Raw genomic sequence first — 57671 nt, 5'->3', positions numbered from 1 at the left:
AGATTTGTCAACCACTTCCTCTATAAAATCACCAACGCTATTTTACGAATGGCAAAATTATCGCTGTGCTTACGATGTTTATCACCCAAATACTGCGACCGAAAATAGCATTCCTTTGTTATTGATTCATCCCATAGGAGTTGGATTGTCAAGAGTATTTTGGCAGAGATTTTGCGAAGATTGGTACAAATCGGGCAACACAAATCCGATTTACAATCCCGACCTTTTGGGCTGCGGCGATTGCGAAATGCCTGCTGTGGCTTGCTATCCTGACGATTGGGCGGCACAGTTGCAATTTTTCTTGGAGACTGTAGTAAAAAAACCTGCGATCGTACTCGTGCAAGGTGCTTTACTGTGTGTAGCCTTGGAATTAGCTAAAATCCAGCAGGAAAGCGGCTCAAATTTAATTCGCGGGTTAGTGCTCGCCGGGCCTCCAGCTTGGGCGGTGATGAACAAACATTCGACAGAAAGACAGCAAAGAATCGTCTGGAATTTGTTAGATTCTCCCTTGGGAAACACTTTTTATCGCTACGCCAGACGCGCTGAATTTTTGCGATCTTTTTCTGCAAAACAACTGTTTGGCGATGCGGCAAAAGTTGACAGCGAATGGTTGGAGGCTTTGCGGGCTGGGGCGGCAAATCCTGACAGCCGCCACGCAGTTTTCTCGTTTTTGGCGGGGTTTTGGCGGCAGGATTACAGCAGTACGATTCAAAAGTGCGATCGCCCCGTACTCGTTGTCATGGGAGAAAAAGCCTCAAGCATCAGTCAATCGGGTAAAGAAGAAAAACCAGAGGAAAGACTAGCGCAATATTTGGCTAACTTTCCCAACGCAGAGGGTTTATTAATGCCGGGGCGCAACGTTTTACCCTACGAATCCACCCCAGAATTTGTGGCGGCTGTCGCTGAGTTTGTGAATGGGAGTTTGCAACCGCAGATATCAGCAGATGAACACAGATAAACGCGGATGGAATTTCATCTGCGTTCATCTGCGTTAATCTGCGGTTAAAAAACTCTAAATTTCAACTCCGGTGCCAGATTGTTGTACCATCCTTTTGGTCAATCAAAGTAATCCCATTATCCTTAAGTTCATTGCGAAGGCGATCGCCCTCAGCAAAATCCCTAGCTATTCGCGCATCTTTCCGCCGCTGAATCATCACCTCAATCTCCCCATCACTCAAACCGCCAACCGCATCAACGCTGTCAGCTTCCGGCTGAACTTCCAACCCCAAAACCCCCGCCAAACTCACTAAAGTCAGCCAATGAAGCTGCAACAATTCCGGCGAAGTTTCAGTTTTGCCTTGATGCACCAAAATATTGCTTTCCTTACCCAATTCCTTAGCTAATTCAAACAAAACAGCCAAAGCAGCCGGAGTATTGAAATCATTGTCCATCGCGGCTTGAAACTGCTGCACAGCATCGGTATCTTGTCCGGTTTTCTCAACATCCCAACTCAGTTTATCGGCATATCGGAGCCCAAAAAGCAAGCCTTCGGCGATCGTATTCCAGCCATTTCTAGCGCTGGCGATCGCCTCTTCAGTAAAATCAATTTGACTGCGGTAGTGCGCCATAAACACAAACAGCCTCACCGCCATCGGTTCCACCGCTTTTGACTTCTCGCTTCCTTCCTTCTTACTCCCCCCCTTACCAAGGGAGTCTTCATTCTTACTCCCCCCCTTACCAAGGGAGTCTTCATTCTGACTCCCCCCCTTACCAAGGGGGGGCTGGGGGGGGTCAGATTCCAAATCGCCCGACCAATTCCCCTCCAACAAATCGCGAATTGTAATAAAATTGTGCAAAGATTTCGACATCTTTTTGCCGTTGACAGTCACAAAAGCATTGTGCATCCAATAATTAGCCAGAGACTTGCCAGTCGCGGCTTCAGATTGAGCAATTTCGTTTTCGTGGTGCGGAAAAATCAAATCGGAACCGCCGCAGTGAATATCAATAGTTTCACCAAAACAATCGCGCACCATCGCCGAACATTCAATGTGCCATCCGGGGCGACCTTTTCCCCAAGATGAATCCCAAAAAGGTTCGCCTGGTTTAGCGCTTTTCCACAGGGCAAAATCTGATGAATCTTGCTTTTTTTGACCTTCTATTTCTGCGGTTTCCAATCTACCGCTAGCCCCGGCTTCCATTTCTTCCAACTTGCGACCGGAAAGCTTTCCGTAATCGGAAAACTTTTTAACGCTGTAGTAAACGTCGCCGCTGGAAGCATAGGCAAAGCCTTTGTTTTCTAACTCGTGAATCAGCCGTTTTATGCCGTCCATTGAGTGTGTGGCGCGGGGATATTCATCAGCCCTGAGAATATTTAGTTTGTCCGTATCGGCAAAATATTCGTCGATGAAGCGTTCGGCTACGGCTTCCATTGTGGAATTTGTTTCTCGCGCGCGGTTGAGAATTTTGTCGTCAATATCTGTAAAATTCTGCACGTAGCGCACCGAGTATCCCCGCCACATCAGATAACGCCGCACCATATCCCAAACAATGTAAGCGCGGGCGTGGCCGACGTGGCAGTAATCGTACACCGTAACGCCGCAGCAGTACATCCGCACCTTTCCTGGTTCGAGGGGTTCAAAAGGTGATTCGCGACGGGTCAAGCTGTTGTAAAGCGTTAGGGGCATGGGATTTGAGATTAATGTACTGCTCTAATTTATTATATTGCTGTTGGTGAATCTTTCGGTGTCATTACCAAACATCTGTTAAGTCTAAAACAAATCCCGGCAATACTTCTTCCCCGGATAAAGTGCTGGGATTATCTAATATTTCCACATCCTGATTTTGTCTGTATATCTCGACTTTCTGGTTTTTGCGATCGGTTAACCATCCCAAAATGGCTTTATTTACCATGTATTCGCGCATTTTTTCTCGCAATGGTTCCATGTTATCGGACTTAGAGCGCAATTCTACTACAAAGTCTGGACAAAGGGGAGCGAAGCCTTCTTGTTGTTTGGGTGTGAGAGTTTGCCACTTTTCTAATTTAACCCAGGAAGCATCTGGGGAGCGATCGGCACCATTGGGCAGTTTAAAACCGCTGGAAGAGTCAAATACTACTCCCAGCTTGGTTTGGCGGTTCCACAGCCAGAGTTGTCCTGACATATCTTGGTTTCGTTTGCCTGTGTCGCTTCCTGTCGGGGGCATAACAATTAATTCTCCTGTAGCAGTTCTCTCTAGCCTTAAGTCACGGTTGACGGCAGCAATTTCCTGGAACTGTTCGTGAGTTACTTTGAAGGTTTGGGGAATGGTAATGGTGGTTTTGAGCATACTGTGCGTTCTCGCGATCGGCTATTACCTATTCTATTGTGTCACAAAAGCTTGCAAGTTTATATCGGCTTTTTTAAGCAACCTTGTACTAATTATACAAAGCTTTGCTATTTCTTCGCTATCAAATAGCGTTGCCTGAAGTCCAGCGACATATCTATTTTCAGAACTTACCCACTCCGCTCGAAGAAACCAGGTTTTTATGAATTTCTGCGTATTTTTACAAAGTTTTCTACGGAAAAACCCAGTTGCTGACTACCCGTGCGTAAATCCCAAGCGAGCGATAATTTTTCAATCTAGCGGTTACGCTGGAACGATCGCCTTTTGAAGATTGATAATATTTCCCTCGGAATTTAATATATAAAACCATGTAATAAGGCTTTGCGATTGCTTCGTTTCAGCAATCACACAATTATGTTGTTTGTGCATCCAGGACTGTTCCTAAACATATAGATATTGCATATCTACAATACGACGATCGCACCCACCGATCGCCCCCATCCACCCACCCTCCAAACCCATCAAAAGCCCCCGATCGCAAATTGTCATCAAATCCTGACATTCGCGCCAACACCGAGCCCCCAAATCTCCCATATGTCAAAATTTCCTGACATATTGATCCCCAAAATCACGAAAATGCGTATAAGTACCCACAATTGAGGGAAAAGACCCCTTGACCCGATCGCGAATTGTCTGCAACATTGAGTCATGACAAAGCGATCCCAAAGAAATGCTTCAATTAAGCAGCTATGGGAGTCAAATAGCGCGTGTGCTGGCAGCACAGCGTTGCTAGCAGCACCGATCGTACTCGCAAAATCGATCTTGTCAATCAAGAATCGACAGATAAAGCTTTATTGAGACCGGACGGTGCGCGCGGAAGCCAAAAAGTCACAAATCCCGATCGCAATTTGGGACAAGACAAGCTAAACACAAGCAAGGCTTCAAAGGTTGGAGAGATTAGGAAGCTCGATAAAATTTGTACTTATAAAGAGTTTCTAACTCAAAAAATCAACACATTATTCAAGTGTTGAAACAAAAAATCTAACCCGCAATCGCAAATTAGAGGAGAACAAACTCATGGCAAAAGAACGCCCACCATTAGAAGAGATGACTTTGCGACAACTCCGCAGAGTCGCTAGCGAATGTGGAGTGTCTCGCTACAGCCGGATGCGGAAATCGCAACTCCTGGCATCAATTCAAGAAATTCAGCGCAACAAATTTTCATACAGTCCATCTCGCAAACTAGAGGCACAAGAAGCAGTGGAAGCAGCAAAGTTTGAACTCGGTCAAGAAGATAGAACAGGCGGTTCCTTGTCGTCTGTCGATGAAGGTTTAGCAGATTTGCCCAACGGCTACGGCGAAAGTCGGGTGGTTTTGATGCCGCGCGATCCAGAATGGGCTTACACCTACTGGGATATCTCCAACGATCGCAAACAAGAATTGCGCCGCCAAGGCGGACAGCAACTCGCCCTGCGGATCTACGACGTGACAGATGTTAACCTCGAAATCCAAAGCCCGCACAGCATTCAAGAATATCCCTGCGACGAACTGGCGCGGGAATGGTACGTACCGATCCCCGTTAGCGATCGCGATTATGCGATCGACATCGGCTACCGCTGTGCAGACGGTCGTTGGTTGATCTTAGCGCGATCGGCCCAAGTCCGCGTTCCCCCAATCTATCCCAGCGACTGGATAGAAGACCAATTCATCACCCTCGACTGGGAAGAAGACTTGTCCGGTAAAACCTTCGCCGAACTGGTTCCGCCTGCCAAAAAAATCGCACAAGCAAGCAACGGTAACAGTTTCAACAACACCCGTAACGGCATCTACCAAGAAATCTTCGGCATGGCAGAATCGGCAGAATCGATGCGCGTAGCTGGTTCCATGTTCGGTTCCATGCCGCACGTCGCCGGTTCGGTTCAGCAAGTAGGCATCCACGAACAAGCTTTGAGTTCCTACGTGTTCCCCTCCGGTGTCGGAATGTGGGCAGCCCCCGTCATGTCCGGGCTCACCATGTCCGGTGCGGGTATGTCCGGTGCAGGTATGTCCGGGCTCACCATGTCCGGTGCGGGTATGTCCGGTGTCGGTATGTCGGGACGCACCATGTCCGGTGTCGGTATGTCCGGTGTCGGTATGTCCGGTGTCGGTATGTCCGGGCTCACCATGTCCGGTATGGGTATGTCCGGTGTCGGTATGTCGGGAGTTGGCTTCGCCGCCCCGATGCGCCCCCGCCAGTTCTGGTTAGTTGCTGACGCAGAACTGATCGTCTACGGTGCCACCGAACCCGACGCTACAGTTTACGTAGGCGGACAGCCGATCAAACTCAATGCTGACGGCACTTTCCGCTTCCAGATGTCTTTCCAAGACGGCTTAATCGACTATCCGATTTTTGCAGTAGCAGCAGACGGCGAGCAAAACCGCGCCATCCACATGAAATTCAACCGCGAAACCCCAGAACGGCACACCAATACCAAGCAAGATGCTGTTGTGGAATGGTTGGGCTAACACTAAAGGTCGATCGCGACGCGGACAGGCGCGCAGGTTTGTGCCAATTTTTTAACCATCACAAGGCCTCGCCGCAGCCGATCGCGATTTGTTAGGGTTAATCCCAGACAACAACCCATAACACCCCCTATGCACCGTTCTCCTGTTTTGAGGAGCGGTGTTTTTTGTTATTAGTTATCGGTTATTGGTTATTGGTTATTGGTTATTGGTTATTGGTTATTGGTTATTGGTTATTGGTTATTGGTTATTAGTCATCAGGAAGAAGTCCGAGGGAAGAAGAATTATTTATTTTTAGGGTGCGTGAGGGCAAAAAATTTTTAAATCCAGACTCCCAGATTATTACTCACGCACCGGCCAAACGATTCAATCAAGTCAATGCCAAATGCCAGCGGAAACGATATTTGACAATACTCTCAATATCTGCCTGTAGATAGATGCTTACTTAACTCGCGATCGCACTCGTCCAATCAAAATTAGCACTCTTCACTCGACTATTATTAAGTAAGCTAAAGTTTACTTAAATTTTTATTACACAAACTCGCTAAATCCCGTGAAACATCAGAAAGCGGGTTAAGAGAGAAATAAGGCGATCGCACAGGAACTTCTGACAAGCAAATGCAAAAAATAAATTTTACACCCCAGCGAAGGCAGAAGCATCCCCGTCTTTTCGCCTTAAGCGCCGTCACATTAGCCGCCATCTTGCTGTTATTTATTCTGCCCGCACTGAGTAAGCAGCCAGTAACCCTCACCATGTTAATGCAAGGCCAAGACATTGCTAACTGGAAACCCTTTGTCAAAGAATTTGAACAGAAAAACCCCGATATTCGCATCAACCTCATAGAAGGGCCATTTGACACAAACCTCGTAGAAAATCTTTACACATCTGCCTTTTTGTTAGGCGACTCGCCCTACGATATCATCAACATGGATATTGTCTGGGTTCCCAAATTTGCCGCCGCAGGTTGGGTGATGGATTTGACAGACAGAATTCCCCCCAAACAACTATCAAAATTCATTCAAGGTAACGTCGAAGGCGGCCGATATCGAGGCAGACTTTACCGAATTCCCCACGCTTCCGATGCCGGAATGCTTTATTACCGCAAAGACATTTTAGAACAAGCGGGAATTCCAGCGCCGAAAACCTTTGAAGAGATGGCAAAAATCTCTCAAAACTTGCAAAAACAGGGAAAAGTAACTTGGGGTTATTTGTGGCAAGGTAAACAATACGAAGGAGTATCTGCGATGTTTGTCGAAGTGCTCTCCGGTTTCGGCGGCTTCTGGGCTAACCCTCAAACATTTGAAGTTGGGTTAGATAAACCGGAGGCAATTCAAGCAGTAGAATTTCTCAAAAATACGATCGCCTCTGGTATTTCTCCACCCGGTGTTACTACCTACGGCGAAGAAGAAACCCGGCTGTTGTTTCAAAACGGCAAAGCCCTGTTTTTGCGAAATTGGCCCTATGTTTGGAAGCTAGCAAATGCCGAGGGATCGAAGGTGAGAGGCAAAATTGCGATCGAGCCAATGCTCAGCAGTACGGGTAAAACAGGCGGTTCCTGCTTGGGCGGCTGGGGCTGGGGAATTGCCAAAACCTCAAAACATCCAGAACAAGCGTGGAAAGCAATTAAATACCTTACAAGCGAAGCAACCCAGCGCAAATTTATTTTAGAAACGGGTTTAATTCCTAGCTACAAATCCCTATTTACCAACAAAGAAATAGTCGCCAAATATCCCCACTACCCGCAACTGCTCAAAGTAGTGGAACAGCCAGTTTTACGCCCGCCCATAGCACAATACGCTCAAGCTTCTGATATTTTGCAGCGCTACTTGAGTTCGGCTTTTACCGGGAGAATGAGTTCAGAAGAAGCAATGAAAGCAGCAGCTAGCGAAACTCGTAATTTATTAAGCAGTTTGAAACAATCGAAAGCTTCGTAAAACAAGGAATTTACCGAAGGGAATTCGCCGAAGGGAAGCCGCCGAATACAACCAGAATGGAACCCACCGAATAGAATTCGGGGCTATACAAACAATGTCCGCCTCTGCGGACTGGAAGAACCATGAACGGAGAAATGAGGAAGAAATTAGAGATTCATATCAATTCCGGTTGCACTCATACATGATGTCAACAGTCAAAAGTCAAAAGTCAACAGTCAAAAGTCAACAGTAAATTTACTATTCCGATACTAACGGATTTGATATCAAATATGCAATTAGACAAAATGCGACAGCGCGAACAAAAAACAGGATGGATATTAGTAGCACCAGCATTGATAATTCTGCTGCTAGTATTTGCTTACCCAATATTGCGCGCTTTTTGGCTAAGTTTATTCACCCAAAACCTCGGTACAGAATTAAAACTGGTTTTTTCCGGTTTTGCTAACTACAGTCGAATGTTAGGCGACGGGCGTTTCTGGCAAACTTTAAGCAATACCGCAATATTTACAGTCGCCTCTGTTGTGCTGGAATTAATTATCGGCATGGGCATTGCCTTAGTCTTAAATCAATCTTTCAGAGGGCGTGGCATCGTGCGGACAATTTCCTTACTGCCTTGGGCGCTGCCGACTGCATTAATGGGTGTAGCTTGGGCGTGGATTTTCAATGACCAATACGGCGTAATTAATGATATTTTGATCCGCTTGGGATTGATCAAAAATAGCATTAGCTGGTTGGGAGATCCGACTTTGGCAATGATGGCCGTAATTACAGCGGATGTGTGGAAAACTACGCCATTTGTTAGCCTGCTTTTGTTAGCGGGATTGCAATCGATTCCCGGTGATTTGTATGAAGCACACGCCATTGACGGCGCGAGTAGTTGGCAGAGTTTTCGTCAAATTACCTTGCCGCTGCTGATGCCCCAAATTGTGATTGCTATGCTGTTTCGATTTGCCCAAGCTTTCGGCATTTTTGACTTGATTCAGGTGATGACGGGAGGGGGGCCGGCGGGGGCAACGGAGACGGTTTCTATCTACATTTACAGCACGGTAATGAGGTATTTAGACTTTGGCTACGGGGCGGCTTTGGTGGTGTGTACTTTTTTGCTGTTGGTTGCTGCAGTGGCGATCGCCGCTTACCTGTTATCTAGAACCCGCATCAATTGATTTTAGATTTTAGATTTTAGATTTTAGATTTGAGGATTGTAGATTGTAAATTTTAGATTGCTGAACGGTTTGAATTTTTCCTTTCATTGGTATAAATTATGTCGATCGCCCGCGAACAATCTAACAAAAAAACCTTTGACATCCGGCAACTAATCTTGCCAATCTCAGCGATATTAATCGTCGCATATTTCCTCGCACCCATTATCTGGCAGGTACTGACATCTTTCAAAGTAAATGCAGATATTTCAGCAATTCCCAACGTCTACATACCCAAACAAATCACCTTCGAGCATTACATCTCCTTGTTCCAACGCCGCCCCTTTGCACTTTACATTTTAAATAGCACATTTGTTTCCATTACTTCCACATTGCTGTGTTTAGCTGTAGGCGCGCCCGCAGCTTACGCTTTGGCTAGGTTGCGACTGTGGGGCGAGAGAATCATTTTAGCAATTGTAACGATTGTGACGCTATTTCCGGCGGTGCTGCTATTCTTGGGTTTGTTAGAAATAGTCAAAGCTTTGAGTTTAGGAAATAATTATTTAGCCTTAATTATTCCTTACACAGCTATCAACTTGCCCTTGACAATTTTGGTAATGCGGAGTTTCTTTCAACAACTGCCAAAAGACTTAGAAGATGCGGCAAAAGTTGACGGATACAACACTTTTCAAATGCTGTGGCAAATCGTGCTACCGATGACATTTCCCGCCTTAGTCACAACCGGAATCTTGACATTTATTTCTGCTTGGAACGAGTTTATATTTGCACTGACATTTATCACTCGCGAATCCATGAAAACAATCCCCGTCGCTACCGCTCAACTCAGCGGGGTGTCAGTCTTTGAAATTCCTTACGGCCCGATCGCCGCCGCCACCGTTCTAGGAACCTTACCCTTAGTTTTGCTGGTTTTGGTGTTCCAGCAGCGCATAGTTCAAGGTTTAACAGCCGGAGCAGTTAAAGGATAGTCAGTAGTCAGTAGTCAGTAGTCATTAGTCAGTAGTCATTAGTCAGTTGGTAGGGGAGTGGATGGTACGTGCGGGCCCTCCTAGTTAGATTCTTCCCTCTTCCTTCGCGCCCTTCGCGCCTTCGCGGTTAGTAATTCCTTCTTCTCTATTCCCTCTTCCTTCTTCCCTCTTCCGACGGACTTACATCCGTTACATCCGTTACATCCGTTACATCCCGTACATTGCTCGTTGCCGAACTTCCCTCGGACTTCTTCCTTCTTCCTTATAAAAATCATGGCAAAACTACAACTAAAAAACCTCAATAAAACCTACAGCCCCAAAGTTGTACCGGTAAAAGATATTAGCTTAGAAGTCAGCGAAGGCGAATTTCTCACCTTGCTGGGGCCCTCCGGGTGTGGCAAATCTACCACGCTGCGGTTGATTGCAGGATTGGAACAGCCGACTCGCGGCGAGATTAGAATTGGCGATCGCAATGTGACTAATCTCAGACCGGGCGATCGAGATATTGCAATGGTGTTTCAAAGTTACGCGCTTTATCCGCACATGACAGTATACGAAAATATGGCATCCAGCCTGAAACTTCGCAAAATCTCCTCCGGCGAAATCAACCGGTTAGTGACGGAAGTTGCAACATCCCTCGGATTGACGGAATTAATCGATCGCAAACCCGGTAAATTATCAGGCGGACAGCGGCAGAGAGTAGCCCTAGGACGCGCCTTAGTGCGCCAACCCGAAGTATTTTTGCTCGACGAACCCTTGAGCAATCTCGACGCATTATTGCGGGAAAAAGTGAGGGCAGAACTCAAACAATTATTTGCATCACAAAAAGCTCCTGTAGTGTACGTAACTCACGACCAAACCGAAGCAATGACGCTTTCTACAAAAGTCGCAGTTCTCAACAGTGGCACTGTGCAGCAACTAGATCCGCCACACTTAATTTATAACCGTCCTGCCAATCAATTTGTCGCGGGTTTTGTGGGCAGTCCGCAAATGAATTTGTTTGAGCTTAAATGCCAGGGAAATTCGGCGATGTTGGGCGATTTTAAAGTTCCTTTGCCAAATTGGCCTAGTGTGCCGCCAGAGATTGTCTTGGGAATTCGCCCGGAACACGTCGGTTTTGCAGATGCAGAGGCCGGCAAGATAGCGGCCCCAGAGGCAATTAAAGGTGAGGTTTATTTAGTGGAAAACTTGGGAATGCAAAATTTGGTTAGCGTCCGAGTTAAAGGTGTGGAGTCGGTAACAGTGCGGCTTTTGGTGCCAAATGACCGCCAGTGGAACTCTGAAATTGTCGAGCTGGTTTTGCCGGCTCAGTTCCTGCACTGGTTTGATGTCAGAACGGGCGATCGGCTGCAGTGAGAAGTTGTACTGCACGGCATTATTTATTAACAGCCGTATGTCTCTGTGCTGAGAAACACATTTTCTGATTTTCAGCAAAATTATGACTTTAGTTAGAGGTAGAAGTATTTGGATACTGTTTAGATTGATAAATGTTGAAACTTCTCGAAAAAGAACTTAGGGAGTATTGCTAAGATGAACTTAATTTCCACTGCGATCGCTCGCATCAATTCCCTGCTGAAGGGCTTTCAAATCAAGAGTTTTTTGAGTGTTGCCTTAGTCGGTTTCATGCTGATGACAACGAATGTTGATGCGGGAAACAGCAACAAAGCTTATAACGCACAAGTCGGTTCAAATGGGGATCTCAACAATCCTGACAGACCTCAAACAACTCGGGAATGGAGACAAGAAGCTCGCGAAACTAAAAACGATCCGGGCGAGAGAGCTCAGAAGATCGGGCAAGAGGCAGGAGCTGCTGTGAAAGAATTTGGGGAAATGTACCAAGACACCGCTAAGAGAAGTATCCGCGAATTAAAGGATTAGGAATAGTTTTTTTGGTGGCAAGGGCCGAAGATCCCGTTCCTAATATAGTGCAAGATGTGCATTTAACCTCACATCTGGCACTATATTTTTAGGTAAATTTAGGTTTTAAATTATTTTAAACGATGTAAGATACAAATTTTATTGGTATTGACAGTTTTGGTGCGTGTATGTTTGCCAGTAGTTTAAGCAACGAGGCGTTAAAAATAATATATAAACAAACATTTTCACAGTCTTTGCTTGACTGGTCTGCTGTTAGTCCTGCCTGCGTTTCCGGCGACAATGGCCGGCGCTCAACTGCCGGAAATTTCCGCTCCTAACAGCAAACAACTTTCCTCAAAGATGAACTGTGTTTTGGTTTAACTAAACCGGGAGGCGAGATTGTTTAGGAATCAGAATAGCAGCAGTTTGTCAAGACCGCTATTACCCCTCATTTTTGGGAAAAACTAACTGTATTAGACGGCTCCGGGCAGTTTTTTAACATTTCGGAAATTCTGACTATATAAAAATCAAACATAGTGATTTTAATTTATGAAAATAGCCCGGAAAAAACTAAATCTATTCATGAAGTTATCGACAGTTACAAGCGCAGTTTTCAGCATGAGTCAGTGCTGCGGACAACCAGCAAAGTTAAGATTTCTTTCTGATGCGATCGGGCAATTAGCGTATTTATGATATTATTTATGGTGAGCAAGGTCATATCCTCAAAGATCGGTAGGGTGCGGGTGCAAGAAAAATCAAAGTTTGTGGGTATCGATCGCACATTGCCTGCCATTCGCTAGAAAAACCAGCCCCGGAGACAACAAAAATATGACGGACGACGGCAACCCCAAAGCACCAGCGCCCGAAAGCGATGATTCCAAAAATTTTGACGGCATTGCCAAAGCTTTTATTGTGAGCGTAGCTTGGTCTTACGCAGAGGCTTTGGAGCGAACTAAACGCTCGGAAAATCAACAGGAAGCAGCGCAACAATCTCAGACACAATCTGAAACAGAACAAGTCGATCGCGCTCCTGAACGCAATTAATGAAATAGCATTAATAGCAGAAGGACAAAATTCTCTGGTGGCGCTCCTGAACGCAACAGTCAGTTAGCTGTTCTGGGTTGAGAACGATCGACTTAGGGCAGCGAGCTGTGCCGTTAATGCCAGATTTGTATTGGACTTTACCATAAAAAAACTGACAGCCCGTGATTCTTCAACAAGCTCAAGACAAGCTTTAATCTGGGATGAGAACCGCGTTGCAGGTTTGAAGATCCACCTATAGCGGTTCGATCGCGTGGTGAGGTATGCTCGGTTTGCCCTATGCCCACGGAGGCCCATGCCGCATAGTACCTCCTATGAGAGCTTGAAAGGCTATATATCTATCTATAAAAGAAATTAAAGCTAAACAATTTACGCTTTAACCGCTAGAGTGTACAAAAGAATAACCAATTTTTAGATCGGTCTCATGTCTAATTCAAAAATGATTGGCAAAGCGATCGCAAGTGGCATTTGCTTCGGCATCCTCGCCAGCTTCAACGCTTCACCGGGCCCGGCATCCGCAGCAGAACCAACAATTACCGAAGCAGCCCCCCCGGCCGCTAGCAACATCGACCAGCAACTCCTAGGTCAATGGCAAGGTACAGTCCCATCCGGTCAGTCTTTCACCTTCGTCTTCGCCCCAGAAGGCAAATTGTTTCTCATGGCTAAAGGCCCCGACGGAGCAGCCCGCGCCAAAGAAATGAGATACAAAGTGAATCTCGGTCAAAAACCGATGCACCTGGATGTTGGACTCAGCAGCACAGAAACCGTTGAAACTGTTTTTGAGTTGACTCCCGAAGGACAAATGCGCCTTCAGTTGCAAGGCACCAATCCCGGACAGGCGAGACCTAATTCCTTAAACGAGCAAGCAACCGTGTTTAAAAAGGTCTCCGAGGCCACTGCACTGCCTGCTGACACTCAAGTCATAGGTTTTTGAGAAAATTCCTCTCTGTCAGAAGGCGCTTCAGTAGTTCCGACTTGTCAGTTTTGAGTTCGATCGCAGTTTTTCATTCTATGAAATATAGTAGGGACACAGCAGTGCCGTGTCCCTTCTACCCAAGCATCTATATTTCACTCATCAGCGCGAAAATCGCCATTAGTTAAAAAATTTCTAATTTAAAAATTAAGACTTTCCCCCTGCCTTCTGCCTTGAGCGAGCCCTGCTACAATCCACTTAATCTGTATTTAACTTTTGCCGTAGATATCCATGAGTGAAACCGTCCTCGAAGTTCGCAACCTGCGGGTTGAATTTCCATCTGCCGCCTCCGCCGATGCGTCTGCAACAGTCAAAGCTGTTGACGGCGTTTCGTTTGAGGTCAAGCGAGGGCAAACTCTGGGCATCGTGGGAGAATCGGGGTCAGGAAAATCGGTAACATCCCTGGCCGTGATGAATTTGCTGTCTAGTTCGTCAACGAAGATAGAAGGCGAAATTTGGTTTTCTCCCACCAAAGACGGCGCTAGCCACGGGCCCGTGAATCTGTTGGCCATGCCGGACAGGGAAAAACAAACCTACCGGGGCAGCCAGATTGCGACGATTTTTCAAGAGCCGATGAGTTCGCTAAATCCTGTTTACACGATCGGATTTCAACTCACAGAAGCCATTTGTTTGCACCAAAAGGTGTCGCAGACAGAAGCGCGGCGCAAAGCTGCTTCTCTACTGCAAGAGGTGAAGCTGCTACCGGGAGACGAGGAACTCCGGCAGCGGTGTTTGGGACAGCAAGAAGCTGTTGGGGAGGCCGATCGCGATTTGATGCAGCTCATCAACGGCCAAAAACAAGCTATGCTCGATCGCTACCCCCACGAACTCTCCGGCGGTCAAATCCAGCGCGTGATGATTGCAATGGCCATTTCCTGCAATCCGACATTATTAATTGCTGACGAACCGACCACGGCTTTAGACGTAACCGTCCAAGCCACAATCTTAGCTTTGCTGCGCGAGTTGCGGGACTCTAGAGGCATGGCAATGATTTTTATTACCCACGATTTGAGCGTCATTGCTGAAATTGCCGATACGGTGGCGGTAATGTACCGAGGCAAGATTGTTGAGTGCGCTGCGATCGAACAAATTTTCAGCAATCCCCAACATCCTTACACAAAAGGTCTGTTAGCTTGCCGCCCAACTCTCGATCGGCAAAGGCGCCGCTTACCGACGGTTTCCGATTTTATGGATGTCAGCACAAATGCCAGCGGCGAATTAGTAATTGTCGAGAAAAATATCGATTTAGACGGCGACAGCAGCGGCGGACTGTCCGCTTTTGCCACCGGAAAACCGCCCAGACTGCCGAATATTTCCCAGCCTTTGTTAGCTGTTAATAATTTGCGAGTCGGTTTTCCCGTGCAGGGAATGTTTGGCGAAAATAAACGTTTATTTATGGCGGTAAACGATATTTCTTTTGAGGTTTATCCTGGGGAAACTTTGGGTTTGGTGGGGGAATCTGGCTGCGGAAAATCAACTTTAGCAAGAGCTTTGTTGCAATTAATTCCGATCGCCAGCGGTAAAGTATTTTTTGAAGGTCAAGAAATTACTCCTCCGGCGAAAAGTAGTGCGAGAGGGCAGTGGATCGCTAATTATCAAAGGCAAAAAGAGTACGATCGCAAATTGCGGTGGCTGCGGCGCGATTTGCAAATTATTTTTCAAGACCCTTTTAGTTCTCTCGATCCGCGCCTGAGTGTTGGGGCGGCGGTGATGGAACCGATGGTGATTCACCGCTTTGGGAAGAACCAGAAAGAACAGCGCGACCGCGCGGCTTATTTGTTGGATAGAGTGGGTTTGAATCCCGATATTATGCGGCGCTACCCCCACGAGTTTTCTGGCGGACAGCGGCAGCGAATTTGTATTGCTAGAGCTTTGGCTTTGAATCCAAAGTTTATTATTTGCGATGAGTCGGTTTCTGCCTTAGATGTGTCGGTACAGGCGCAAGTTTTAAATTTGCTCAAGGAGTTGCAAACAGAGTTTGGACTGACTTATATTTTTATTTCTCACGATTTGAGTGTGGTTAAGTTTATGAGCGATCGCGCGATCGTCATGAACAAAGGTAAAATCGAGGAAATGGGCACAGCCGAGCGCATTTACCGCCAACCGCAACAAGCTTACACCAAGCAACTTATAGCTGCTATTCCGGCGGGCAATTTGGAACGCATTCGCCAACAGCAATTAGGCCGCGAAGCAGCAAACAAGAGTGCCTAAATCTTCGATCGCGAGGCTGACAGCAGATTAAGACGCATTTACACTGATGGACGCAGATTATTTCAATATCTGTCGGCGATTGGCAATTTTATCGGGAATTGCTCGCCCGCGTACCTCAATAAGATTTGGTTCGTAGTGCGTCCTAGTGTCCGCTTTCGTTCTGCGGACACTGACTGATACCATTTTTCTGACCTATGTGCTACGGATGAAGTCTTAGCCCCCCCGAAATCGCGGGGGGGTTGGGGGGGTAATATCTAGCGCTACTTTATTCCATTGGTATGACGCACTACGAACCCTTTTTGTTTTGGCAATCGACCGGACATGATATCATTTAACAATGCGCTTCTAATTTACTGTAGATAATTAATTTTTGTGTCGGGACTAGCTAGATTAGGCCAAATGTCCAATGACTGACAGCAATGTTTAGTGCATGATGAGAAATAGACCCTCTAAGCCTGTTGAAAAAAAAAGATAAAATAGGTGCGTTAGCTATTAAAAATCACTGCTAATTGCGTAAATATACTTAATTCGCTTGTGGAAATACTGAGATTTAGGTAATACTTACAATACTAAAATTCGCAAATTTAAAATATTTTACACTATTTAAACATTTTTATTGTAACTTTTCAACAGCCAATATTCCTCTTGATTTTGGAGTGAAGAAATGACAGATTCAGTTCATATCAAAAAAAGAAATAATAAATTGTTGCACTTTCTGCAAATGCGGTTGAGAGAAATCACGGCTGCAGAAGTCAACAGAAAACAAAAAACCAAATCCCGAATGCTGTATAAAAAAAACATCAGCTTAGAGACGATCGCCCGCAGCAGCCAATTCTCAGTTTTGATAGTCGTACTGCTGCTACTAAACTGGTGGCTGGTAGCAAGCGGTGCCAGTGGTTTGCACGATCGCCCGATCGCCCTGGCATTTTTGGCAATCACAAATATTGTCCTGCTGGCTGCTGCGGCGGAATGGAACGCCTCTGCTGCTAAGAAAAACGATCGCCAATCGGGCAAAACCGACGAGGGCGATCGCTTTTTTAGTCTCTCGCCAGATATGCTGTGCGTCATTGGTTTTGACGGTTATTTCAAACGCATCAACCCAGCAGCAGAAAAAATCCTCGGCTATTCCCCAGCCGAAATTGTTGGCCAACTCTTCATTGAATTCGTACATCCAGACGATCGCCAAGCTACTCTCAAAGAAGCTGAAAGCATTGCTGCGGGAAACAGTAGCGTTGGATTTGAAAATCGCTGGCGCTGCCGCAACGGCTCTTACAAGTGGGTAGCCTGGACTGTTAGCCCTTTCTGCGAGGAAGAATTGATGTACGCGATCGGCCGCGACGTTACCGATCGCAAACAAGCCCAAGAGTCTCTCCAACACAGCAATTCTATCTTGCGTTCCGTGATAGAAAGCACACCGGATCTGATTTTTGTCAAGGATCTTGAAGGCCGGTACGCGATCGCTAATTCTGCACTAGCTCAATTTTTAGAAAAACCGATCGAGACCATTATAGGCAAAGACGATTCAGCATTATTTCCTCCTGAAATAGCCGCTCAAGTTATCGAAGGAGACCGCAGAGTGACTGCTACGGGAGAATGTTTTACTTATGAAGAAGATATACCAAAAAACGGAGTTGTGCGAACGTTTCTCACAGCAAAATACCCTTGGCGTGACTCGGAAGGAAAATTTATCGGCGTTGTGGGCATATCTCGCGACATCAGCGATCGCAAAGAAATAGAAGCCGCGCTACTAGAAAAAAACATCCTCTTGGAAAGCGTCATCGAAAGTACAGGTGACAGCATTTTTGTCAAAGATATTCATGGCCGCCACCTATTGGTAAATTCTCAGGCTGCAGCCATTATTGGCTTGCCAAAATCGGAAATTATTGGCAAAAAAGATGCAGAATTATTTCCGCCGGATATTGCAGATATGCAGGAGGAAAATGACCGCCGGGTGCGGCAATCTGGGATTGAGGAAACGATCGAGGAAGCAGGAAAAGATAGCGATGGTAACATCCGAACATTTCTCTCTACCAAAAGTCCTTTGCGCGATCGACTCGGAAACATCATCGGTGTAGTCGGAGTTGCTCGCGATATTAGCGATCGCAAACAAGCAGAACAAGCCCTGCAAGAAAGCGAGGAACGCTACCGCTGCTTAATTGAAGCCACATCCCAAATTGTTTGGGATACTACAGCCGTCGGCGAAGTTATCGGCGAACAAACAGGATTGAGTGCATTCACCGGAGCGACTTACCACGAACTTAAAGGCTGGGGGTGGCTCGATCGTGTCCATCCAGACGACAGAGAATATACTGCCACGATGTGGTCTGATGCAGTTGCCAACTGCATCTTATTCGCAATAGAACACCGCTTGCTGCGGCACGACGGCGAGTACAGGTACATGAGCGTGCGCGGTGTGCCCCTATTGAACGCAGACGGCAGCGTTCGCCAGTGGGTGGGAATACACTCGGATATTACAGAGAGCAAAATCATAGAACAAGAAATACAGCAGCAAAAAGAATTTTTGGGCAGCATTTATGACGGCGTAGACTACAGCATTTTCGTAGTAGATGTCAGCGAAGACGGAGAATTTCGCTACGTTGGCTGGAACCTAGCAGCCGAATTAGTCGGCGGCATCAGCAGCGAATTCGGGCGCGGCAAAACTCCCCAAGAGCTTTTCGATCCAATTACCGCAGGAATGTTCCGGCAGAATTTCATCGAGTGTTTGGAAAAAGGCAGCTCGATTGTCCGCGAATATCCCGCTAGTTTTGACGGTATAGAAGTCTGGTTTATGACAAATCTGACTCCCCTGCGGGATGCCTCGGGCAAAATTTATCGTGTTGTCGGCAGTTCCAGCGACATTACAGAACGAAAAAAAGCTGAAATCCAATTGCGCGAACAAGAAGAATTTTTAAACAGCATCTATAACGGCTCTAATCAAGCTATTTTCGTAATAGATGTCGGCGCAGAAGGAGAGTTTCGCTACGCTGGCTGGAATGCTGCTGCAGAAGCGTCTACAGGTATTTTGAGTGCCGATTTCAAAGGCAAAACCCCAGAAGAAATTTTTCCCCCGCCAATAGCAGCAATTTTTCGACAAAGTTACGTAGATTGTTTGAGGGCCGGCAGCTCGATTGCTTACGAAACCAGCGCCGAGATCGAAGGCGCAGAACGTTGGTATATCGTCACTCTGACACCGCTGCGCGATGCCTCTGGCAGCATCTACCGCATAATTGGTAATTCGATCGATATTACGGATCGCAAACAAGCAGAAGCAGCCCTGCAAGAGAGTCAGCATTTTGTCGAGCGCATTGCTAATGCAACTCCAAACATTCTCTATGTTTACGATGATATCGAGCATCGAAATGTCTACAGCAACCGCGAACTCGCTGAAACTCTAGGCTATAGCCTCGAAGAAGTTGCCACAATGGGCCGCAATCTGTTGCCGACCATTATCCACCCTGAAGATTTCGCTCAATTTCCCGAATATTTGCAGCAATTAAAAAATACTCCCGACGACGAGGTTGTTGAATACGAATATCGGGTGCGCGACAAACAAAATAATTGGCACTGGTTCGTCAGCCGCGAAATTATATTTAGCAGAACCGAGTCGGGAAAAATCAAGCAGCGTCTCGGTGCTGCTACGGATGTTACAGAGCGCAAAAAAGCAGAACAAAGTTTAGCAGAACAATTGAAAATTTCTTTATTCACAGCAGATATTGGAATTGCTCTAACTCAAAACCAGAGTTTACCTGCAACTTTGCAAAAATGCACCGATGCAGTTGTGCGCCATTTAGATGCTGCGTTTGCTCGGATTTGGACGCTGAACGAACAGGGAGATGTCTTGGAATTGCAAGCAAGCGGGGGGATGTATACTCATATTGACGGCGCTCACAGCCGCATTGCTGTCGGCCAGTTCAAGATTGGTTTAATCGCCCGAGAGCGAAAACCTCACATCACTAATTTTGTGGAAACAGATCCCCTAGTCAGTGACAAAGAATGGGCCTCGCGAGAAGGAATGGTAGCTTTTGCTGGATATCCGCTAATTGTTGACAATCAGTTGCTGGGAGTAATCGTGATGTTTGCTCGCCATGAGTTGCAGGAATCAATACTAATTGCTTTAGCATCAAGTGTTGATTCGATCGCCCTAGGAATCAAGCGCAAACAAACCGAAATGGCTCTCGCCGCCCAAAAGCAAACTATGAGGACAATTATTGACAACGCTCCGATCTGGGTGTGGATGGCAAATCCTAGCGGGCGGATGTTATTAGTCAATAAAACTTTCTGCGAAGATGTGGCTGTATCCGAAGATCAATTTTTGGCAGCCTCTCACTATTCCGAAGTTTTGGGATTAGAAGCATCTGCTAACTGCATGGCATCTGACGCGCAAGCCTGGAGCCAAGATACTCCCTGTTATTCTGAAGAATTGCTCCAGTTGGCTGACGGCGATTATCACCAATTGGAGACAATTAAAACTCAGGTAAAAGATGATTATGGCAGGGCGATCGGGTTGATAGGTTTAGGTTTGGATGTTACACAACAAAAAGAATCTCAAAGACAGTTGCAAGAGTCGGAAGCGAGATTTCGCAAATTAGCAGAGCAGGAAATATTGCTGAACCAACTAGCTAGCAATATCCGAAAATCGTTGAATTTAGATACTATTTTGGCAACAACAGTGCAGCAGATTCGCGACTTGCTACGACTCGATAGCTGCGTGTTTGTTTGGTACAATGCAGAGGTATATCCACCAGTTTGGGAGGTGGAGTATGAAGCAAGAAATGCCAATCTTTCTTCGCTTTTAGGTGTATTTTCTATTAGTGCAACTGGTTCTCATGCGGAGCGAATTGCTAAGTTGGAAATAATTCGGATCGATGATTTTGAGACTGTTACCGATCCAGTAGAGCGGGAGTATTTCACTAATATAGGATTCCACTCTCTGCTGAACATTCCGGTTCAAACATCTGCAGGTAAAATTGGGCTCATTGGCTGCACTTCATCTAGCGGAGTGCGGTATTGGAGCGATGAGGAAGTGGAACTGTTAGTGGCGGTGGGCAATCAATTGGCGATCGCCATTAATCAAGCAGAACTCTACACTCAAAGCGTCGATTCAGCCCGGATCGCGCAAGAACAAACTGCCCAACTCGAAACAACTCTGTGCGAACTTAAGCTTGCTCAAACTCAACTCGTCCAAGCCGAAAAAATGTCCAGTCTCGGTCAGATGGTAGCAGGCATTGCCCACGAAATCAATAACCCAGTCAGCTTTATTTTCGGCAATCTAACCTACACTGAAGAATATACCGAAAACCTAATCAAACTGCTGCAAATGTATCGAGACGAACACCCAGAACCTTCTCCCAATCTTCAGGAAGAAATAGAGCGGTTAGAGCTGGATTTCTTGCTCGACGACTTACCAAAAATGCTATCTTCGATGCAGGTGGGAGCAACTCGCATCCGGGATATCGTGCGGAGTTTGCGGAATTTCTCTCGTCTCGATGAAGCTGAGATGAAAGATGTTAACATTCACGATGGCATCGACAGCACATTAATGATTTTAGAACACCGTCTGAAAGCTCAGCAAGACCGCGCAGCCATTAAAGTCATTAAAGAATATGGAGAATTGCCGCTGGTGGAATGCTACGCTGGACTGTTGAATCAGGTGTTTATGAATATTATCGCTAACGCGATCGATGCTTTACAATATCCGCCGGAAAATCCGGGAATTATCCGCATTCGTACAGGGGTAGAAGGTAATTGCGCTGCGATCAAAATTGCTGATAACGGTTCAGGTATCGCCGATCAAGTCAAGCAGCGGATATTCGACCCTTTTTATACTACAAAACCCATCGGTTCGGGCACGGGGATGGGTTTAGCAATTTCCCATTCAATTATTGTCGAAAAACACAAAGGTAAAATCAACTGTTTTTCGGCGGTCGGGAAAGGTACTGAATTTGCGATCGAGATTCCGATTAAAAGAATAGAACATTAAATATAGCATTTCTCAGAAAAATGAGGTGCTATTGGGCCGAAGGGCTCTAGCGTTGCGGAGGGATTGGGCTCTAGCGTTGCGGAGGGATGGGGCCGAAGGGCTCTAGCGTTGCGGAGGGATGGGGCCGAAGGGCATTGGGCATTTAAGCGATTGCTCATTACCAGGCTCTACCTGGTAGTGCAGATAGGCGAGGAAGAGCCTCCTTTTATCTGGCAAGTTACAAGAGAGAGGACTTTAGGAGGTGTTTAAGTTATTAAGTTTTCGATCCTTAATAGTGCTATCTCCGCTCTGATTCACTGTACAGCACGCGATCGGAACACGCTCAATAAAAAATGCTTTTTTCTAAGCCCCAGATGCTGCCATTATAAAAGTCAAAAAACTAAAATCCTGATTTTTACGGACTAAAGTCCGAACTATCAAACCTATAAAGGTTATTTGACCCATTGAGTCAGAATTTGATACAATCTTAACAATCTAAAATCTAAAATCTAAAATCTAAAATGGCATTACCTCCAGGCAGTTTAGGTTTACCGCTAATTGGCGATACTCTCAACTTTTTGAAAGATTCTCAGTTTGCAAAAAAACGCCACCAACAGTACGGGCCAATTTTCAAAACCAGCATATTCGGACAACCTACCGTGTTTGTGTGCGGCCAGGAGGCGAATTTGTTTGTTTTAAGCCATGAAAACCAGTATTTTGTGGTGAGTTGGCCTCCCAGCACCAAAGCGCTGTTAGGGCCGCTTTCCTTGGCGCTGCAAACGGGTTCGGAACACCAAAATCGACGCAAGCTGCTATATCAAGCATTTCAACCGCGAGCTCTGGCGGGCTACATCGGCGGGATGGAAGATATTACGGGGCGCTACTTGCAAAGGTGGACGCAAATGAGCGAGTTTGCGTGGTATCCCGAACTGAGAAATTATACTTTTGATGTTGCTTGCAAGCTGCTAGTTGGAATTGACAATGGTTCGGATACTGCGCTAGGACATTATTTTGAGATTTTCTCGGATGGTTTATTTTCTATTCCTTTGGATTTGCCGCTTACTCGGTTTGGCAAAGCTAAAAATGGCAGAAAGTTGCTGTTAGCTGAACTAGAAAATATTATTCGTGACAGACAGCAAGGAACCCCCGGCGGTAATGATGCTTTGGGTTTGCTGATTTGTGCTCGCGATGATGAGGGCAATTCTCTGAGTTTGGAGGAGTTGAAAGATCAAGTGCTGCTGCTGTTGTTTGCGGGACACGAAACTCTGACTTCGGCGATCGCCTCTTTTTGTCTTCTCGTGGCTCAAAACCCCGATGTAATGGCAAAAATCCGCGCCGAACAACAGCAGTTTCCTGCAACTGAACCGCTAACTTTGGAACAACTCAAACAAATGACTTATTTAGAGCAGGTGATGCGAGAAGTCCTGCGGTTGGTGCCGCCGGTGGGAGGCGGTTTTCGGCAGGTAATTAAGGCGTGCTCGTTCGGCGGCTACGAAATTCCCAAGGGTTGGAGCGTTTTGTATGAAATTAATCAGACGCATCAGGATAGCGCAGTTTATCCCGAACCCGATCGCTTCGATCCCGATCGATTTACGGGCGATCGATCGACAAATGCCAAACCTTTCAGCTACGTGCCCTTTGGCGGCGGTTTGCGGGAATGTTTGGGAAAAGAGTTCGCCCGGTTAGAGATGAAATTGTTTGCGGCGAGGATGGTTCGCGAGTGCGAATGGGAGTTGTTACCGGATCAAGATTTGAATTTAATCCGAGTACCGACTCCGCACCCGCGCGACGGTTTGCGAGTGAAATTTCGGCAAACAACTATGAATCTGAAGGATTAAACCACAGAGGACGCAGAGAACGCAGAGGAAGAGAACAGAGAGATCGATAATTCCGATATTTTATCTAACAGGGTTCTCGAAGAGCGATCGCATTTTATGAATCAACATCCAAGTGCATCGGCCCCAAATACTTAGTTAAATAAGGTGAAAACACCTCATAAATCAGCGTCAGCGGCTTACCGTGATGCCAAAACAAATAGTGTCGTCCCCAAAAAGGCCCCGACTGTTCAAAAGCCGACTCTAAAATCGCCGAATCACCTAGATAAATGCCTTGCACGTCGCGATACAATTCTGTTCGCAGCCGCGCTAAACTAGCCCAAATGGGTAAAGATTTATTGTGTAAATATTGGTCTACGTGACTCGCTTCCCACCAGGAAGTCGCGTAGGCGAGGCGCTGTCCCGAAGCTGTTCGCAGCCACACTTGGCGGCGGAGGCGGGGCCCGGGCACCGCGACAATTTGCTGGGGTGCGCCGTCTGCATCGTCACCCACCAAGGACATATCGATTACGTCTACTTCTGTGGGTTCCCCTGTCAGCAGTTGCAGGTGACGGGTGGGGGAACCGTCGCCCAGGAGCAGTATTTGCCATGCCGGCGCGAGCTTGGTGTGGGGTAAACCCTTCTGTACAGCGTCTTGTGCTCCTTCCCACAGGGGGTTGAGAGCGTGCCAGGTTCGGCTGTTTTTGGTTGTGAATGTTGCAGTCAAGGGTGTTTACAAAACTTAATTTTTTGTTTATTATAACGCTTCTGCAATTATCTCAAGTCAAATAGTTATAATAAACTTCGCGATCGCACTCCGACTCTCATAACCGGGTTTTGGAAGAAAAAAACGCTTTTTAGCTACCCGTGCATAATTCCTAAATACTTTTATTCGACTGATTTTATTCAACTGACAACTGACAACTGACAACTGACAACTACTATATGTTACGAATAACCGAAATCAAACTTCCCTTAGATCATCCTGAAGATGCGATCGCCAGCGCCATAGTCAAAAAGCTGCAAATTCTCCCCGAAGAATTGCTCAGCTATAGCATTTTTAAGCGCAGCTACGATGCTCGCAAAAAAGCAGAAATCCTCCTTGTCTATATTGTGGATGTAGAGACGACGCAGGAAAAGCAACTTCTCCAACGCTTCAAAAAAGATCCTCATGTGATGGTAACACCAGACACGAGTTATCGCTATGTAGCGCAAGCCCCCAGCAATTTGACGATTCAGCCCATTGTGATTGGTACGGGGCCCTGCGGTATCTTTGCAGGGCTGATGCTGGCACAAATGGGATTTCGCCCCATCCTTTTAGAACGCGGCAAAGCAGTGCGCGATCGCACCGCTGACACCTTTGGATTTTGGAAGAAAAAAGCAGAATTCAACCCAGAATCTAACGCTCAGTTTGGCGAAGGTGGCGCGGGTACTTTTTCCGACGGCAAACTCTACAGCCAAGTTAAAGATCCTCAGCATTACGGGCGGAAGGTACTGACGGAACTTGTCAATGCTGGAGCTTCACCGGAAATATTATATATTAACAAACCGCATATTGGCACGTTTAAACTCGTAGGAATTGTCCAAAGTATGCGGGCAAAAATTGAATCGTTAGGCGGAGAAATTCGTTTTCAAACTCGTGTAGAAGATATCCATATCGAAAATGGCAAAGTGCAGGGAATTACCACAGCCAGCGGAGAATATATTGCTAGTAATTATATAGTTTTGGCGGTGGGACACAGCGCCCGCGATACTTTTGAAATGTTGTTTTCGCGCGGGGTTTATATCGAGGCTAAACCTTTTTCTATTGGTTTTCGGGTGGAACATCCGCAGCAGTTAATCGATCGCTGTCGTTTTGGCGATCGCGCGGCCCACAAACTTTTGGGCGCCGCCGATTACAAACTGGTGCACCATTGCCAAAATGGCCGTTCTGTTTACAGTTTCTGTATGTGTCCCGGTGGTTTGGTAGTGGCGGCTGCGTCGGAACCGGGGCGACTTGTCACTAACGGAATGAGTCAATATTCTCGCAACGAACGCAATGCTAACAGCGGGATTGTCGTGGGTATCACGCCGGAAGATTATCCCGGTCATCCCTTGGCGGGAATTGAATTTCAGCGTCGCCTAGAAGAACGGGCATTTGAGTTAGGAGGAGGTACTTACAGCGCCCCTGGGCAGCTTGTAGGAGATTTTTTAGCGAATCGCCCTTCGACGGCGCTAGGAGCCGTGCAGCCATCTTATACGCCGGGAGTTGTGATGACTGATTTGAGCGAAAGTTTGCCGGATTTTGCGATCGCAGCTATCCGCGAAGCACTTCCGGCTTTTGACAAACAGATCAAAGGATTTGCGATGGATGATGCGGTTTTAACTGGGGTGGAAACGCGCACTTCTTCGCCGATTCGGATTAAGCGCAGGGAAGATTATCAGAGTTTGAATACAGAAGGCCTTTATCCTGCTGGGGAAGGTGCGGGATATGCGGGTGGAATTCTGTCGGCGGGGATTGATGGAATTAAGGTAGCGGAGGCGGTTGCTTTGAGTATTTTGCGAGAAAACCACAAAGTTTGAGGCTGGATTTGATGATTTTTAGATGATTTGAGGATAGCCGTCAACCGTCAACTGTCAACTCTGTTTAAACGATGGCTAAGCCCGATCGAATTTCCGTATCCGTGTATTCCGGCGTCCAGCCTTCTGTGGTGGTAAAATAGCGCACTGCTTTAATTTTCCGGGCCGCAGTCAAATAAAACCAGTGTTCTGTATTCGCCGGCACGTTGATAAATTCTTCTGGCTGCACTGTGAGTTCCACTTGGCTACCGTCGGGCCGCACGAAGCCAAAAATGCCCTCGCCTGCAACGATATAACGCACTTCATCGTCAGCGTGGATGTGGCACTTGTTGAATTTCGACAGCATGGTGTCGATGTTGGGAATGTCTGGGTGCAGTACGATTAAGTCGCGCTCTTGATAGCCTGCGGTTTCCGACAACTGTTGAAAGTAGCCGTCGAGGGCTTGCAGGATTTGCTCTTTTTGATTGTCGTCAAGAGCATCTTTCGCTAGCAATTCCAGAATTTCAGCGCTGTCACCCACGGGCCAGCGGTTGAGTTGAATGTTTAAAGGCGCGAGTTCGCGCGCAATATCGCTTAATTGATTGTAGGTTGTACCGTTTTCGAGTTGGAGGATAGCCATTATTTCACGTTTTTATTTTTGATTCACAGACCGCGAAAGATCTTGGTCGATCGCACCTGTAGCAGAATCACAATTTTAACGCTAATTTCTACAGGACTTACAGGGGAGCCCAGAAACCGGGTTTTTTTACGCAATACTTTCGTTACACACCGTAAATTCGGTAAAAAACCCGGTTTCTTTGTCGCAGTGCGTCCAGGACTGATGAACAGTTCAATATTTGTCGCGATAATATTGATAAGTCGGTCGTCAGCTACCACCTCCGCGACCGGCAATCCCGAGCTCTTAAATGTAATTTTTGCAACAACCATGCCTACTTATACTGGAATTTCTAGCGAAGCATTTCAGCATCCCCTCGATCGCCAAGCCGAAGAAGCGTTACGCAGCGTACCTGGATTTGACTTAATTGCCAGCAAATTTGTAGAATTTATCTACGAACGACCGCAATTCGTTTACTTAATGGGAAATAGCATTCAAGTCGGGCCGCGCCAGTATGCCAGCATTTATCACATATTTCGGGAGTGCGTGCAGGATTTAGATGTTTTTCCAGAACCGGGTTTGTTTGTTTCTCAAAATCCCGCCGTTAACAGCTACGCCCTAGGAAAAAACCAGCCTTACATAGTGTTAAATACTGGTCTTTTAGACTTGTTGGACGAGGCCCAAATCAAGGCAGTGCTGGCTCACGAGTTGGGACACATTAAATGCGGCCATCCAATTTTAAATCAAATGGCGATGTGGGCGATGAGCGTCGCATCGACTATTGGTGAGATGACTTTCGGGCTGGGAAATATGGTCGGCAGCGGTTTAATTTACGCTTTTTATGAGTGGCGGCGCAAGGCGGAATTGTCGGCGGATCGGGCGGCTTTGTTAGTAACTGATGATTTGAATAGTGTGATGAAGACGATGATGAAACTTGCGGGAGTTAGCAGTAAATATGCTGACCAATGCAGTTTGCAAGAATTTATCCGCCAGTCTGACAATTATCAAGAGCTCGATCGCGACAATCTCAACCAAGTGTATAAATTTTTACTGTACAACGGCGGTCAAGGCGTGATGCTGAGTCACCCTTTCCCGGTGGAACGCCTGCGGTATTTGCGAGACTGGGCCGCTTCTGAGGAATACCGCCAAATCAAGCTGGGAAACTACAAGCGGGCTGTGGCTGAGGGTGCGGTTGATGTGAAGTCCCAAGCGCCTAACAGCGAGACGGAGGCTTTGCGCCGTCAGATTGAAGAATTGCAGCGGGAGATCGATCGACAAAAATCAAAGCGAAACTAAATCTAGGGCGTGCGGGCGCACCTTGCCGCGATTATTCGCGCCCTCAACCACTGTTTGCGTAGGGTGTGCTTAGCAAGCACCGGTTGACGGGGTGTTCCACGGCGCATTGTGTACCGATTTACCGATTGGTACACAATGGGTACGCTACAAGAGCCTACAAGAGCCTAATTGAAAATTTACCGGATTTGGGCGAGAAAGTAGAGTAGAAGGAAGTTAAACTGCGGATATCCCATCGGGCTAGATCCAAATTATATTTGAGTGGGAGCCTCCCGATCGCGATCGGGAGGCACTCGCAACTAATCTCCAATCTACAAACTGTCCTATTTTTTCTGAAATTTGTTTCTGAGAACGTGTAGTTTAAATTTAGAGAAGCTTATAACTCAATGGAGCTCAGAAAAAAATGATTATTGATAAACCAATGAATACTCACAAACCAACTTCTAATTTTTTCGGTAATGTCGGAAAAGTGGCGATCGCCCTAACCGTGTTAGCCGCCGGTATGGCATTTACAAATCCTCCTAGAGACAAATATTTAACTTATGCCTCCGGCGTACTCCAAACCGAGTTGGAAAACACTGTGTGTAAGGATTCTCGCGTGCCTCAAGCGTTGAGCTCCGTTGCAGAGGCGTTGATCGGCAGTTGCAAAAATTTGCTAACTTCGCAACGGAGTTCGATCGAACACTTGCTCGACAATACAACGGAACGTCAGAACTTAGGCGTTGTCAGCATTTACAAAACTCAAGTGGGCAAAAAAACCTATCCAACCGTTGCAGCTTTCGGTAATTTTGTCACCCTGCCACCTAGTTCTGAAAATGCTCAAAATTAGGATTAAATTAAGTTCAATTCTCAAAACCGGGTTTTTCACAAAGCCCGGTTTTTACTTGCGTAATTATATCTAAGTAAGTTTCAATAAATTCCTAGACAGCAAGCACGTATTTTTAATCGATCCCGCTATCAAGCGCCAAATATTAAATTTTAATAAAAGTCATAAATCGTGATGTCATTTTAAGATAAAATGAACAATATAAAGTTTTATCATTTACCAATAAGCAGATGGCAATGCAATTAAGTAAGGGTGAAAGATTTAATATCTCTCAAGAAGCGCCGGATTTGAAAAAAATGGCGATCGCCCTCGGTTGGCAATTAACTGAGGCAGGACAAAACTACGAGATAGATGTGTCAGGGTTTATGCTAGGTTCTGACGGCAAAGTACCCAACGAGAAATATTTTATATTTTACAATAATCTGGTATCCTGTGACAGTTCGGTACTGCAATTTATTCCCGACCAAAACAACCCAAATAAAGAGAATAAAACTATTTACGGCGTTATCTTAAAAAGAGTTAATCCTGAAATTGAAGAAATGACTTTTGCAGTCACCATTCACGAAGCCGATCGAATTAAGGGCAACTTTAGTAATATCAAAAATGCTTTTATCAAAATTGTAAATTTAGATACAGGAATCGAACTTGTTAGATATGAATTAAAAGAGAATTTTTCGCGCGAGACTGCCGTAGAATTTGGACGTTTGTATAGAAAGAATGGAGATTGGAGATTTCAGGCGGTAGGGGCAGGATATCAGGCAGGATTGCAGAGTTTTGTTGACAAGTATTGCAGCTAAATTCGCTCTGCGGGCATCTTACTTCTATAAGTAGCGCGTCAAACAATATGAGTGCGATCGCAAACTGATACATTTTGAATCTAGCCTGCGATCGAAGGCTAATCATTAAATTATATTACAAATCAAGAGTTATGATGTCACTTTCTATTAAGATGAGCCATATAAAATTTTTTGTTTTACAAATAAGCAAATGGCAATCCAATTAAGTAAGGGTGAAAGATTTAACATATCTCAAGCAGCGCCGGATTTAAAAAAAATGGCGATCGCCCTCGGTTGGCAATTAACTGAGACTGGACAAAATTACGAGATAGATGTTTCTGCTTTTATGCTAGGTTCTGACGGCAAAGTACCTAACGATAAATATTTTATATTTTACAATAATCTGCAATCCTGTGACGGTTCGCTACTGCAATCGATTCCTGCAAAAAACAACCCAGGTCAAAAAAACAAGACTATTTACGGCTTGATATTAGAAAAAGTTAATCCTGAAATTGAGGAAATAACTTTTGCTGTTACCATTCACGAAGCAGATAAAATTAACGCAGATTTTAGTAATATCACAAATGCTTTTATCAAAATTTGCAATGTGGATACGGGAACCGAACTTGCTCGGTACAAATTAAAAGAGAATTTTTTGCCAGAGACTGCTGTAGAATTCGGGCGCTTGTACAGAAAGAATGGAGATTGGAGATTTCAGGCGGTAGGACAAGGATATCAGGCAGGATTGCAGAGTTTTGTTGACAAGTATTGTAGCAAAAATAGCAATAATACTGCTCCAATTACTAACGAGTTGGCAGCGGAAATGGCAGCCGATGATTTACAGTTGCCGGCTTGGGAGTTGGAAGTGGAGTCAGAAGCGGCAGCTTCCGGGGAGACGGAAAGCCCGCCGCGATCGCAAATTAACCATCAAGTTAATTCCCGAAACCGCAAACTACCGCTAGCTTTAGCGGCAAGTTTAGGCGTTTTGGTGCTGGGGACTGGTGCAGTAGCGCTCGCCTTTATGCGATCGGGAAATGAAACGCTGAAGCAATCAAAAATACTAACCGTTGAAACGCAGAATGCAGCGCAAGCAACCGATATCAACCTACTCAGAAGTTTCGATAAACGACTTAAAGAAACGATCGCGAATTTAGAAAAAATTCCTAACTTCCCCGGCTTGGGATATCCACAGGCGAGAATTGATTTGCTGACGTTAGGCCCGAATTTGGTTGCTGTCGAGCAAAATTTACAGGCTGCAGAAAGTCTAGAAAAAGCTCAAAAGTTGGCGCTGGAAGCTGCCGTGCTCGTGCAAAAACCGCCTCATCCAATCGAAGTTTGGCATCAGTCGCAGGGTAAATGGCAACAGGCGATCGGGCTTTTAGAAGGGATAGAATCGCGTACACCTATCTATAATTTAGCTCAAAATAAGTTATCTAATTACCGAAAAAATCTCGCTGTTATCAGTCAAAGACTGGCGATTGCTCAAAAAGCCACCAACTTCAGCAACCAAGGTTCTTTAAAAATTCAAAAGGGAGATGTTCCTGGGGCGATCGCCAATTTTACTCAAGCTTTAGGGCTGAATGCCAACATACCCCAAGCTTATCTCGGATTGGGAATTGCGAGTTCACAACAGGGAAACAAGCAGCAGGCAATTTACAATTACGATCGAGCGCTGCAATTCAATCCTAACCTGGCAGAAGCTTATTTTGGTCGAGGTCAAGCATATTATGAATTGGGAAATAACCAACAGGCGATCGGGAATTACGAACAAGCTATTCGCGTCAATCCTGATTATGGTTTGGCTTATTTGGAACGAGGCGCTATTCGCTGTATGCTGGGAACAAAATCGCAAGCCGTAGCAGATTTCGATCGAGCGGGCGAACTTTTTTCTAAGCAGGGAGACGGCAAGAATTACCAATTAGCAAAAAGCATGATTAATGAGTGTCAAGTACCGACTGCACCGGCTGTAATCTGCGATTATCGAAGGAATATCGACTCCTTGGGCCGGCGCTGCGGTGGATCTGTTAATGTTCCGATTATAATTAGAAGAAAATCTGCGATCGCTCCTTCCAACTCTAACTCGACTCAGATTGACAGCAATAGCAGCAAGCCCAAAATCTCGCCAATAGATTCTGATAGCAGCAGCACCAGAACTCGCAGCAGGAGAAGAAGTAAAAGGTAAACATCTGTTGCATTAGTTAATATAGCAACCGCCAAGACGCTTAGGACGCTGTTAATGGCTAAAACGATTGATTTTATTGCTTCTTCCTTCTTCCTTCTTCCTTCTTCCAACGGACTTACATCCGTTACATCCGTTACATCCCGTACATTGCTCGTTGCCGAACTTCCTTCTTCCAACGGACTTACATCCGTTACATCCGTTACATCCCGTACATTGCTCGTTGCCGAACTTCCTTCTTCCAACGGACTTACATCCGTTACATCCGTTACATCCGTTACATCCGTTACATCCCGTACATTGCTCGTTGCCGAACTTCCTTATTCTATAGATGACAAAATGTGCTGGTAAGCATCGATGGTTTGTCGGGCGAGATGTTCCCAGTTATAATACTTTTCGGCATACTCCCTGCCATTTAATCCCCTGCGCTGGCGCTCCTGTGGGTTCAGAAGTGCTGATTTAATTGAATTGGCGATCGCCCCTACATCCAAAGGAGCAACCCAGCCCGCCTCTGCTTGCTCAATGTCTTCGGAAATCTGTACGCGATCGGAAATAGCCACAGGTACACCAGCAGCCATCGCTTCTGCAACAGCAATGCCAAAGTTTTCGTAATAAGAAGGTAACACAAATAAGTCAGCCTTTCTCAACAGTGCAACTTTGGCATCACCGCTAACAAAACCCGTGATTGTGGTAAATTTTCCTAAACTTGAATTTTGTATTTGTTGTTTAATTTTTGTTTCGTAATTAGCATCTTGGGGATTGGAACCTGCTAAAATAAAATTAAACTTTATGCCGTCCGCTAAAATACTTTCTAGAGCAGGAATCAGCAAATCTAATCCTTTTTTGGGTTCGATTCGCGACATGAATAATACGATTGGTACTTGAATACTTCGCAATAAATTAGAATAAAAAGCTGCTTTCACCCCCAAGGGAATCACCAAATCTTGTGGAAAACAATTTTGTGAAATAGCGATATTATTTGTCTTATTTGGTAACATAAAATCTTGTGACATAGCTATCTCACTTGGCCCGGTCAAACCAAATCTTTCTGAGATTGTAGCTTCTCGCTTGCTAGTGAAATGAATCGCAGCAGCACTTGCTAAATTAGGACGTTCTAAAAGTGCAGCATAAATCTGTTTTAAGCACTTTTTTTTCTCCAAATCTGCTGGATCGAGCATACCGCAGGGACGAATAATATACGGTAACTGGCGATTTCTAGCAATTCTAGCAGCAAAAGTAGTTACTGGCGAGAACAAAGCGTGAATGTGGGCGAGGTCAAATTGCCTTAAATTTTGATTAAACCACTGCAATAACGAGAGTGAAAACTTATATCTACTAAACGGATAACAGCGGAAATAAATAATCTGATAACCGTTTTGCTTCATTGGTTGATTTAAGGGCACATCTAAGGGAGATTGACCGATATCTCCATTAGAATCTGTGGTGATAATTGTGACATCAACGCCTTGGGAAGCTAGGGCGGCAGAAAGTTCCAATACCATTTGACTCGGGCCGCCGTAGACGAGGGAAATTGAGGGAATAATTTGAAGGATTCGCATGGAGGATCGTTTTTTAAATCAACATACCAACCTCTCCAATGACAAATTTAATTATCTGGAAAAGGCTGGCCATGTAGCTGTTGAGCTTCCTCTCTCTTTGTTGCTTTTATTTGGGTATTGTGAGATATTTGCTTAGAAAATTCATACATTTCACTGGCTTTGGCTTCAGTGGCTTTGACAATTTCAAGAATTTCTAGGAGTAGGCTTTCATCGGGTAATTTTTTCATGGCAATGCCTCTAGTTTTTCAATTACTTGTTCGATCATAATTTTAACTTCTGGAGCCATATGTAGCAAGGCTGCTAAATAATCTCCGGCTTTTTGAACATCTTCGTCGGGAACACCAGCCAGCAATATATTGCTCACAATGTTCTCTGCTTGTAAGCGAGTACCTGCTACGCAGAATTGAAAATTACTGATCGAAGAAAAGTATTGCATCAGTATTTCATTTTCAGGAAACAGAGACATTGCTGTTCTAAGTGCAAAAAGTCCCTGGGTTGCTTGGCGCTCGGTATCGTTCAGTACCTGGTAGAGTTCGTTAACCAAAGGTCGTATGTCGGAAGGAATAGACATTTACCACAGTTTTTATTTGACAATCATATTATACTGCTAATTAGAAGGAAGAAGGAAGAAGGAAGAAGGAAAAAGGAAGAAGGAAAAAGGAAGAAGGAAAAAGGAAGAAGGAAAAAGGAAGAAGGCTTGAGTTATCATTGCTATAGCAGGAATAATACATATACATCTAGCTTCAGCGCGACTCGATCTGTATTTTACGTTTAATTAGGTGGATTTGCTTAAAAGTTACGATCGCCATCAAAATTCTTTGTAAAAATCTAATAACTGTTCAGCTAAGGCTTTATTTGTATAATGGCTCATCGCTCTATGATAACCCCGATCGCCCAAATCAGCAGCAAACTCCCGCCGCTCCATCAATTGCTGCAAACAATCTCGCAAAATCCCCGCATTTCCCTCCGGGAAGACTAACCCCGCAGATCCGATGACATGGGGAATTTCCCCGCAATCGGAACCGATAACGGGAATTTTACAAGCCATCGCTTCAATTAAAACATGGCCGAATTGTTCTTTCCAACCCACAGTAGTTAAAGTTTTGAATTTATAGCTCGTTTGCGATGGCAATACCAAACAGTTCATTAAGTTAATATAGGGGGGGATTCTTTCGTGAGAAACGCTTTCTACCCAGATTATGCGATCGCTGATTCCCCATTCTCTAGATTTTTCTGCGATATGCGCCTGCAATTTTCCTTGTCCTACTAACAGCCACTTCCAAGAGTCTTTTTTCAACCCTGCCAAGGCTTCAGCCAAAGTCAACAATCCTTTTTCTTCAACAAATCTACCGACAAATCCTACCACAAAATCTGTCGGTTCAATGCCTAATTCTTTGGATAAATCAGCGTTTTTAGCAGTCGGTAGAAATAAAGTTTCATCTACTCCGAGTTGCGGCATTACTTTCACCGCACCTTGATAGCCCCGATCGCGCAAAATTTTCGCTCCGTCTAGGTTCCCTGCAATAATTCCGTCGGTGTGATTGAGATTGTAATTTTCTAAGGCTGAAACGGGCCACTTCAATTTATAAGGCAGATTCCACCAGGTAAATAATATATTTTTTGCTTGCAATTTTAGCAATTTATTCAGGAAGATTAGCTGAGCGCAGGCTAGGGACTTTGAACCTTGTTCGACTTGGATAATCTGCGGTCTAAATTCTTGTAATATTTTAATTAAATCGGGGCCAAATGTTAGTAATCCTTGATTGTTTTGGCTGTAATTTGAGACGGGAACTACTTTAAATGAACCTTGTTGACAGAATCCGGTTGTGATGATTTTATTTTGTACGCCTCCAGGTTTCCAGCGTCGCGGTACTATAACTGTTACTTCAATATCGGGTTCTAGGTTGGCTAATATTTTAAACTTTTCGCGATTAATGTCAACTATATATGTGTGACTGGCGACCAGAATTCTCATTTTTTGGAAGAAGGAAGAAGGAAGAAGTCCGAGGGAAGAAGGAAGAAGGAAGAAGGAAGAAGTCCGAGGGAAGAGGGAAGAAGTCAGAGGGAAGAAGTCAGAGGGAAGAAGGAAGAAGGAAGAAGGAAGAAGTCATTAGTCATTAGTCATTAGTCATTTGTTATTTGTTATTAGTAACAACTGGCAACTGACAACTGACAACTGACAACTGCTTTGCGTACAACGTCATCAGGAAGAGGGAAGAATAGGTGTTTAAAATTTATGTTGGTTATTGATTGAGAAGGATCGTGCTACCTGCAGCCTCTGCGATTGCTTCACTGCGCTGCATTCGCAATGAGATAATTAAGCTTTTTTGTCTTGATGCGTGTAAATTTGTCCGTCGTTCCAGAGGGACTGAATTAATGTCTTGATGGCGCTAATCAAGCCGAGGAGATAAAAAGTAAGTCTCAGGAATATTTTAATAGGCGATCGGCTTTTATGGCAAGGCGGATTTCCCAAAACTTGGCAGTCAAAGAGTTTGGCGAAAAATTGCAGGCATTGAAAGGCTGTTAAATTTTTCAATCCCATGAGGAAGTGGTTGTGATAAAATGTGATTTGATATTCGATCGATCGCGTACTGACATCATGACATCCGCCGCTCTCCTCCCCTAAGTGAACTAAACAGGCATCGGGATCGTACCAAATTTTCATGTTAGTCGATCGCAATCTCAAACAAAAATCCGACTCCTCTCGCACAGCACTCCCCGCAAACCGCTCATCAAAAGTCAAACCCCACTCAGCAAAAATCCGCCTGCGAAACGACATATTGCAGCCTCTAGCCGAGATCACCTGCTGCGGTTGTACCGTATGCACCAAATCGATAAAATACCAACCAACGCCTGCATCCATCGCTTCTGGAGGCAAATATTCGATCGCCAAACCGCTGATAGAATTATCCAGTTTCATTCTGTCAAAAACCCTGCCCGCCACACATCCCACATCAGGTTTTTCTAAATAATTGCCAGCGTGAGCCGCCAAAAAACCATCTGGCAATTGTACATCATCATCAATAAATAAAATAACTTCTCCAACAGCGCGCCGCACTGCATAATTTCGAGCACCTGGTAAACTCGCCCAATCTACCCGAAACCACCTAATTTTTCCCGCATTTGCCAATTCGTTCAAATAAACTTGAGTTTCCAATTCATGGGTGCGAGTTTGATCGATTACCAGCACTTCAAAATTATCGTAATTTTGCCGAATCGCATCAGCCAGTGTCTCTCGCAGGGGTTGCTCGCGATTGTAGGTAGGTATCACAACAGAAATCATCATGGCACTTGCCACCAAAGTATTGAATTTGAGATTTGAGATTTGAAGAATAAGGAAGAAGGAAGAAGGAATATCAAAGCAGGATCGGAAATTAGTTTTAAACCAAGAGACTGAATCTCTATAATTTTCCCTCTTCCTTCTTCCTTCTTCCTTCTTCCCTCGGACTTCTTCCCTCGGACTTCTTCCTTCTTCCTTCTTCCTTCTTCCTTCAGATCAAAGAGCCTGGTATTTCTGAACTGCCAACACCAAATTATCAGTCCAGAAATTAGCCAATTCGGCGCTGGCAGCTTCTACCATAACTCGGATCAGCGGTTCAGTGCCAGAAGCGCGAACCAAAATTCGTCCCTGTTCTCCCATTGCAGTTTTAGCACGGACGATCGCCCCTTGCAAAATTTCGCACTCGTGCCATTTTAGGCGTTTTTCCCGATCGTCCACCCGCACATTTACCAGCAACTGCGGATAAGTTTGGAAACTGCCGCTGACCAATTGCGCTAAAGATTCCCCGGATTGGCGCACCAGCGAAGCTATGTGCAAAGCTGTCAGCAAACCATCGCCACTAATACCGAAATGCGGACAAAGAATGTGTCCCGACTGTTCGCCGCCCAACATCGCACCGGTGCGCTGCATTTCAGCGTGAACGTGCTGATCTCCCACGTTCGTTCTAGTTAGTTTTCCTCCTAATTTTTCCCAAGCTCGCTCGAAGCCGAGGTTAGCCATTACAGTAGAAATAATTAAATTGGACGGTAACTGTTCGGAGGCGCGCAACTGCCGGCCCCACAGATAAAGAATGTAATCGCCGTCAATCGATCGACCTTTGTTGTCAACACCCAAAACTCGATCGGCATCGCCATCAAAAGCAAATCCCACATCGGCATTGTGTTCCAAAACCGCCGCTTGCAAACTTTCGAGATGAGTAGAACCGCAGTTAACATTAATGCGAGATCCATCAGGAGAGTCGTGCAAACAGATAACATCCGCCCCCATTTTCTCAAATACCGCCGGTGCCAAACCAGCCGCCGCCCCCCAAGCCAAATCCAAAACCACCCGCATTCCCGACAAATTCATCTCTTGCAGCGAATCAGAGAGAGAAGCAGCATAATCTTTCACCAACTCCTGGCGGTGGTAGTGGTGTCCCAAAGCAAAACTAGCAACCGGAACCTTAGCCCCCCGGATTCCCGCTTCGATTTGTTCCTGCAACTGTTGCGACAGCTTAGAGCCGTTTGAGCCAAAAAACTTAATCCCGTTATCTTCAGGGGGATTGTGAGAAGCCGAAATCATCACACCGCCGACAGACTCCGAAATGCTTGCCAGATAAGCAACGCAGGGAGTCGGACACAAGCCCAAATTCCACACTTCCAAACCGGCCGCTGTCAAACCCGCAGACAGCGCCATTGCCAGCATATCGCTAGAATTCCTGCTGTCTTGCCCCAAAATCACAGGGCCCTGATTGGGGGCATTTTGGCGGAGAACTTGCCCCGCCCAGAAGCCAACTTGCAGCGCTAGGGATGCAGTCAGCAATTCTCCCACTTTCCCTCGAATGCCGTCTGTGCCGAAGAGTTTTGTATTTGGCAGCGGGGCGCTATCTCCCAGCAGAATCGTATCGCGTTTGACTGGGCTTGCTGAATTAACAGCCGGAAACTCGCTGCCGCGATGGCGCGAAGGTGTCTGAACCATATTCACTCCTTTAGGAATATTCACACTCACACTTTGCAGTTCATGTTACAACTGAAAGTCTTTATTTTCAGCGTAAACTCGATTTATTTCGGGGATTTATCAGGTAACGTACCCTGTCAACCTACGCACAAAGTTTAACTTTTCGGGAAAAATTTGTATCGGACTCAAGGGCTAAATTTTACGATCTGCAGGCGCTTGCAGGATGGTTGAGACCGCTATTCGGGACGATCGCACTGAGCGATCGTTCGGATCTGGGCGGGATTTGATATTATGATGCTGATGCCGTTTGAGCTAGTCAGCCACTGCGGGCATAGAAAGTTAATGCTGTATTGCCGTATATTTTTTGTCGGCAAATTTCTAGGCCGGGAATCGGTTGTGTCGATCGCTCGGGGCTGTGTTCGATCGCAATTTCGCCATCAGGTGCTAGCATTTCTTGGCTGGCGAGCTTGTTTAACAGAGGTTCGTACAAGTCGCTGGCGTAGGGCGGATCGAAGTAAACGCGATCGAACTGCTGTCCTCCCAGCGCCCCCAATTTTACCATCGCGTTTCCCCGCAGGATTTGGAATGTTTGGGAAGAACCTGCTACTTTCTCCCAGTTTTCATGAATAATCGCACAAGCTTTCGCCGACTGTTCGATGCCAGTAACACTAGCCGCCCCCCGACACAAAGCTTCTGCGCCCATTGAGCCGCTGCCGGTACAAATGTCAAGCCACCTGCAACCTGCGATCGTCCCCTGCCAAATATTAAACAAAGCTTCTCTGACTCGCGAAGGCGTAGGACGAGTGGCCAGTCCCGGCAGAGTTTTGATTTGGCGGTTGCCGCAGATTCTCAAGCTCATTTAACACCCAATTTGTCACACTATTTTATAATTAATTTGATTCGCCAAACTAAGTTTGAATGCAAGGCTGCATCTCCGACTTAGCAGCATTTCTTTGAGTGCTTTGGCGAGTTCGCCCCGGCCCAAAATATCTGCATAAATTGGGAAATATCTCCCGAAAGCATTAAGAGTGCCAGCGTCTCGATCGCTAGCTGTACAATACTCGCGATCGCCCGAAACCGAGTCTGCGATCGATCGCAGACTCGGGGATGCCCTATAATATCAAATCCCGTAGCATCGGAATTATATAGTGCCGTCGCGCTGGCGATCGACTTCGCCAGCGGCGACGACACTATCAATGATTTAAATATGTAATTTCGATGCTACCTGAAACGATATAAAAGCTGGGTTGATGCTCCCTGACCGTCGATAATTATAAAGGACGATCGCCATTTTGTCTGTCAAATATCATACATTTGGCAGATGCTCCTGTCGCTCAACCTATGATATGTCCAACTAAAAAATAAAATTATGGCTGGACAAAAGCTAATATCTCATCTCAAATTTGCTGAAACTCGCTCTAATCTAGGGTTTGTGGAAGCGATAAAGCTCTCTTGAGAGAGGGGATAATATCGACTATCGCTTGGCAAACAGCCAGCTTACTGTTATACTTCTGTCAAGCCAGCAGGGAATGTCTGAAAAATCGAAGCAAATTGGGATAGACAAGCCCGATGTTGAAACATACTTCGAGGATAACGCCTGCGGCTGGCCTCCAAAAAACGATCGAATAGTTGATAAAAAAAATAGAATCGTTAAATTGGAGCACAAATATGATGTTACATGGAATCAATCAGTAAATATGAGAATTGGCGCAACGTATCTGGGCAATAATCGCTGTGAATTTACGCTATGGGCACCCTTGCTACAAGATGTAGCAGTCCAAATCACAGCACCAGAACCACAACTAATATCCATGCAAAAAAAGCGGAGAGGATATTGGACTGTCACAGCCCAAGGGGTGTCTCCAGGTACGCTTTATACCTATCAACTAGATGGAAAGACAACGCTACCAGATCCAGCATCCTACAGTCAACCCCAAGGCGTTCACAACCCCTCAGAAGTAGTCGATCAAAGCGCATTTGTTTGGAACGATGCCGACTGGCAAGGGATTGCTCTGGCAGACTATATTATGTACGAGGTACACGTAGGCGCGTTTACCGAAGAAGGAACATTCGAGGCAATGATTGACCGTCTCGATGACTTGAAAGAATTGGGAGTTAACGCGATCGAGATTATGCCCGTGGCGCAGTTTCCGGGCGATCGCAATTGGGGCTACGATGGCGTATATCCCTTTGCCGTTCAATCCTCCTACGGCGGCGTTAACGGCTTGAAAACCCTAGTCGATGCTTGCCACCAAAAAGGCTTAGCCGTTGTCCTAGATGTCGTCTACAATCACCTAGGCCCCGAAGGCAACTATACCTCGAATTTTGCCCCCTACTTTACCGATAAATATCGTACCCCTTGGGGAAACGCCCTCAACTTTGATGATGCTGGTAGCTATGGCGTTCGCAATTTCTTTATCGAAAATGCCCTCTACTGGTTTCGGGATTGTCACATTGATGCGCTGAGGTTAGATGCCATTCACGCGATTTACGACTTCTCCGCCAAGCACTTTTTAGCCGAGTTAGCCGAAAAAACCGGAGAGTTGTCCCAACAGCAAGGGCGATCGTTTTACTTAATTGCTGAAAGCGACCTCAACGACGTTCGGATTATCAATCCTCCCAGCAAAGGCGGCTACGATATCAATGCCCAATGGTGCGATGATTTTCACCACTGTTTGCACAGCCTCATTACCAAGGAAGACCTAGGTTATTACCAAGATTTTCGCGAGTTCAGAACCTTAGTGAAAGTCTTGCAAGAAGGATTTGCTTATGCAGGAGAGTATTCGGAATTTCGGCAGCGCTACCACGGCAGTCCGGCGGGCAATTTCGACCCGGATCAATTCGTAGTTTGTTGCCAAAATCACGACCAAGTGGGCAACAGAATGTTAGGCGAACGGCTGGCACATTTGGTCTCGTTTGAAGCACTAAAATTAGCAGCAGCCACGGTATTGCTTTCTCCTTACATTCCTTTATTATTTATGGGGGAAGAGTACGCTGAAGAAGCACCATTTCTGTATTTTGTCAGCCACGGCGATCCAGATTTAGTCGAATCGGTGCGCCAGGGAAGAAAGGCCGAGTTTAAAGAATTTCACCACACAGGAGAACCGCCGGACGTACAAGACAAGACAACATTTTTGCAATCAAAGCTTAATTGGAAAAAACGGCGCGAAGGCAAACATAAAGTGTTGTTAGAGTTGTATCGAACTCTGATTAAACTTCGCCAAGAAATTCCTGCCTTGAAGTGTCGCGATCGCCAAAGCATTGATATCAACAGTTTTGACGGTGAAAAAATCATTACCCTCATCAGAAGCGTTGACGACAGTGAAGTCTTAGCAATCTTTAATTTCAGCGATACCACACAAAAAACTAAACTTGTACTACCAGAAGGAAACTGGCAAAAAGTCTTAGACTCATCTGACCCTCAGTGGATGGGGGACGGTTCGACTTTGCCCGAAAAACTTACAGGGCAAGCCGAGGTCAGCATTCCGCATCAAAGCTTTATTCTGTATCAAGTTGAATAGTTTTCTCCTAAAAAGTCTGTAAACAGCAGGCATCTTGCCTAGCATTGATATCATGTTCGATCGATCGCAATCAGCAAGGTTCGTAGTACGGACGACCGTCCGCCCAAAAGCGGTTTTTGTGATGGTAATTGATCGTCTAGGATATGAAAGGCTTTTTGCTACAAGTCTAATGATTGTTCGATCGAGAATATTACAACTTAGGTTCTATGGATTTAAAACTTTGGCCCGGTAAACCCTATCCCTTGGGTTCACAATGGGATGGTAAAGGCACTAATTTTGCCCTATTTTCCGAAAACGCGACAGCAGTCGAATTGTGCTTGTTCGACGAAAAAGGGTGGGAAACCCGAGTCCCGCTGACTGAAGTCTACAACTTCATTTGGCACTGCTACATTCCCGGCATCAAACCCGGTCAGCAATACGGTTTTCGCGTCCGCGGCCCCTACGATCCCGCAGCCGGACACCGGTTCAACCCCGCCAAACTGCTGATTGACCCCTACGCCAAAGCCATCGCCGGAGATGTGGTGCACGGACGGGAACTCTTCGGTTATGACTGGGACGACGAAGCCGAAGACCTATCCTACAGCGCATTAGACGATTCTCATTTAATCCCCAAAGCCGTTGTCATCGATGAATCCTTCGACTGGGAAGGCGACACTCAGCCACAACTGGCTTGGCACAAAACCGTCATCTACGAGATGCACGTCAAAGGCTTTACCCAACTGCATCCCGACATTCCCGAACCCTTGCGGGGAACCTACGCCGGACTCGCCCATCCCGCCGCCATCGACCACCTGAAATCCTTGGGGATTACCGCCGTCGAACTCCTCCCCGTCCACCACTTCATCGGCTGTCCCGGCTTTCTGGATGACAAGGGACTGCGGAACTACTGGGGCTACGACTCGATTAACTATCTCGCGCCTTACTCCAGCTACAGCGCCAGCGGCGACACCGGCGAACAGGTGAATGAATTTAAGGAAATGGTCAAAGCCCTGCACGCTGCAGGCATTGAGGTGATTCTCGATGTGGTTTACAACCACACCGGAGAGGGCAACCACATGGGCCCGACCATCTCGTTTCGGGGCATCGACAACGCCGTTTACTACCGCCTCGTGAAAGACAATCCCCGCTACTACATGGATTACAGCGGCTGCGGCAACTCCCTCAACGTCTTCCATCCCCAAGTATTGAAGCTGATTATGGACAGCTTGCGGTATTGGGTGTTGGAGATGCACGTCGATGGGTTCCGCTTCGATTTGGCGACGGCTTTAGCGCGGGAAACCGATCGCGTCGATACTTTTGCTGCCTTTTTCGATATCATCCACCAAGACCCAGTTTTGTGCGATGTCAAGTTAATCGCCGAACCTTGGGACATCGGCGAAGGCGGGTATCAAGTCGGAAAATTCCCCTTGCTGTGGTCGGAGTGGAACGGTCGCTACCGCGATACCATGCGCGACTTTTGGCGGGGAACCGATGAAACTCTCTCTCAGTTTGCCTACAGCTTTACCGGAAGTTCCGATTTGTACGAAAGTAATGGACGGCGACCCCACGCCAGCATCAACTTTATTACTGCCCACGACGGGTTTACCCTGCACGATTTGGTCAGCTACAACCAAAAACACAACGAAGCTAACGGTGAAAACAGTTGCGACGGGGAAAACCACAATCAGTCTTGGAACTGCACGATGGTGGAATTCCCATATACTGAAGCGCTAGGAGAGGGAGAATATCCACCTCCGCCAGACCCCTTTGCTGGGGACGGGGAAACTGAGGATCCCGAAGTGCAGGCGTTGCGAGAACGCCAAAAGCGGAATTTTTTAACTTCGTTACTGCTGTCCCAAGGGGTGCCGATGCTGGTGGCGGGAGACGAAATGGGGCGAAGTCAAGGAGGCAATAACAATGCTTACTGTCAGGACAACGAAATCTCCTGGGTGGATTGGGGATTGCAGTTCAAAAATGCTGACTTGCTCGAATTTACGCGCCAGTTAACCCGCTTGCGGCGCGAACATCCGGTGTTCCGCCGCCGTAAGTGGTTCCAAGGACGCGCCATTCACGGTTCTCAAGTTAGCGATATTGCTTGGTTTAACCCCGATGGCGGGGAAATGACTGACGAACAGTGGCAAGTGGGATATGCTAAGGCGATCGGCATTTTCCTCAACGGCGAACAACTTGCTACGCCAAATGCTCGCGGCGAACGGATTATCGACGATAGTTTTCTGTTGTTTTTCAATGCTTATTGGGAGACGCTCGATTTTGTGATTCCCCCTCGCTTTCAAAGTTTGCAGTGGATTGCTGTGCTTGACACTGCTGAACCGAAATTTGTGGAATCTCAAGGGCGAATTTATGCCAAGGGGAAAGCTGTTCCGGTGACGGCGCGATCGGTGGTGATTTTAAAGTGTCTCAAATAAAATTGGCGCTGTAGCTGATTTATTAAAAACCCGGTTTCTTGAAGAAATCGGGTTTTTAATTGACTCTAAGCAGCTACTTTTGTTCTCACTTGATTCACAAAATTTGAGAGCATTTGCAATCCCGTGCTTGAAGACTTTTCCGGGTGAAATTGTACGGCCATCAGATTGTCTTTAGCTATGGCGGCCGTCACCGTCTGACTTCCGTGCGTCACCACTGCAGCTTTGACTGTTGAGTCCACCGGATCTACATAATAGGAATGCACTAAATAAACCCAAGGTTGAGATGAAAGATTGTGCCACAGCGGCAAATTGGGTTGAGTAAATTCTAACTGATTCCATCCCATGTGCGGAATGGTTAACCCCGGTTCCGAGCGAAATCGGCGCACTTTTCCAGCAATAATTCCCAATCCTGGTTCTGTACCTTCTTCGGAACTGTCAAACAGCATTTGCAAGCCCAAACAAATGCCTAAAAAAGGCTTTCCAGAGGCGATCGCATTTGTTATCGGTTCTATCAAATTGCGCGATCGCAAATTCTGCATTGCCGGGTCAAAGGAACCAACTCCCGGCAAAACCACCGCATCAGCCTGCTCGATTGCAGCAGGAGAATCCGTAATTTTTGGCACTGCGCCCACATTTTCCAAGCCTTTACAGACCGAGTGCAGATTGCCCATGTCATAGTCTACTACTGCGATGACAGACATTGACTTACTTGCCTTATATGATCAATTTTTAGTATTATTGCACAAAACGTCAGTAGTCAGTAGTCAGTAGTCAGTAGTCAGTAGTCAGTAGTCAGTAGTCAGTAGTCATTAGTCAGTAGTCATTAGTCAGTAGTCATTAGTCATTAGTCATTAGTTAACAGCCAACAGTTAACAGTTAACAGCCAACAGTTAACAGCCAACAGTCAACAGTTAACAGCCAACAGTTAACAGTTAACAGTCATCAGTCATCTGTCTGATGAATTTTACAATTCCTGATTCCCATATTCGAGAGTCGTAGGGACTGGTTCATCAGTATCTATGCTGTAAAACCAGATAGATAATTTTTGACACTCGCCCCTACCCATCGACAAGGTTTTCTGCACGTCAATTTACGGGAGATTATATGAATACCAAAATCCTGCTAACTTCATTTGACACTTGGCGATCGCATCAGCAATCAAATTCTTCTGACGATTTATTAGCTAACATTTCCCAAATTCAATCTTTGCCTGATTCCCTAACTTTTTTGAGGAAACTACCCGTAGATTCCCAGCTAGCAGCGAATTTGGCGATCGCCCAAATCAACCAACTCCGACCAGACATAATTATCTGCTGTGGCATGGCAGAAAGCAGGGAAAAATTAACCGTGGAATCCTGCGCTTGCTGCGATACGGACATTTTGAAAACAACAGTTAATCTTGAAGCGCTAGTCGCAGATTTAGCCGTCACAGAAATCAGTCACGAAGCCGGAAAATATGTTTGTGAAGACCTCTATTATGCGGTTTTAAAGCATATTTATGATTCTCAAATACCCACTCAATGTGTTTTTGTCCACGTCCCGATTTTAACTCCCGACAACACCGACAAGATTGTTGCTGATTTTTTATCTATTGTGAATCGCTTAACAATTAACTATAACATTTCTCAGAAAGATGAGGCGCTGTCGGGCATAGGGCATAGGGAATAGGGCATGGGGCATAGGCCGCCGTGGGCATACCTCACAACGCGATCGAGCCGCTATATCTAACAACTAACAACTAACAATTAACAACTAACAACTAACAATTAACAATTAACAATTAACAACTAACAATTAACAATTAACAACTAACAACTAACAACTAACAACTAACAACTGACAATTGCCAATTGCCAATTGCCAGTTGCCAAGTTTTTAGCCGCCGTAATTCCAACCAGTGCTTTCTAACAGCAACGGATCGCCTTCTCGGTGAACGCCGGCGGCCACCACTTCTCCGACATACACCGTATGATCGCCGTGTTTTACAGCGCCGACAACATTGCACTCAATGTAACCCAGAGAGTCGGAGATAATCGGACAACCAGTTTCGGGCCCGGCATAAAATTCTACATCCTCGAATTTATTGCCAACGCGGCGCTGCGGCTTGAAGAATTTCTGGGCTAACTCTTTTTGTCCTGCTTCTAGGAAACTCAACGCAAAGACTCCGCTGGCTTCAATCATGGCGTGGGATTTTGAGTCTTGCTTGACGCAGTTAACGACTAAGGGAGGGGTAAAGGAAGATTGCATCACCCAGCTAGCGGTGAAACCGTTGAGTTCCTCTCCCTCTTTGACGCCGCAAATGTACAATCCGTGGGGGATTTTCCGCAAGATGGTCTTTTTAGCTTGTTCGTCTAGCACGGGCTTACCTGTCGATCGATAATTCTACACAGCCCAGTTTACCAAGTTGCGCCCACAAACCCAACTGTCTTAAGGGCGATCGGGCTACACCGATATTGTTCAGATTGCCTATCTGGCTGTTTTCGATCGCAAATATGCTGCTTCGGGCCACCTTTATTTTGTTAGAATTAAATTTAGGTATTTGTATTGTTTGACAACCAAGTATATACCAATATTTTTAGCTGCGGGTTTGCATTTTTTGGTTCAATGGAGAACAATTGTTGTTTTTATGCTGGTAGTTGGTGTTTTTGCATTTAGCATGAAAACTAAATCCCGTGAGGGATTGCAGGAAGAAATGGCTTGATTTTGCCCTAGTCGTTCAGTCTGGGCGGGTTGATAGATATTCTGGAGGGAAATTACAGATTTTTGGTGAAATTCGCCCCTAAAATACAATACCAACTTATATCGTTTTGAGTCAATTAAAAACGCTCATATTGGTTCGTAGGGCGAAAAAAAGTCCGCAATACGAACCAATTTGAGCCGCAATTACATCTTCACGAATCCCCAAAAATAAATATCTAAAATACCAAGATTTGTAGATACTATCTTGACCTGTCAAGGGGTAGCGAGCAAATATTGATGGGGAATGTGTTATGCAACTCCGTACTTCTTAAACCAATTTTGCAGCTTTTGCCAAGCATCCTTGGCATCTTTTTCTCGGTAAGTGGGGCGATAGTCGGCATTAAAACCGTGCGGCGCATCTGCATAAACTACGATTTCGGAACCGCTGCTGCCGGTTTTGAGCAGTTGCTGCATTTTTTCGACTGTATCAAGGGGAATTGACTCGTCTTTGCCACCGTAAAGACCCAATACGGGTACTGTCAAAGTTGGTGCAAGGTCGATCGGATGTTTGGGAGTTAAAGCCGTTGAAGATCCAACCAAACGCCCGTACCAAGCCACTCCTGCTTTGACTTTTGGGTTGTGGGCCGCGTACATCCAAACAATTCGGCCTCCCCAGCAAAATCCTGTAATTCCCAACTTATTAATATTGCCTTTTCCTGACTTTTGTGCCCACTCTACGGTAGCATCTAAATCGGACATAACTTGAGCGTCGGGAACTTTCGAGACAACTTTACTAATAATTTCTTGAATGTCGGTGATTTTAGAAACATCGCCTTGACGGTAAAACATTTCTGGGGCGATCGCCAAATAGCCTAATTTGGCAAAACGGCGGCAAATATCTTGAATGTATGCGTGAACTCCGAAGATTTCTTGAATTACTAAAATTACTGGAAAATCGCTTCCAGTAGCGGGCATTGCTCTGTAGGCTGGAATGAACTCGTCTTTCACAGGGATTTTCACTTCACCTGCTATTAAACCAGTTTTATCTGTGGTAATAGTTGCCGCAGCAATCGGATGAACTGCTAAGGCAAATCCGGCGGTTAATGCGGTGACAGTCATAAATTCTCTGCGAGTTAAATCTTTCATGGGTAATGGGGAATTGTTAGCTGTTGACTGTTGGCTGTTGACTGTTAACTGTTGACTGTTGGCTGTTGGCTGTTAACTGTTGGCTGCTAAGAGGGCGGGCACGGGGCACCGCCCCTACTAATGACTAATGACTAATGACTACTGACTACTGACTAATGACTACTGCCAACTGCCAACTGCCAACTGCCAACTGCCAACTGCCAACTGCCAACTACCAACTGCCAACTACCAACTGCCAACTGCCAACTGACTACTGACTACTGACGGAAAAGCCGATCGTGCTTTGGATGGTACAAGCGCGATCGCCCTTGGGCTTCTTTTCCCAACGCCGGACTAATTATATACATGGTCGTTCTAAACAAATTATGTTCGCGGGTAGCGACTGCCATTTTGTCAAGGGGAACTAGGACAATTTTTTCATCCGGCCAGCCCAAGCGATAACAAATCGCCACTGGTAAATCCGATGGGTAATGTTCCATCAACTTAGCTTGAGCTCGATCGACATGGCGGGCGCTCAAATACAGACACAAACTCGCTTGATGGGCCGCTAAACTCGCCAATTCTTCGCGTGTTGGTACTTCAGTGCGGCCACTAATTCGGGTCAAAATAATTGTCTGTACAATTCCGGGAACTGTCAACTCAATTTTAAGTTTCGCGGCGGCTAGTTGGAAAGCGCTAATTCCTGGGATTACCTCAAAAGCAATTCCCGCCTCGGCCAAGGCTTGCATTTGTTCGCCCACAGCGCCGTAGAGACAGGGATCGCCGGAATGGAGGCGGACGAGGCTTTTCCCGGCGCGCACTCGCTCCACCATCAAAGGTACAATTTCTTCGAGAGTCTTATCCGCAGTTTGGATAACTTCAGCATCTGCGCGCACTCCCTGCAAAATTTGCTCTGGAACTAGGGAATCAGCAAATAATATGACATCGGCGACAGCCAGTAATTTTTGAGCCTTAACAGTTAACAAATCCGGGTCTCCCGGGCCTGCACCTACAATGTATACCTGTGGAATTAAGGCTTGAATCTCTGTCAAACTCATTGCTGCTAAAAAATTTCCTAAATTTATTGAGTCTTCCGGGCACACCGATTTTGGTTGGAAGTAAGGGATGGTAGATGCACCCTGGTTTTGAGCCCTAGAGACTAACCTCTCTGGGGTTTTTTATCGATCGCCTGGGGATTTGCGATCGATATTTGCCCGATCGCTATTGGGGGAGACAACATCGGGTAAAGGTCGATCGAGCAAATAAAGCCAAGCCAACCCGCCCAAACCTAACACAATCCCAGTCAAACTTACCATCTGTGCAGCCCTGAGCGGCCCGAACATCAAACTGTCAGTTCGCAACCCTTCAATCCAGACTCTACCCGAACTGTAAGCTGCCAGGTAAACCAAAAACAAAGCACCTGTTTTCAAGCGAATTTTTCCCTGCAAATCGCGGAAAAACAAAGTCAGCAGCAACCCAAATACTGTCAAATTCCACAGAGATTCGTAGAGAAATGTGGGGTGGAAGTATTCAAAATTAGCGTAGCCGATCGGGCGGCTGTTTGGCGGAATATAAAGTTTCCAAGGTAAATCCGTAGGGCCGCCAAAAGCTTCGGAGTTAAAGAAATTTCCCCAGCGTCCGATCGCCTGACCGAGAATTACCGAAGGCGCGACTAAATCTGCCAACTGCCAAAAAGAAACTCGCTGGATTTTCGCAAAAATTAAAGCTGCGATCGTACCGCCCAAAATCGCCCCGTGAATAGCAATTCCACCTTTCCAAATCGCTATAATATCTTCAGGTCTTTGGGCATATTGCGGCCACTCAAAAGCCACGTAATAAATTCGAGCGCAGGGAATAGCGCCCAGAACCAGCCAAATTGCTAAATCGCCCAGCAATTCTGGGTTGACGCGGCGCTTTTCGGCCAAATATTGGGACAAACTGACCCCTATTAAGACCGCAGAAGCTATCAACAGCCCGTACCAACGGATAGCTAGGGGGCCTAGTTGAAAGATTATCGGGCCTGGGGATGTAAATTGAAACGCTAAGGGCAGCGCAAGAATATCTAGCACCATAAAAGTTGCATTAATTGTGATGGAAAGCAGTCAGATTGCATACCCTAAAATAAACTCCAGAGTTTATTTTAGGGGGCGGCGGTCATTTACACGCAATTTTAGGGGGATTTGGCCAAAAATTAACTGGATTCTTGATTGTGCAGATTTCTGTCTGGAGTTTTCTTTGTGAGTCCACAATAACAGCCCCCTAACCCCCCTTTTTAAAAGGGGGAACCGGATTATTCTTAAAGTCGCCCTTGTTAAGGGATTTAGAGGGATCGAGACTTCACCTTTTTCAGGATTAACGGCAGCTTTGGTCGAGAAGTTTTAGTATGGAGGGTGGCTTTAAATTTTCTGATGACCTATGCCTTCTACTTCCGTTTCTCAGGTGCACTCTTCTGGTAATTCCAAGGGTGCGAATCAGTCTCGCAAGACTGCTGCTTTGTCTGTTGAGTCTGGTAAAATTCCGCCGTTGTTGGGCGCGAGTTTGGCTGAGTTAACGGAGTGGGTGCAGCAAAACGGGCAACCCGCTTATCGCGGGAAGCAGTTGTACCAGTGGATTTATGAGAGAGGCGCGCGATCGCTCTCTGAGATTTCTGTATTCTCTAAACAGTGGCGCGAGACTGTTGCGAAAATTCCGATCGGGCGATCGACTATTCACTATCGATCGGTCGCACCAGACTCTACGGTAAAGTATCTTCTAAAATTAGCAGACGGTCAAATTATTGAAACAGTCGGCATTCCCACCGAAAAACGGCTGACAGTGTGCGTCTCAGCCCAAGTTGGCTGCGCGATGGGCTGCGACTTTTGCGCTACGGGAAAAGGCGGTTTCAAGCGCAATTTAGAAGTAAACGAAATCGTCGATCAAGTCTTGACAGTACAGCAAGATTTCGGCCGCCGAGTCAGCCACATCGTATTTATGGGAATGGGCGAACCCCTGCTGAATTTCGATAACGTTGTAGCTGCTGTCAAGTGTTTGAATCAAGACGTAGGAATTGGACAGCGGAACATCACCGTTTCCACAGTCGGAATCCGCAATCGCATCACCCAACTAGCCGAACATCAACTGCAAATTACCCTCGCCGTCAGCCTCCACGCTTCCAATCAAAGATTGCGCGAAGAGTTAATTCCTAGCGCCCGCCCTTATCCTTTGGGTGAGTTAGTGGCAGAATGTCGGGAATATGTGCGATCGACTGGACGCAGATTAAGCTTTGAATACGTGCTCTTAGCAAACGTAAATGATTTACCAGAACACGCAGCCGAGTTAGCAACTCAGTTGCGCGGTTTTCAGTGTCACGTCAATTTGATTCCTTACAATCCGATTCAAGAAGCTGAATATCAGCGTCCGACTCCAAATCGAATCAACAATTTTGTTGCGGTTTTGAAGGAGAAGAAAATTGCTGTTAGCGTGCGGTATTCTCGCGGCTTAGAAGCCGATGCCGCCTGCGGACAATTGCGCGCATCTGAGGTTTAGAATTGGAATTTTAACCGCTAAAATTTGTTGTAGGGTGCGTTATACCTGAGATTTTGCACCATTCTCAATTAGCCTTTTGCAGGCGGGCCGGATTCCCAACCCCTACTCCCCACAAAGATCCGTCTTTGTGGAACAAGCCGGAAAGCCTGTTAAGCGAGAATAGTGCAAGATGTGAGTTAGATCACGTTATTTGATCGATCATCGATAAACTACATTGTGACGCACCATACTAATTCTCTACAAGCGTTTAACCAGTATCCACCGCAACTCCAACGGCGGCGTTTCTTGCACCGGAAATAAATCGCGCCCGCTGGCCCAACTCACAAACCAAGGTGTCGGCGGCCACGCAGAATCCGGCAAATGTTTTTGTTCGTATTCAATCACCGATTCGTCCGAAACAATTGCTAACGGCAAACCCTCGATTGCTGCTTGTAATTCTTGTCGCGTCAGCAGATAAGACCAACACAATTCAGACATTTGTTTGGCCATCTCGTCGGGTTCGTAGCCATCTACTGCTAAGAAAGCACTGAATAAGATAAACCCGCCACTTAAAACAGCATCGGACATTTTGCCGAGGAATAAGCGGACTTGTTCGGGGTAGCGGAAGTGGGAGAGAACTTCGGTAGCAATGGCTAATTTGTACCGATAGGTTTTCATCCTCAATAAAGGGTCTAAAACGTCGCCTTGGGTGACATTTATTGGCAAGTTTTCGGCGGTGGCTGCGGATGATAGTTTTTCGGCAAATATGGGCGTTAGCTCGATCGCATCCACGGCATGACCTAACCTTGCTAAAGGCAAACTATTGCGCCCTGGGCCGGCACCGACATCTAAAATAGGTGCTTTACTTGGTTCCCCTAATTCGGTAGCAATGGCGATGACTTTGGCATCGGGATGGCTACCAAATAAAGGTTCGGGGCGAATATCCGGCCAGCTATGATATTTCTCGGCCATTGATTCGATTTGAATCTTGGTATTCAGAGTAATGCCGTCGGCTAAACCGGTTTGGGAATTGGCGGGAAAGTATGAAACTATTAGATTAGCGTGGGGAGAATTTTTGAATCCTTCTGCTAAGGCGTTGGCGATTAATATTCGCAAGTTTTCGGATTGGGCAGCATCGAGATTTTGCCCGAGGATGATTAAGAAGTCTGAGAGTAATTTTAGATAGTCGTCTAACATCGATGGTAAGCAAGGCAGATAAAATTCTCCCTTGATGCCGATGTTTTTTTTGAGCCTGTCTTTCAGTATTAATTGCAAGCGATTGCAGTCGGTCAGCGGCGGCCTTTTTTGGGGCGAGTCGCTGACTGGTAATTCCGGGACAGATGCGGAACTGGTGAGGTTTTTAGTCACAATGTTGTTGATGGGATTCGGCAATAAGGGCGATCGCGCCTACCATAATCTTGTGCTCTTGTACCTGAATCCTGGCGTGCAGCGTTTCTGCCGTATCGTCAGGCAATACAGGCACCGCAGCCTGCATTAAAATCGGCCCGCTGTCTACCTCCAAACGGGCGATGTGCACCGTACATCCGGTGATTTTAACCTTGGCTGCGAGTGCTTGTTCGACAGCGCGAATTCCTGTGAAACTCGGCAGCAAACTGGGGTGAATGTTAATAACTTTGTCGGGAAAAGCATCGAGCAAAACTTTGGTAACGATACGCATCCAACCTGCCATCACTATCCATTCTACATCATGAGCTTGAAAAGTTTTAACAATTTTTGTATCTAATTCTTCGCGGCTTTTGCAATCGCGGTGATTGAGCAAAATCGAGGGAATGCCGTATTTTTTTGCTCTGGTCGCGGCTTTGGCTTCGGGGTTGTTGTAAATTAATACTGGAATTTGAACATTAAGCTGTTGGTTTTGGATGGCTTGGGCAATTACCTCGAAGTTGCTGCCGCTTCCTGATGCTAGAATTCCTATTTTTAATGGCGTGGCTATCTTAGCCTTTCTCTCTATGAGTGCGGGAGGAATCGCGGGACAAATTAAACAGTCTGTAGAATTAGTATTTGCTGCAATCATATAATTTTTACCGTGTTATCAAAAAGGAGCCAGCGGGGCATCGAAAGTTTTCAGGCTCGTTATTTTTAGGAACAATTGGCCTAGGTGGAGGTACAGTAGAGGGTTCATTTGTTGCACAACTAATTGCAACGGTAGCTTTGGTATCGTCATCTTTATACAAATTGACTAAAAAAACGGCACCTGTGTAACTTTTTAATTCAGTTTTTTTAGCTTGAACCGTCATAATTACATCTTCGGTAAAATTACTTTGAGATACAAATTGGTAGCGGTAATTTTCTTCGTCTAACTTCATTCCGATACCGAGTTCCTCAAATGTTGAAGAAAATTTGGCATTTTCGGCATAAAAGGCTTGTTGAGCCCTAGTCGCAAACTGAATATATTGCCCGCTTTCATAGGCTTGTCGGGGAGTTTCGGCTTCAAATGTGTTAATTATTTTTATTTTTGTGTTTCGAGGCAAAGCTGTAGTTGGGGAAATTTTTTGGAGAAAAAGTCCACCTGTTGTAAAAGTAGTTGGTCTGGGTTCTCCCGGCTTTAAACCCATAAATTCGATCCGCATTTGACCGTTGGGAGCAAATTCAAAAATTGTCTGCAAAGTTTGGTTTTCACTGGCGGTTACATCTATTGCCATCGGCTGAGTAGTAGAGTTAATTCTGTATTTTAATTCATAGGCAGTTAGAGGTTCGGTTGGATGTGCAAAAGGAAATGACCAAGTGAGTATAAATAATTTGCCTTCTCGTGTAAAAATTACAGTTGCGGGCATGGGTAATAGGTATTGTAACTGCCACTGTCCTACTAATTTTTCTGCTGCTGTTTTGGCTGTGGGAGTTGTTTGGGCGAGGACTGAGGCTGGCGGTGCGAGCGGTTGGGCGATCGCACTTATAGCAAACCTGCTCATAGAGAACAGACAACAGCCAGCAATTAGCAATCTGGAAATATTTAAGTATGTTTTTTGCATAAATGTCAACCCTGACCTGCACAATCATTGTACCGCTTGCTGGCAGCGCTATGGAGATCGATCGCTCAAAAACTCTTCCCTAAGAATCGAATAAATTTTAAGATCCCAATATCTGCCTTTCACAAATAGCTGTTGCCGCAAAACCCCTTCCAATTGCATCCCCACCTTTTCCATCACCCTCGCCGAAGCAATATTGTTAACTTCACATCGAGCCATAATTCGATTCAGCAACATCTCCCGAAAGCCGAATTCAATAACCGCATTGACAGCCTCGCTCATGTATCCTTCCCCCCAATATCTCCCAGAAAGTGCGTAGCCAATTTCGGCGCGGCTGTGGTTCATGCTCCACTCCACAAATCCGCAAGTTCCGATAAATTTATCATCGACTTTATGGACAATTCCCCAATCTACAAGCTCTCGTTTTTTATACATTTTTATCAGGGATTTGATAAAATATTTAGTATCTTCGAGCGAGGTGTGAGTTGACCACATTGTATATTCTGATACTTCGGAATGACAAGCATATTCAAACATATCGCTGGCATCGTTTAAAGTAATTTTTCTCAGCAATAGTCTCTCTGTTTCTATAGTGGGTAAGTTAGATAATATATCGAGAAAATTCATTGTGACATTGACCTAGATTGTGATACCATTTAAAACTAAAAGCTACAATTTAAAAGCCAATGGTTCCGATTAAATTTGGGCGTTTTAACTGGTTGGACAATGAGTCGATCGCAGCTTGGACTTTTCTGGCCCCGGCTTTGCTGTTTCTGGGTACTTTTTTGATTTGGCCGATCGCCTATTTATTTTACCTCAGCTTTACCAGCGGCAGCTTTACCCAGTCGGGAGTGCGTTTAATTGGTTTGAACAACTACTCGCGTCTAGTCACTAACCCGGATTTTTGGCAAGTTATCCAAAACACCATCTATTTTACTACCGCCACAGTCATTCCCAGTTTAGTGATTCCATTGGGTTTAGCAGTGCTGCTAAATCGCTCCTTTGCTTGGCGGGGCGCTCTCCGCACCGCTTATTTTATCCCTTCGATTACCTCTTTAGTTGCCGTTGGCTTGGGTTGGCGGTGGTTGTTTCAAACCGAAGGCCCGGTGAATGATATCTTAATGGATCTCGGCTTAAATCCCATTCCTTGGTTGAGTAGCACAGTTTGGGCCATGCCAGTAATAATTCTACTCAGTGTTTGGAAACAATTAGGCTTTAATATGGTAGTATTTTTAGCAGGATTGCAAGCAATTCCTATAAATCGTTACGAAGCGGCAGAATTGGACGGAGCTAACGCTTGGCAACAATTTTGGTACATCACTTTACCAGGCTTGCGACCGACTTTAATATTTGCTACGGTGACAACAGCTATTTTTACCCTGCGGAGTTTCGAGCAAGTTTACGTCATCACCGGCGGCGGCCCTTTGAACTCTACTAATTTGCTAGTTTATTATATTTACGAGCAAGCTTTTTCGCAATTCGATTTTGGCTATGCAGCGGCTGCAGCAACTTTCCTGATGGCTGTAGCTTTGATATTAGTTTATGTGCAACTAAAAGTTTGGAGCGAAGATGCTTGATATCACATCTGGTAGCATCCTTCCTGTATGGGCGGGGCGGGTTTACCAGATTGTTGTTTTTATGCCGAGATGGTTGGTAAAACCCGCCACTACGCGCAAATTATACAATTAACCATGCCCGTTGCCCAATTACCAATTCCCCATTTTATATTCCATGTGCTCTGCGGTTTTTTCAGCTTGTGCTGTGCCCAAAAGCTTACCGACAACGTGCAAAGACATATCAATGCCCGCAGAAATTCCCCCAGAAGTGATGATTTTGCCGTTATCTACAAAGCGCTGATTTTCAATAATAGTTGTGTTTGGAGCTAATTTTCTCAACAAATCTAACGCCCGATGGTGTGTAGTTGCTGCCAATCCTTCCAACAAGCCAGCTTTTGCTAACAGCAGCGAACCCGTACAAACAGAAAGCACTAATTCTGCTGTTTGCGAACAATCTTTGATCCAATTAATAACTGCTGAATTATCGATTAACTTTCTCGTACCTTTTCCCCCAGGGACAATTAAAATATCCGGTGTCGGACAATTGGAAATAGTACAGTCAGGATTTACGCTCAAACCGTTGCGGGCGTTGATAGCACCGGGATGTTGGGCTACGGTATAGACTGCAAAAGGTCGCGAATCTTTATTTGATTCTGAATTTAATTCTGATGTCACCGAAAACACTTCAAAAGGGCCTGCAAAGTCCAGCACCTCGACATCATCAAACATTAAAATAGCTACGTTTTTAGGTGGCATAAAACATACTTCTGATAGAGACGTAAAATCTCGGCGATTTGTTATCCTATAAACGGACTCATATCAAATCCGGTAGCATCGGAATGATTCAGATATATATTCTCTTTCTCTGTGTACTCTGCGTTCTCTGCGGTTCAATCATTCCGATGCCAGCGGAAACGATAGAATTTAAATTATTAAAGCTATGCCGAAAGATATTCGACACCGCGCCATAAAAATCTGTTTTTTGTGTCTTATTTGCTTTTTAGCAATTACTGTTAGACCAATTTCTACGCCCGCTCAATCTACGACTCAACTAGAGTTTCGGATTACTCAATTAGAAGGTCAAATTGCTGAACTCAGGGCACAAATCTACAGCTTGCAGTCTCAAGGTTCTGGAGTGAGTCGGCCTCAGTCTCCGAACCGGCCTGGTTCGAGCCGGACAAATTCTAGGATGCTTTCGGGAGATCCGATGTTTGATAATTTAGCAACTTTGGCAATTGAAACTAAGCAGGATGTGCTCAAAATTAAAGAGCGGTTGTCCAAGTTAGAAGCATCGAGAAATCGCTAGTCATTAGTCATTGGTCATTGGTCATTAGTCATTGGTCATTAGTCATTAGTCATTGGTCAGAAGGAAGAGGGAAGACGCAAGAAGGACGAGGAAGAATGACGAGGGAAATAGTCAGAAGGAAAAGCGAAGTAGTAAAAAGGAAAAAGTCTCCCCTTTCCCACTCTCCCCCTCTCCCACTCTCCCACTC

General features: G+C 45.7%; 50 protein-coding genes and 1 pseudogene (1 of these 51 running past the window's edge). 25 read left to right on the top strand and 26 right to left on the bottom strand.

The features are described from left to right. Positions 1 to 958: the 3' portion of an alpha/beta fold hydrolase gene (locus AACV78_RS18380; protein WP_194008824.1), read on the top strand. Its footprint begins 23 nt before the window's first position; only the last 958 of its 981 coding nucleotides appear in the window; its start codon lies off the left edge, out of view; the stop codon is at positions 956 to 958. A 61-nt stretch (positions 959 to 1019) separates the two neighbouring features. Here the strand turns inward: AACV78_RS18380 and cysS are convergent, their stop codons facing one another. The 3 genes from cysS to AACV78_RS18365 all read right to left on the bottom strand — a co-directional run bounded on the left by cysS (position 1020) and on the right by AACV78_RS18365 (position 3855). Next, the gene (gene cysS, locus AACV78_RS18375; RefSeq protein WP_194074321.1) at positions 1020 to 2624 is read right to left on the bottom strand and encodes a cysteine--tRNA ligase; all 1605 of its coding nucleotides are present in this window, start codon (positions 2622 to 2624) and stop codon (positions 1020 to 1022) included. 64 nt (positions 2625 to 2688) lie between these two features. After that, entirely contained in the window at positions 2689 to 3264 is a 576-nt protein-coding gene (locus tag AACV78_RS18370; protein ID WP_194008826.1) for a Uma2 family endonuclease, read from the bottom strand. Between the two features lie 438 nt (positions 3265 to 3702). After that, positions 3703 to 3855 carry a hypothetical protein gene (locus AACV78_RS18365; RefSeq protein ID WP_194008827.1) on the bottom strand — a complete coding sequence of 51 codons (153 nt, stop codon included), beginning with the start codon at positions 3853 to 3855 and terminating at the stop codon, positions 3703 to 3705. Between the two features lie 483 nt (positions 3856 to 4338). Here AACV78_RS18365 and AACV78_RS18360 point away from each other — a divergent pair, with 483 nt between their 5' ends. The 4 genes from AACV78_RS18360 to AACV78_RS18345 all read left to right on the top strand — a co-directional run bounded on the left by AACV78_RS18360 (position 4339) and on the right by AACV78_RS18345 (position 9823). Next, entirely contained in the window at positions 4339 to 5766 is a 1428-nt protein-coding gene (locus AACV78_RS18360) for a DUF4912 domain-containing protein (RefSeq protein ID WP_194008828.1), read from the top strand. Positions 5767 to 6381: 615 nt separating this feature from the next. Beyond that, positions 6382 to 7698 carry an ABC transporter substrate-binding protein gene (locus AACV78_RS18355; RefSeq protein WP_194008829.1) on the top strand — a complete coding sequence of 439 codons (1317 nt, stop codon included), beginning with the start codon at positions 6382 to 6384 and terminating at the stop codon, positions 7696 to 7698. Between the two features lie 269 nt (positions 7699 to 7967). Next, entirely contained in the window at positions 7968 to 8861 is an 894-nt protein-coding gene (locus AACV78_RS18350) for a carbohydrate ABC transporter permease (protein ID WP_194008830.1), read from the top strand. A gap of 98 nt (positions 8862 to 8959) precedes the next feature. Then, a complete protein-coding gene (locus tag AACV78_RS18345) occupies positions 8960 to 9823 on the top strand; it encodes a carbohydrate ABC transporter permease (RefSeq protein ID WP_194008831.1) in 864 nt (287 codons plus the stop codon). An 80-nt stretch (positions 9824 to 9903) separates the two neighbouring features. Here AACV78_RS18345 and AACV78_RS18340 read toward each other — a convergent pair whose 3' ends face one another. After that, positions 9904 to 10098 carry a hypothetical protein gene (locus AACV78_RS18340; RefSeq protein WP_194008832.1) on the bottom strand — a complete coding sequence of 65 codons (195 nt, stop codon included), beginning with the start codon at positions 10096 to 10098 and terminating at the stop codon, positions 9904 to 9906. Between AACV78_RS18340 and AACV78_RS18335 the strand changes: the two genes are divergently transcribed. The 8 genes and pseudogenes from AACV78_RS18335 (at position 10097) to AACV78_RS18300 (ending at position 23702) form a co-directional block, all read left to right on the top strand. Further along, positions 10097 to 11179: an ABC transporter ATP-binding protein gene (locus AACV78_RS18335; RefSeq protein WP_194008833.1), complete on the top strand. Its 1083-nt coding sequence runs from the start codon at positions 10097 to 10099 to the stop codon at positions 11177 to 11179. The genes AACV78_RS18340 and AACV78_RS18335 overlap by 2 nt on opposite strands. A 174-nt stretch (positions 11180 to 11353) precedes the next feature. Further along, positions 11354 to 11701 (top strand): hypothetical protein, encoded by a 348-nt coding sequence (locus AACV78_RS18330; protein ID WP_194008834.1) that lies wholly within the window; start codon positions 11354 to 11356, stop codon positions 11699 to 11701. A 419-nt stretch (positions 11702 to 12120) separates the two neighbouring features. Next, a pseudogene (locus tag AACV78_RS18325) lies at positions 12121 to 12345 on the top strand (DUF3574 domain-containing protein). 163 nt (positions 12346 to 12508) lie between these two features. Beyond that, positions 12509 to 12724 (top strand): hypothetical protein, encoded by a 216-nt coding sequence (locus AACV78_RS18320; protein ID WP_194008835.1) that lies wholly within the window; start codon positions 12509 to 12511, stop codon positions 12722 to 12724. A 421-nt stretch (positions 12725 to 13145) separates the two neighbouring features. Then, the gene (locus AACV78_RS18315; protein WP_194008836.1) at positions 13146 to 13655 is read left to right on the top strand and encodes a hypothetical protein; all 510 of its coding nucleotides are present in this window, start codon (positions 13146 to 13148) and stop codon (positions 13653 to 13655) included. A 270-nt stretch (positions 13656 to 13925) separates the two neighbouring features. Then, the gene (locus AACV78_RS18310; protein WP_194008837.1) at positions 13926 to 15905 is read left to right on the top strand and encodes an ABC transporter ATP-binding protein; all 1980 of its coding nucleotides are present in this window, start codon (positions 13926 to 13928) and stop codon (positions 15903 to 15905) included. Between the two features lie 664 nt (positions 15906 to 16569). After that, entirely contained in the window at positions 16570 to 21885 is a 5316-nt protein-coding gene (locus AACV78_RS18305) for a PAS domain S-box protein (protein WP_194008838.1), read from the top strand. Between the two features lie 500 nt (positions 21886 to 22385). Further along, entirely contained in the window at positions 22386 to 23702 is a 1317-nt protein-coding gene (locus AACV78_RS18300) for a cytochrome P450 (RefSeq protein WP_194008839.1), read from the top strand. A 94-nt stretch (positions 23703 to 23796) separates the two neighbouring features. Here the strand turns inward: AACV78_RS18300 and AACV78_RS18295 are convergent, their stop codons facing one another. After that, positions 23797 to 24405, bottom strand: coding sequence for a chorismate lyase (locus AACV78_RS18295; protein ID WP_194008840.1), 609 nt, complete (start codon positions 24403 to 24405; stop codon positions 23797 to 23799). 218 nt (positions 24406 to 24623) lie between these two features. Here AACV78_RS18295 and AACV78_RS18290 point away from each other — a divergent pair, with 218 nt between their 5' ends. Continuing rightward, on the top strand, positions 24624 to 26240 hold the full coding sequence (locus AACV78_RS18290) for an NAD(P)/FAD-dependent oxidoreductase (RefSeq protein ID WP_194008841.1): 1617 nt from the start codon (positions 24624 to 24626) through the stop codon (positions 26238 to 26240). Between the two features lie 64 nt (positions 26241 to 26304). Here AACV78_RS18290 and AACV78_RS18285 read toward each other — a convergent pair whose 3' ends face one another. Continuing rightward, positions 26305 to 26856, bottom strand: coding sequence for a 1,2-dihydroxy-3-keto-5-methylthiopentene dioxygenase (locus tag AACV78_RS18285; RefSeq protein WP_194008842.1), 552 nt, complete (start codon positions 26854 to 26856; stop codon positions 26305 to 26307). Between the two features lie 306 nt (positions 26857 to 27162). Between AACV78_RS18285 and AACV78_RS18280 the strand changes: the two genes are divergently transcribed. The 4 genes from AACV78_RS18280 (at position 27163) to AACV78_RS18265 (ending at position 31909) form a co-directional block, all read left to right on the top strand. Beyond that, positions 27163 to 28128: a M48 family metallopeptidase gene (locus tag AACV78_RS18280; RefSeq protein WP_194008843.1), complete on the top strand. Its 966-nt coding sequence runs from the start codon at positions 27163 to 27165 to the stop codon at positions 28126 to 28128. Between the two features lie 400 nt (positions 28129 to 28528). Next, positions 28529 to 28954: a DUF4359 domain-containing protein gene (locus AACV78_RS18275; RefSeq protein WP_194008844.1), complete on the top strand. Its 426-nt coding sequence runs from the start codon at positions 28529 to 28531 to the stop codon at positions 28952 to 28954. Positions 28955 to 29187: 233 nt separating this feature from the next. Further along, positions 29188 to 29748: a TerD family protein gene (locus tag AACV78_RS18270; RefSeq protein ID WP_339383710.1), complete on the top strand. Its 561-nt coding sequence runs from the start codon at positions 29188 to 29190 to the stop codon at positions 29746 to 29748. A 190-nt stretch (positions 29749 to 29938) separates the two neighbouring features. Continuing rightward, entirely contained in the window at positions 29939 to 31909 is a 1971-nt protein-coding gene (locus tag AACV78_RS18265) for a TerD family protein (RefSeq protein ID WP_194008846.1), read from the top strand. Here the strand turns inward: AACV78_RS18265 and AACV78_RS18260 are convergent. The 5 genes from AACV78_RS18260 to hpsO all read right to left on the bottom strand — a co-directional run bounded on the left by AACV78_RS18260 (position 31813) and on the right by hpsO (position 35440). Further along, positions 31813 to 32151, bottom strand: a complete 339-nt coding sequence (locus tag AACV78_RS18260; protein ID WP_194008847.1) for a hypothetical protein — start codon at positions 32149 to 32151, stop codon at positions 31813 to 31815. The two genes, AACV78_RS18265 and AACV78_RS18260, sit on opposite strands and share 97 nt — an antisense overlap. Positions 32152 to 32226: 75 nt before the next feature. Further along, a complete protein-coding gene (hpsP, locus tag AACV78_RS18255; protein WP_194008848.1) occupies positions 32227 to 33465 on the bottom strand; it encodes a hormogonium polysaccharide biosynthesis glycosyltransferase HpsP in 1239 nt (412 codons plus the stop codon). A 47-nt stretch (positions 33466 to 33512) separates the two neighbouring features. Beyond that, entirely contained in the window at positions 33513 to 33692 is a 180-nt protein-coding gene (locus AACV78_RS18250; protein WP_194008849.1) for a hypothetical protein, read from the bottom strand. Continuing rightward, positions 33689 to 34036: a hypothetical protein gene (locus AACV78_RS18245; RefSeq protein WP_194008850.1), complete on the bottom strand. Its 348-nt coding sequence runs from the start codon at positions 34034 to 34036 to the stop codon at positions 33689 to 33691. Before AACV78_RS18245 ends, AACV78_RS18250 begins: the two co-directional genes overlap by 4 nt. Before the next feature lie 237 nt (positions 34037 to 34273). After that, complete coding sequence (gene hpsO, locus AACV78_RS18240) at positions 34274 to 35440, bottom strand: hormogonium polysaccharide biosynthesis glycosyltransferase HpsO (protein ID WP_194008851.1); 1167 nt, start codon at positions 35438 to 35440, stop codon at positions 34274 to 34276. On the opposite strand from hpsO, the gene AACV78_RS18235 reads away from it, so the two are divergent. Then, positions 35417 to 35593 carry a hypothetical protein gene (locus AACV78_RS18235; RefSeq protein ID WP_194008852.1) on the top strand — a complete coding sequence of 59 codons (177 nt, stop codon included), beginning with the start codon at positions 35417 to 35419 and terminating at the stop codon, positions 35591 to 35593. The genes hpsO and AACV78_RS18235 overlap by 24 nt on opposite strands. Before the next feature lie 189 nt (positions 35594 to 35782). Here the strand turns inward: AACV78_RS18235 and hpsN are convergent, their stop codons facing one another. The 4 genes from hpsN to AACV78_RS18215 all read right to left on the bottom strand — a co-directional run bounded on the left by hpsN (position 35783) and on the right by AACV78_RS18215 (position 39598). Further along, positions 35783 to 36751 (bottom strand): hormogonium polysaccharide biosynthesis glycosyltransferase HpsN, encoded by a 969-nt coding sequence (gene hpsN / locus AACV78_RS18230; protein WP_194008853.1) that lies wholly within the window; start codon positions 36749 to 36751, stop codon positions 35783 to 35785. Between the two features lie 210 nt (positions 36752 to 36961). After that, positions 36962 to 38422: a phosphoglucosamine mutase gene (glmM, locus tag AACV78_RS18225; RefSeq protein WP_194008872.1), complete on the bottom strand. Its 1461-nt coding sequence runs from the start codon at positions 38420 to 38422 to the stop codon at positions 36962 to 36964. Positions 38423 to 38717: 295 nt separating this feature from the next. Further along, complete coding sequence (gene rsmD / locus AACV78_RS18220; protein ID WP_194008854.1) at positions 38718 to 39260, bottom strand: 16S rRNA (guanine(966)-N(2))-methyltransferase RsmD; 543 nt, start codon at positions 39258 to 39260, stop codon at positions 38718 to 38720. An 80-nt stretch (positions 39261 to 39340) separates the two neighbouring features. Further along, positions 39341 to 39598 carry a hypothetical protein gene (locus tag AACV78_RS18215; protein ID WP_194008855.1) on the bottom strand — a complete coding sequence of 86 codons (258 nt, stop codon included), beginning with the start codon at positions 39596 to 39598 and terminating at the stop codon, positions 39341 to 39343. A 500-nt stretch (positions 39599 to 40098) separates the two neighbouring features. Between AACV78_RS18215 and treZ the strand changes: the two genes are divergently transcribed. Continuing rightward, complete coding sequence (gene treZ, locus AACV78_RS18210) at positions 40099 to 41922, top strand: malto-oligosyltrehalose trehalohydrolase (protein ID WP_194008873.1); 1824 nt, start codon at positions 40099 to 40101, stop codon at positions 41920 to 41922. Between the two features lie 206 nt (positions 41923 to 42128). Then, positions 42129 to 44327, top strand: coding sequence for a glycogen debranching protein GlgX (gene glgX / locus AACV78_RS18205; protein ID WP_194008856.1), 2199 nt, complete (start codon positions 42129 to 42131; stop codon positions 44325 to 44327). A gap of 65 nt (positions 44328 to 44392) precedes the next feature. Here the strand turns inward: glgX and hisH are convergent, their stop codons facing one another. After that, complete coding sequence (gene hisH, locus AACV78_RS18200) at positions 44393 to 45028, bottom strand: imidazole glycerol phosphate synthase subunit HisH (RefSeq protein ID WP_194008857.1); 636 nt, start codon at positions 45026 to 45028, stop codon at positions 44393 to 44395. A gap of 403 nt (positions 45029 to 45431) precedes the next feature. Here hisH and AACV78_RS18195 point away from each other — a divergent pair, with 403 nt between their 5' ends. Next, positions 45432 to 45995, top strand: coding sequence for a pyroglutamyl-peptidase I family protein (locus AACV78_RS18195; RefSeq protein ID WP_194008858.1), 564 nt, complete (start codon positions 45432 to 45434; stop codon positions 45993 to 45995). 207 nt (positions 45996 to 46202) lie between these two features. Here AACV78_RS18195 and AACV78_RS18190 read toward each other — a convergent pair whose 3' ends face one another. From AACV78_RS18190 to lgt, 5 genes are all read right to left on the bottom strand, one after another. Beyond that, the gene (locus AACV78_RS18190) at positions 46203 to 46685 is read right to left on the bottom strand and encodes a flavin reductase (protein ID WP_194008859.1); all 483 of its coding nucleotides are present in this window, start codon (positions 46683 to 46685) and stop codon (positions 46203 to 46205) included. Positions 46686 to 46689: 4 nt separating this feature from the next. Next, complete coding sequence (locus AACV78_RS18185) at positions 46690 to 46836, bottom strand: hypothetical protein (protein WP_194008860.1); 147 nt, start codon at positions 46834 to 46836, stop codon at positions 46690 to 46692. A 479-nt stretch (positions 46837 to 47315) separates the two neighbouring features. Continuing rightward, complete coding sequence (locus AACV78_RS18180) at positions 47316 to 48152, bottom strand: dienelactone hydrolase family protein (protein ID WP_194008861.1); 837 nt, start codon at positions 48150 to 48152, stop codon at positions 47316 to 47318. A 257-nt stretch (positions 48153 to 48409) separates the two neighbouring features. Next, the gene (gene cobM / locus AACV78_RS18175; RefSeq protein ID WP_194008862.1) at positions 48410 to 49189 is read right to left on the bottom strand and encodes a precorrin-4 C(11)-methyltransferase; all 780 of its coding nucleotides are present in this window, start codon (positions 49187 to 49189) and stop codon (positions 48410 to 48412) included. Between the two features lie 120 nt (positions 49190 to 49309). After that, positions 49310 to 50203 carry a prolipoprotein diacylglyceryl transferase gene (gene lgt / locus AACV78_RS18170; RefSeq protein WP_194008863.1) on the bottom strand — a complete coding sequence of 298 codons (894 nt, stop codon included), beginning with the start codon at positions 50201 to 50203 and terminating at the stop codon, positions 49310 to 49312. A 343-nt stretch (positions 50204 to 50546) separates the two neighbouring features. On the opposite strand from lgt, the gene rlmN reads away from it, so the two are divergent. Continuing rightward, on the top strand, positions 50547 to 51656 hold the full coding sequence (rlmN, locus tag AACV78_RS18165; RefSeq protein WP_194008864.1) for a dual-specificity RNA methyltransferase RlmN: 1110 nt from the start codon (positions 50547 to 50549) through the stop codon (positions 51654 to 51656). Between the two features lie 237 nt (positions 51657 to 51893). Here the strand turns inward: rlmN and AACV78_RS18160 are convergent, their stop codons facing one another. Genes AACV78_RS18160 through AACV78_RS18145 form a run of 4 tightly spaced genes read right to left on the bottom strand, consistent with a single transcriptional unit; the run spans position 51894 to position 55249 of the window. Beyond that, the gene (locus AACV78_RS18160; protein ID WP_339383709.1) at positions 51894 to 53003 is read right to left on the bottom strand and encodes a class I SAM-dependent methyltransferase; all 1110 of its coding nucleotides are present in this window, start codon (positions 53001 to 53003) and stop codon (positions 51894 to 51896) included. Next, positions 52996 to 53670 carry a phosphoribosylglycinamide formyltransferase gene (purN, locus tag AACV78_RS18155; RefSeq protein WP_194008865.1) on the bottom strand — a complete coding sequence of 225 codons (675 nt, stop codon included), beginning with the start codon at positions 53668 to 53670 and terminating at the stop codon, positions 52996 to 52998. Before purN ends, AACV78_RS18160 begins: the two co-directional genes overlap by 8 nt. A 7-nt stretch (positions 53671 to 53677) precedes the next feature. After that, positions 53678 to 54625 carry a type IV pilin-like G/H family protein gene (locus AACV78_RS18150; protein WP_194008866.1) on the bottom strand — a complete coding sequence of 316 codons (948 nt, stop codon included), beginning with the start codon at positions 54623 to 54625 and terminating at the stop codon, positions 53678 to 53680. A gap of 48 nt (positions 54626 to 54673) precedes the next feature. Further along, positions 54674 to 55249: a GNAT family N-acetyltransferase gene (locus AACV78_RS18145; protein ID WP_194008867.1), complete on the bottom strand. Its 576-nt coding sequence runs from the start codon at positions 55247 to 55249 to the stop codon at positions 54674 to 54676. 59 nt (positions 55250 to 55308) lie between these two features. Between AACV78_RS18145 and AACV78_RS18140 the strand changes: the two genes are divergently transcribed. Beyond that, on the top strand, positions 55309 to 56199 hold the full coding sequence (locus AACV78_RS18140; RefSeq protein WP_194008868.1) for a carbohydrate ABC transporter permease: 891 nt from the start codon (positions 55309 to 55311) through the stop codon (positions 56197 to 56199). Between the two features lie 129 nt (positions 56200 to 56328). Here the strand turns inward: AACV78_RS18140 and AACV78_RS18135 are convergent, their stop codons facing one another. After that, the gene (locus AACV78_RS18135; RefSeq protein ID WP_194008869.1) at positions 56329 to 56934 is read right to left on the bottom strand and encodes a DJ-1/PfpI family protein; all 606 of its coding nucleotides are present in this window, start codon (positions 56932 to 56934) and stop codon (positions 56329 to 56331) included. A 184-nt stretch (positions 56935 to 57118) separates the two neighbouring features. On the opposite strand from AACV78_RS18135, the gene AACV78_RS18130 reads away from it, so the two are divergent. Then, positions 57119 to 57484, top strand: a complete 366-nt coding sequence (locus AACV78_RS18130; RefSeq protein ID WP_194008870.1) for a hypothetical protein — start codon at positions 57119 to 57121, stop codon at positions 57482 to 57484. Positions 57485 to 57671 lie beyond the last annotated feature (187 nt).

The sequence above is a fragment of the Tychonema sp. LEGE 07196 genome (genome assembly GCF_963890365.1).
In the GTDB taxonomy this organism is placed as follows: domain Bacteria; phylum Cyanobacteriota; class Cyanobacteriia; order Cyanobacteriales; family Microcoleaceae; genus Microcoleus.
The sequence above is the reverse complement of the archived record's forward strand: the minus strand, read 5'-3'. Positions and strand labels throughout refer to the sequence as shown.

Coding starts and splice junctions, on each gene's coding strand:
- AACV78_RS18135 (WP_194008869.1), bottom strand. CDS start 56,934: ATGCCACCTAAAAACGTAGCTATTTTAATGTTTGATGATGTCGAGGTG.
- AACV78_RS18340 (WP_194008832.1), bottom strand. CDS start 10,098: ATGATTTTTATAAGGAAGAAGGAAGAAGTCCGAGGGAAGTTCGGCAAC.
- AACV78_RS18180 (WP_194008861.1), bottom strand. CDS start 48,152: ATGAAAGATTTAACTCGCAGAGAATTTATGACTGTCACCGCATTAACC.
- AACV78_RS18140 (WP_194008868.1), top strand. CDS start 55,309: ATGGTTCCGATTAAATTTGGGCGTTTTAACTGGTTGGACAATGAGTCG.
- AACV78_RS18365 (WP_194008827.1), bottom strand. CDS start 3,855: ATGGGAGATTTGGGGGCTCGGTGTTGGCGCGAATGTCAGGATTTGATG.
- AACV78_RS18285 (WP_194008842.1), bottom strand. CDS start 26,856: ATGGCTATCCTCCAACTCGAAAACGGTACAACCTACAATCAATTAAGC.
- AACV78_RS18305 (WP_194008838.1), top strand. CDS start 16,570: ATGACAGATTCAGTTCATATCAAAAAAAGAAATAATAAATTGTTGCAC.
- hpsP (WP_194008848.1), bottom strand. CDS start 33,465: ATGCGAATCCTTCAAATTATTCCCTCAATTTCCCTCGTCTACGGCGGC.
- purN (WP_194008865.1), bottom strand. CDS start 53,670: ATGATTGCAGCAAATACTAATTCTACAGACTGTTTAATTTGTCCCGCG.
- AACV78_RS18310 (WP_194008837.1), top strand. CDS start 13,926: ATGAGTGAAACCGTCCTCGAAGTTCGCAACCTGCGGGTTGAATTTCCA.
- AACV78_RS18290 (WP_194008841.1), top strand. CDS start 24,624: ATGTTACGAATAACCGAAATCAAACTTCCCTTAGATCATCCTGAAGAT.
- AACV78_RS18355 (WP_194008829.1), top strand. CDS start 6,382: ATGCAAAAAATAAATTTTACACCCCAGCGAAGGCAGAAGCATCCCCGT.
- AACV78_RS18270 (WP_339383710.1), top strand. CDS start 29,188: ATGCAATTAAGTAAGGGTGAAAGATTTAATATCTCTCAAGAAGCGCCG.
- AACV78_RS18245 (WP_194008850.1), bottom strand. CDS start 34,036: ATGTCTATTCCTTCCGACATACGACCTTTGGTTAACGAACTCTACCAG.
- AACV78_RS18265 (WP_194008846.1), top strand. CDS start 29,939: ATGGCAATCCAATTAAGTAAGGGTGAAAGATTTAACATATCTCAAGCA.
- AACV78_RS18315 (WP_194008836.1), top strand. CDS start 13,146: ATGTCTAATTCAAAAATGATTGGCAAAGCGATCGCAAGTGGCATTTGC.
- AACV78_RS18300 (WP_194008839.1), top strand. CDS start 22,386: ATGGCATTACCTCCAGGCAGTTTAGGTTTACCGCTAATTGGCGATACT.
- glgX (WP_194008856.1), top strand. CDS start 42,129: ATGGATTTAAAACTTTGGCCCGGTAAACCCTATCCCTTGGGTTCACAA.
- AACV78_RS18150 (WP_194008866.1), bottom strand. CDS start 54,625: ATGCAAAAAACATACTTAAATATTTCCAGATTGCTAATTGCTGGCTGT.
- AACV78_RS18145 (WP_194008867.1), bottom strand. CDS start 55,249: ATGAATTTTCTCGATATATTATCTAACTTACCCACTATAGAAACAGAG.
- AACV78_RS18195 (WP_194008858.1), top strand. CDS start 45,432: ATGAATACCAAAATCCTGCTAACTTCATTTGACACTTGGCGATCGCAT.
- AACV78_RS18335 (WP_194008833.1), top strand. CDS start 10,097: ATGGCAAAACTACAACTAAAAAACCTCAATAAAACCTACAGCCCCAAA.
- AACV78_RS18320 (WP_194008835.1), top strand. CDS start 12,509: ATGACGGACGACGGCAACCCCAAAGCACCAGCGCCCGAAAGCGATGAT.
- AACV78_RS18350 (WP_194008830.1), top strand. CDS start 7,968: ATGCAATTAGACAAAATGCGACAGCGCGAACAAAAAACAGGATGGATA.
- hpsO (WP_194008851.1), bottom strand. CDS start 35,440: ATGAGAATTCTGGTCGCCAGTCACACATATATAGTTGACATTAATCGC.
- rlmN (WP_194008864.1), top strand. CDS start 50,547: ATGCCTTCTACTTCCGTTTCTCAGGTGCACTCTTCTGGTAATTCCAAG.
- cobM (WP_194008862.1), bottom strand. CDS start 49,189: ATGAGTTTGACAGAGATTCAAGCCTTAATTCCACAGGTATACATTGTA.
- cysS (WP_194074321.1), bottom strand. CDS start 2,624: ATGCCCCTAACGCTTTACAACAGCTTGACCCGTCGCGAATCACCTTTT.
- rsmD (WP_194008854.1), bottom strand. CDS start 39,260: ATGAGCTTGAGAATCTGCGGCAACCGCCAAATCAAAACTCTGCCGGGA.
- AACV78_RS18330 (WP_194008834.1), top strand. CDS start 11,354: ATGAACTTAATTTCCACTGCGATCGCTCGCATCAATTCCCTGCTGAAG.
- AACV78_RS18275 (WP_194008844.1), top strand. CDS start 28,529: ATGATTATTGATAAACCAATGAATACTCACAAACCAACTTCTAATTTT.
- AACV78_RS18250 (WP_194008849.1), bottom strand. CDS start 33,692: ATGAAAAAATTACCCGATGAAAGCCTACTCCTAGAAATTCTTGAAATT.
- treZ (WP_194008873.1), top strand. CDS start 40,099: ATGAGAATTGGCGCAACGTATCTGGGCAATAATCGCTGTGAATTTACG.
- AACV78_RS18370 (WP_194008826.1), bottom strand. CDS start 3,264: ATGCTCAAAACCACCATTACCATTCCCCAAACCTTCAAAGTAACTCAC.
- lgt (WP_194008863.1), bottom strand. CDS start 50,203: ATGGTGCTAGATATTCTTGCGCTGCCCTTAGCGTTTCAATTTACATCC.
- AACV78_RS18280 (WP_194008843.1), top strand. CDS start 27,163: ATGCCTACTTATACTGGAATTTCTAGCGAAGCATTTCAGCATCCCCTC.
- hisH (WP_194008857.1), bottom strand. CDS start 45,028: ATGTCTGTCATCGCAGTAGTAGACTATGACATGGGCAATCTGCACTCG.
- glmM (WP_194008872.1), bottom strand. CDS start 38,422: ATGGTTCAGACACCTTCGCGCCATCGCGGCAGCGAGTTTCCGGCTGTT.
- AACV78_RS18345 (WP_194008831.1), top strand. CDS start 8,960: ATGTCGATCGCCCGCGAACAATCTAACAAAAAAACCTTTGACATCCGG.
- AACV78_RS18130 (WP_194008870.1), top strand. CDS start 57,119: ATGCCGAAAGATATTCGACACCGCGCCATAAAAATCTGTTTTTTGTGT.
- hpsN (WP_194008853.1), bottom strand. CDS start 36,751: ATGATGATTTCTGTTGTGATACCTACCTACAATCGCGAGCAACCCCTG.
- AACV78_RS18360 (WP_194008828.1), top strand. CDS start 4,339: ATGGCAAAAGAACGCCCACCATTAGAAGAGATGACTTTGCGACAACTC.